This window comes from Pseudomonas fluorescens NCIMB 11764 (assembly GCF_000293885.2).
GTDB lineage: Bacteria > Pseudomonadota > Gammaproteobacteria > Pseudomonadales > Pseudomonadaceae > Aquipseudomonas > Aquipseudomonas fluorescens_B.
The window spans coordinates 1,490,011-1,543,782 of record NZ_CP010945.1; the positions used below are offsets into that span (position 1 = coordinate 1,490,011).

At 58.4% G+C, this 53,772-nt stretch carries 64 protein-coding genes and 1 tRNA gene (2 of these 65 cut by a window edge); 17 read left to right on the forward strand and 48 right to left on the reverse strand.

Features of this window, described 5'->3' with window-relative positions; genetic code table 11:
• The 6 genes from B723_RS06835 to B723_RS06860 form a co-directional block, all read right to left on the reverse strand.
• Nucleotides 1-501 carry the 5' end (the start) of a nucleoside deaminase gene (locus tag B723_RS06835; protein WP_017336012.1) on the reverse strand. Its footprint begins 741 nt before the window's first position, so 501 of the gene's 1,242 nt are visible here — the first part of the coding sequence; it begins with the start codon at nt 499-501; its stop codon lies beyond the left edge, outside the window.
• Nucleotides 502-799: 298 nt separating this feature from the next.
• Nucleotides 800-2,029 (reverse strand): methyltransferase, encoded by a 1,230-nt coding sequence (locus tag B723_RS06840; RefSeq protein WP_017336013.1) that lies wholly within the window; start codon nt 2,027-2,029, stop codon nt 800-802.
• On the reverse strand, nt 2,010-2,699 hold the full coding sequence (locus B723_RS06845) for an ABC transporter permease (protein ID WP_008024975.1): 690 nt from the start codon (nt 2,697-2,699) through the stop codon (nt 2,010-2,012). The genes B723_RS06840 and B723_RS06845 overlap by 20 nt, the downstream gene beginning before the upstream one ends.
• On the reverse strand, nt 2,696-3,391 hold the full coding sequence (locus B723_RS06850) for an ABC transporter permease (RefSeq protein ID WP_017336014.1): 696 nt from the start codon (nt 3,389-3,391) through the stop codon (nt 2,696-2,698). Before B723_RS06850 ends, B723_RS06845 begins: the two co-directional genes overlap by 4 nt.
• 78 nt (nt 3,392-3,469) lie before the next feature.
• On the reverse strand, nt 3,470-4,216 hold the full coding sequence (locus tag B723_RS06855; RefSeq protein ID WP_017336015.1) for an ABC transporter substrate-binding protein: 747 nt from the start codon (nt 4,214-4,216) through the stop codon (nt 3,470-3,472).
• A 13-nt stretch (nt 4,217-4,229) separates the two neighbouring features.
• Nucleotides 4,230-5,003 (reverse strand): ABC transporter ATP-binding protein, encoded by a 774-nt coding sequence (locus B723_RS06860; RefSeq protein WP_017336016.1) that lies wholly within the window; start codon nt 5,001-5,003, stop codon nt 4,230-4,232.
• Nucleotides 5,004-5,555: 552 nt separating this feature from the next.
• Here B723_RS06860 and gabP point away from each other — a divergent pair.
• Both gabP and B723_RS06875 read left to right on the forward strand, forming a co-directional pair.
• On the forward strand, nt 5,556-6,947 hold the full coding sequence (gabP, locus tag B723_RS06870; RefSeq protein WP_017336018.1) for a GABA permease: 1,392 nt from the start codon (nt 5,556-5,558) through the stop codon (nt 6,945-6,947).
• A gap of 369 nt (nt 6,948-7,316) precedes the next feature.
• Nucleotides 7,317-7,643 carry a hypothetical protein gene (locus B723_RS06875; protein ID WP_017336019.1) on the forward strand — a complete coding sequence of 109 codons (327 nt, stop codon included), beginning with the start codon at nt 7,317-7,319 and terminating at the stop codon, nt 7,641-7,643.
• A 71-nt stretch (nt 7,644-7,714) separates the two neighbouring features.
• Here B723_RS06875 and vapC read toward each other — a convergent pair whose 3' ends face one another.
• From vapC to B723_RS06905, 6 genes are all read right to left on the reverse strand, one after another.
• Nucleotides 7,715-8,134, reverse strand: a complete 420-nt coding sequence (gene vapC, locus B723_RS06880; protein ID WP_017336020.1) for a type II toxin-antitoxin system tRNA(fMet)-specific endonuclease VapC — start codon at nt 8,132-8,134, stop codon at nt 7,715-7,717.
• Entirely contained in the window at nt 8,134-8,364 is a 231-nt protein-coding gene (gene vapB, locus B723_RS06885; RefSeq protein ID WP_017336021.1) for a type II toxin-antitoxin system VapB family antitoxin, read from the reverse strand. The genes vapC and vapB overlap by 1 nt, the downstream gene beginning before the upstream one ends.
• 180 nt (nt 8,365-8,544) lie before the next feature.
• Entirely contained in the window at nt 8,545-8,997 is a 453-nt protein-coding gene (locus tag B723_RS06890; protein WP_017336022.1) for a hypothetical protein, read from the reverse strand.
• 6 nt (nt 8,998-9,003) lie between these two features.
• Complete coding sequence (locus B723_RS06895; protein ID WP_017336023.1) at nt 9,004-9,420, reverse strand: hypothetical protein; 417 nt, start codon at nt 9,418-9,420, stop codon at nt 9,004-9,006.
• A 20-nt stretch (nt 9,421-9,440) separates the two neighbouring features.
• Nucleotides 9,441-10,424: an alpha/beta hydrolase family protein gene (locus B723_RS06900; protein ID WP_017336024.1), complete on the reverse strand. Its 984-nt coding sequence runs from the start codon at nt 10,422-10,424 to the stop codon at nt 9,441-9,443.
• A 69-nt stretch (nt 10,425-10,493) separates the two neighbouring features.
• A complete protein-coding gene (locus tag B723_RS06905; RefSeq protein WP_031318256.1) occupies nt 10,494-11,552 on the reverse strand; it encodes a PDDEXK nuclease domain-containing protein in 1,059 nt (352 codons plus the stop codon).
• Between the two features lie 260 nt (nt 11,553-11,812).
• Here B723_RS06905 and B723_RS06910 point away from each other — a divergent pair, with 260 nt between their 5' ends.
• A complete protein-coding gene (locus B723_RS06910) occupies nt 11,813-12,262 on the forward strand; it encodes a hypothetical protein (protein ID WP_017336026.1) in 450 nt (149 codons plus the stop codon).
• Between the two features lie 7 nt (nt 12,263-12,269).
• Here B723_RS06910 and B723_RS06915 read toward each other — a convergent pair whose 3' ends face one another.
• The 6 genes from B723_RS06915 to B723_RS06945 form a co-directional block, all read right to left on the reverse strand.
• A complete protein-coding gene (locus B723_RS06915) occupies nt 12,270-13,061 on the reverse strand; it encodes a TSUP family transporter (protein ID WP_031318258.1) in 792 nt (263 codons plus the stop codon).
• Nucleotides 13,046-13,807 carry a hypothetical protein gene (locus tag B723_RS06920; protein WP_017336028.1) on the reverse strand — a complete coding sequence of 254 codons (762 nt, stop codon included), beginning with the start codon at nt 13,805-13,807 and terminating at the stop codon, nt 13,046-13,048. Before B723_RS06920 ends, B723_RS06915 begins: the two co-directional genes overlap by 16 nt.
• 494 nt (nt 13,808-14,301) lie before the next feature.
• Complete coding sequence (locus B723_RS06925; RefSeq protein ID WP_017336029.1) at nt 14,302-14,514, reverse strand: helix-turn-helix transcriptional regulator; 213 nt, start codon at nt 14,512-14,514, stop codon at nt 14,302-14,304.
• A gap of 48 nt (nt 14,515-14,562) precedes the next feature.
• Entirely contained in the window at nt 14,563-14,754 is a 192-nt protein-coding gene (locus B723_RS06930; protein ID WP_017336030.1) for a helix-turn-helix transcriptional regulator, read from the reverse strand.
• A gap of 276 nt (nt 14,755-15,030) precedes the next feature.
• Nucleotides 15,031-15,249, reverse strand: a complete 219-nt coding sequence (locus B723_RS06940; RefSeq protein ID WP_017336032.1) for a hypothetical protein — start codon at nt 15,247-15,249, stop codon at nt 15,031-15,033.
• A gap of 210 nt (nt 15,250-15,459) precedes the next feature.
• Nucleotides 15,460-15,660, reverse strand: a complete 201-nt coding sequence (locus B723_RS06945) for a hypothetical protein (RefSeq protein ID WP_031318262.1) — start codon at nt 15,658-15,660, stop codon at nt 15,460-15,462.
• Between the two features lie 629 nt (nt 15,661-16,289).
• Here B723_RS06945 and B723_RS06950 point away from each other — a divergent pair.
• The gene (locus B723_RS06950) at nt 16,290-17,270 is read left to right on the forward strand and encodes a hypothetical protein (protein WP_144425208.1); all 981 of its coding nucleotides are present in this window, start codon (nt 16,290-16,292) and stop codon (nt 17,268-17,270) included.
• Between the two features lie 2 nt (nt 17,271-17,272).
• Nucleotides 17,273-17,560: an STAS-like domain-containing protein gene (locus tag B723_RS06955; RefSeq protein WP_017336035.1), complete on the forward strand. Its 288-nt coding sequence runs from the start codon at nt 17,273-17,275 to the stop codon at nt 17,558-17,560.
• 829 nt (nt 17,561-18,389) lie between these two features.
• Here B723_RS06955 and B723_RS06960 read toward each other — a convergent pair.
• From B723_RS06960 to B723_RS07060, 20 genes are all read right to left on the reverse strand, one after another.
• Nucleotides 18,390-18,818 carry a hypothetical protein gene (locus B723_RS06960; protein WP_017336036.1) on the reverse strand — a complete coding sequence of 143 codons (429 nt, stop codon included), beginning with the start codon at nt 18,816-18,818 and terminating at the stop codon, nt 18,390-18,392.
• Between the two features lie 62 nt (nt 18,819-18,880).
• A complete protein-coding gene (locus B723_RS06965; RefSeq protein ID WP_017336037.1) occupies nt 18,881-19,486 on the reverse strand; it encodes a tail assembly protein in 606 nt (201 codons plus the stop codon).
• A gap of 38 nt (nt 19,487-19,524) precedes the next feature.
• Nucleotides 19,525-19,920 carry a hypothetical protein gene (locus tag B723_RS06970; protein WP_017336038.1) on the reverse strand — a complete coding sequence of 132 codons (396 nt, stop codon included), beginning with the start codon at nt 19,918-19,920 and terminating at the stop codon, nt 19,525-19,527.
• A gap of 105 nt (nt 19,921-20,025) precedes the next feature.
• A complete protein-coding gene (locus B723_RS06975) occupies nt 20,026-20,337 on the reverse strand; it encodes a hypothetical protein (RefSeq protein ID WP_031318265.1) in 312 nt (103 codons plus the stop codon).
• 355 nt (nt 20,338-20,692) lie between these two features.
• Nucleotides 20,693-22,486, reverse strand: a complete 1,794-nt coding sequence (locus B723_RS06980) for a DUF927 domain-containing protein (RefSeq protein ID WP_017336040.1) — start codon at nt 22,484-22,486, stop codon at nt 20,693-20,695.
• The gene (locus B723_RS06985) at nt 22,473-23,354 is read right to left on the reverse strand and encodes a toprim domain-containing protein (protein ID WP_017336041.1); all 882 of its coding nucleotides are present in this window, start codon (nt 23,352-23,354) and stop codon (nt 22,473-22,475) included. Before B723_RS06985 ends, B723_RS06980 begins: the two co-directional genes overlap by 14 nt.
• Nucleotides 23,351-23,572: a hypothetical protein gene (locus B723_RS06990; RefSeq protein WP_017336042.1), complete on the reverse strand. Its 222-nt coding sequence runs from the start codon at nt 23,570-23,572 to the stop codon at nt 23,351-23,353. Before B723_RS06990 ends, B723_RS06985 begins: the two co-directional genes overlap by 4 nt.
• Nucleotides 23,565-23,840, reverse strand: a complete 276-nt coding sequence (locus B723_RS06995) for a hypothetical protein (RefSeq protein WP_017336043.1) — start codon at nt 23,838-23,840, stop codon at nt 23,565-23,567. Before B723_RS06995 ends, B723_RS06990 begins: the two co-directional genes overlap by 8 nt.
• Before the next feature lie 20 nt (nt 23,841-23,860).
• Nucleotides 23,861-24,385, reverse strand: coding sequence for a hypothetical protein (locus B723_RS07000; protein WP_017336044.1), 525 nt, complete (start codon nt 24,383-24,385; stop codon nt 23,861-23,863).
• A complete protein-coding gene (locus tag B723_RS07005; RefSeq protein WP_017336045.1) occupies nt 24,382-24,609 on the reverse strand; it encodes a hypothetical protein in 228 nt (75 codons plus the stop codon). The genes B723_RS07000 and B723_RS07005 overlap by 4 nt, the downstream gene beginning before the upstream one ends.
• A gap of 478 nt (nt 24,610-25,087) precedes the next feature.
• A complete protein-coding gene (locus tag B723_RS07015; protein ID WP_017336046.1) occupies nt 25,088-25,609 on the reverse strand; it encodes a Rha family transcriptional regulator in 522 nt (173 codons plus the stop codon).
• Nucleotides 25,606-25,986 carry a hypothetical protein gene (locus B723_RS07020; RefSeq protein ID WP_017336047.1) on the reverse strand — a complete coding sequence of 127 codons (381 nt, stop codon included), beginning with the start codon at nt 25,984-25,986 and terminating at the stop codon, nt 25,606-25,608. The genes B723_RS07015 and B723_RS07020 overlap by 4 nt, the downstream gene beginning before the upstream one ends.
• Nucleotide 25,987: 1 nt before the next feature.
• Entirely contained in the window at nt 25,988-26,248 is a 261-nt protein-coding gene (locus B723_RS07025; protein ID WP_017336048.1) for a helix-turn-helix transcriptional regulator, read from the reverse strand.
• Nucleotides 26,249-26,409: 161 nt separating this feature from the next.
• Nucleotides 26,410-27,420, reverse strand: a complete 1,011-nt coding sequence (locus B723_RS07030; RefSeq protein ID WP_017336049.1) for a hypothetical protein — start codon at nt 27,418-27,420, stop codon at nt 26,410-26,412.
• A gap of 102 nt (nt 27,421-27,522) precedes the next feature.
• Entirely contained in the window at nt 27,523-28,728 is a 1,206-nt protein-coding gene (locus B723_RS07035) for a tyrosine-type recombinase/integrase (protein WP_017336050.1), read from the reverse strand.
• A gap of 209 nt (nt 28,729-28,937) precedes the next feature.
• A tRNA-Phe gene (locus B723_RS07040) sits at nt 28,938-29,013 on the reverse strand.
• 103 nt (nt 29,014-29,116) lie between these two features.
• The gene (locus tag B723_RS07045) at nt 29,117-29,389 is read right to left on the reverse strand and encodes an oxidative damage protection protein (RefSeq protein ID WP_010464608.1); all 273 of its coding nucleotides are present in this window, start codon (nt 29,387-29,389) and stop codon (nt 29,117-29,119) included.
• Complete coding sequence (gene mutY, locus B723_RS07050; protein WP_017336051.1) at nt 29,386-30,453, reverse strand: A/G-specific adenine glycosylase; 1,068 nt, start codon at nt 30,451-30,453, stop codon at nt 29,386-29,388. The genes B723_RS07045 and mutY overlap by 4 nt, the downstream gene beginning before the upstream one ends.
• A complete protein-coding gene (locus B723_RS07055) occupies nt 30,450-32,675 on the reverse strand; it encodes an AsmA family protein (RefSeq protein ID WP_017336052.1) in 2,226 nt (741 codons plus the stop codon). The genes mutY and B723_RS07055 overlap by 4 nt, the downstream gene beginning before the upstream one ends.
• A 77-nt stretch (nt 32,676-32,752) precedes the next feature.
• Complete coding sequence (locus B723_RS07060; RefSeq protein WP_017336053.1) at nt 32,753-33,157, reverse strand: acetyl-CoA sensor PanZ family protein; 405 nt, start codon at nt 33,155-33,157, stop codon at nt 32,753-32,755.
• Nucleotides 33,158-33,378: 221 nt separating this feature from the next.
• Here B723_RS07060 and B723_RS07065 point away from each other — a divergent pair, with 221 nt between their 5' ends.
• The 8 genes from B723_RS07065 to B723_RS07100 all read left to right on the forward strand — a co-directional run bounded on the left by B723_RS07065 (nt 33,379) and on the right by B723_RS07100 (nt 40,364).
• A complete protein-coding gene (locus B723_RS07065) occupies nt 33,379-35,043 on the forward strand; it encodes an OFA family MFS transporter (RefSeq protein WP_017336054.1) in 1,665 nt (554 codons plus the stop codon).
• A 306-nt stretch (nt 35,044-35,349) separates the two neighbouring features.
• Nucleotides 35,350-36,312 carry an IS110 family transposase gene (locus tag B723_RS07070; protein WP_017341458.1) on the forward strand — a complete coding sequence of 321 codons (963 nt, stop codon included), beginning with the start codon at nt 35,350-35,352 and terminating at the stop codon, nt 36,310-36,312.
• A 168-nt stretch (nt 36,313-36,480) separates the two neighbouring features.
• Complete coding sequence (hisB, locus tag B723_RS07075) at nt 36,481-37,074, forward strand: imidazoleglycerol-phosphate dehydratase HisB (RefSeq protein WP_003218037.1); 594 nt, start codon at nt 36,481-36,483, stop codon at nt 37,072-37,074.
• Nucleotides 37,074-37,712: an imidazole glycerol phosphate synthase subunit HisH gene (gene hisH, locus B723_RS07080; protein ID WP_017336055.1), complete on the forward strand. Its 639-nt coding sequence runs from the start codon at nt 37,074-37,076 to the stop codon at nt 37,710-37,712. Before hisB ends, hisH begins: the two co-directional genes overlap by 1 nt.
• Entirely contained in the window at nt 37,713-37,970 is a 258-nt protein-coding gene (locus tag B723_RS07085; protein ID WP_008005317.1) for a DUF2164 domain-containing protein, read from the forward strand.
• Nucleotides 37,971-38,012: 42 nt separating this feature from the next.
• On the forward strand, nt 38,013-38,750 hold the full coding sequence (gene hisA / locus B723_RS07090) for a 1-(5-phosphoribosyl)-5-[(5-phosphoribosylamino)methylideneamino]imidazole-4-carboxamide isomerase (RefSeq protein WP_017336056.1): 738 nt from the start codon (nt 38,013-38,015) through the stop codon (nt 38,748-38,750).
• Nucleotides 38,751-38,759: 9 nt separating this feature from the next.
• Nucleotides 38,760-39,530, forward strand: a complete 771-nt coding sequence (gene hisF, locus B723_RS07095; protein WP_007897430.1) for an imidazole glycerol phosphate synthase subunit HisF — start codon at nt 38,760-38,762, stop codon at nt 39,528-39,530.
• A gap of 78 nt (nt 39,531-39,608) precedes the next feature.
• On the forward strand, nt 39,609-40,364 hold the full coding sequence (locus B723_RS07100) for a substrate-binding periplasmic protein (protein ID WP_017336057.1): 756 nt from the start codon (nt 39,609-39,611) through the stop codon (nt 40,362-40,364).
• Between the two features lie 127 nt (nt 40,365-40,491).
• Here the strand turns inward: B723_RS07100 and B723_RS07105 are convergent, their stop codons facing one another.
• The 4 genes from B723_RS07105 to gpmI all read right to left on the reverse strand — a co-directional run bounded on the left by B723_RS07105 (nt 40,492) and on the right by gpmI (nt 45,675).
• Complete coding sequence (locus tag B723_RS07105) at nt 40,492-41,256, reverse strand: divergent polysaccharide deacetylase family protein (protein ID WP_017336058.1); 765 nt, start codon at nt 41,254-41,256, stop codon at nt 40,492-40,494.
• Between the two features lies 1 nt (nt 41,257).
• Nucleotides 41,258-42,577 carry a S41 family peptidase gene (locus B723_RS07110; RefSeq protein WP_017336059.1) on the reverse strand — a complete coding sequence of 440 codons (1,320 nt, stop codon included), beginning with the start codon at nt 42,575-42,577 and terminating at the stop codon, nt 41,258-41,260.
• A 34-nt stretch (nt 42,578-42,611) separates the two neighbouring features.
• Nucleotides 42,612-43,904, reverse strand: a complete 1,293-nt coding sequence (locus B723_RS07115; protein ID WP_017336060.1) for a murein hydrolase activator EnvC family protein — start codon at nt 43,902-43,904, stop codon at nt 42,612-42,614.
• A 241-nt stretch (nt 43,905-44,145) separates the two neighbouring features.
• Nucleotides 44,146-45,675: a 2,3-bisphosphoglycerate-independent phosphoglycerate mutase gene (gpmI, locus tag B723_RS07120; protein ID WP_017336061.1), complete on the reverse strand. Its 1,530-nt coding sequence runs from the start codon at nt 45,673-45,675 to the stop codon at nt 44,146-44,148.
• A gap of 153 nt (nt 45,676-45,828) precedes the next feature.
• On the opposite strand from gpmI, the gene B723_RS07125 reads away from it, so the two are divergent.
• From B723_RS07125 to secB, 3 genes are read left to right on the forward strand one after another with little or no spacing between them, the layout of a single operon-like run.
• The gene (locus tag B723_RS07125; protein WP_008024918.1) at nt 45,829-46,242 is read left to right on the forward strand and encodes a rhodanese-like domain-containing protein; all 414 of its coding nucleotides are present in this window, start codon (nt 45,829-45,831) and stop codon (nt 46,240-46,242) included.
• A gap of 1 nt (nt 46,243) precedes the next feature.
• Nucleotides 46,244-46,498 carry a glutaredoxin 3 gene (gene grxC, locus B723_RS07130; RefSeq protein WP_008149430.1) on the forward strand — a complete coding sequence of 85 codons (255 nt, stop codon included), beginning with the start codon at nt 46,244-46,246 and terminating at the stop codon, nt 46,496-46,498.
• Between the two features lie 41 nt (nt 46,499-46,539).
• Nucleotides 46,540-47,031: a protein-export chaperone SecB gene (gene secB, locus B723_RS07135; protein WP_017336062.1), complete on the forward strand. Its 492-nt coding sequence runs from the start codon at nt 46,540-46,542 to the stop codon at nt 47,029-47,031.
• Between the two features lie 121 nt (nt 47,032-47,152).
• On the opposite strand, the gene B723_RS07140 is transcribed toward secB, so the two are convergent.
• Nucleotides 47,153-47,608, reverse strand: coding sequence for a tRNA (cytidine(34)-2'-O)-methyltransferase (locus B723_RS07140; protein WP_007949025.1), 456 nt, complete (start codon nt 47,606-47,608; stop codon nt 47,153-47,155).
• On the opposite strand from B723_RS07140, the gene B723_RS07145 reads away from it, so the two are divergent.
• Complete coding sequence (locus B723_RS07145) at nt 47,607-48,047, forward strand: hypothetical protein (protein ID WP_017336063.1); 441 nt, start codon at nt 47,607-47,609, stop codon at nt 48,045-48,047. The two genes, B723_RS07140 and B723_RS07145, sit on opposite strands and share 2 nt — an antisense overlap.
• A gap of 480 nt (nt 48,048-48,527) precedes the next feature.
• On the opposite strand, the gene ntrC is transcribed toward B723_RS07145, so the two are convergent.
• The 5 genes from ntrC to glnA form a co-directional block, all read right to left on the reverse strand.
• Nucleotides 48,528-49,964 (reverse strand): nitrogen regulation protein NR(I), encoded by a 1,437-nt coding sequence (ntrC, locus tag B723_RS07150; RefSeq protein WP_017336064.1) that lies wholly within the window; start codon nt 49,962-49,964, stop codon nt 48,528-48,530.
• Complete coding sequence (gene glnL / locus B723_RS07155) at nt 49,961-51,046, reverse strand: nitrogen regulation protein NR(II) (protein ID WP_017336065.1); 1,086 nt, start codon at nt 51,044-51,046, stop codon at nt 49,961-49,963. The genes ntrC and glnL overlap by 4 nt, the downstream gene beginning before the upstream one ends.
• Before the next feature lie 230 nt (nt 51,047-51,276).
• A complete protein-coding gene (locus tag B723_RS07160) occupies nt 51,277-51,897 on the reverse strand; it encodes a DUF4124 domain-containing protein (protein WP_031318278.1) in 621 nt (206 codons plus the stop codon).
• Nucleotides 51,894-52,403: a DUF4124 domain-containing protein gene (locus tag B723_RS07165; protein WP_017336067.1), complete on the reverse strand. Its 510-nt coding sequence runs from the start codon at nt 52,401-52,403 to the stop codon at nt 51,894-51,896. The genes B723_RS07160 and B723_RS07165 overlap by 4 nt, the downstream gene beginning before the upstream one ends.
• A 200-nt stretch (nt 52,404-52,603) precedes the next feature.
• Nucleotides 52,604-53,772, reverse strand: partial view of a glutamate--ammonia ligase gene (gene glnA / locus B723_RS07170; protein WP_017336068.1) — the 3' portion only. It continues 238 nt past the right edge of the window; the window shows 1,169 of its 1,407 coding nt (coding positions 239-1,407); its start codon lies off the right edge, out of view; its stop codon occupies nt 52,604-52,606.

Below are 53,772 nucleotides of genomic sequence, written 5' to 3' on the forward strand. Positions count from 1 at the left end.
GTTCGAGCCCTGATAGGCGCGGCTGACCGGCGCTGCAATCGCGTAATAGCCCCACGTATTCTGCGCTTGCTGACGGATTTGCGGCGGCAGCGACGGAAAGTTGAACAGGCTGTTGTAGTTGATGCCCGCGTAGTCATCGATCGCACTGACTGCGACGTTGAATCCTGCGGTCAGCAGCGAGCCGGCGCACATGGCGCACGGGTCGAGCGTGGTGACAACGGTCAGTTGGCTGGGCGGCGGCAGGTTCAGTGGCGCAACGTTTTCGTAGTACCAATCCACCAACTGTCGCTCTCCGTGGGCGGTCGGGTCATGGGGTAGAAAGTAAGTCGTGCCGCTGCCGGGAAAAGGCATCAGCACGTTGTTGTGCATTGCGGCGATGACCTCGCCCGTTGCGTTGTTGATGATGGCGCCGCCCACTGCGAAGGTTTGCTGCAGCGCAGCGTAAATGGCTTCGTTGGCGACGGTATCGACGGCTTCCTGCGCACTGTTCAATGTGCTCATGTTTTCCCAGCTCCTTGCTGTCCCTGACGCCAGAGAATTCTGGCGCATGGCAAAGATAGTCGAGGATTTCAGGAGCGTTTATGTTCTTTTGGCTTAATGCTTATGCACAACGGCGCCTTCGATGCACGTGGTTAGGATCGAAAATGTGGATCCATTCGCATTTTCTCGCAAATGCCTGTTTTTCCGGTTTTTTATTCGAGTGTACGAAAATTGAACAGTTTGGTTTCAGCCCTGAAACAGCCGTGGATATTGGATCCACGATATTTCATCAACAGAGTTATCCACAGGCTGTGGCCATTTAGATGCGTTCCGCCAGCAACAGGAAATTACGCGGTGTGAGTGGGGTTTCACAGAAGGTGCCGAGTCGAACGGTGTAACCCTGCTCGGCGAGGAAAAGTGCTCGATCAAGGTTCAGCCAGAGCTCCAACGGGCGTCGGAAAAGTCCGCGTAGCAGCTCCAGATTACGAACCTCTGCCAGTCGCTTCCAACCGGCGGCTTCGAGCCCTGACCAATCCTGCGAGCCGATTGTGGATAACTCTTTAAGTGCGGCCAAATGATGGCAGTAATCGGCAAAGGATTTGTCCAGCCAGGCGCTGGGCAGGGAAGGCGTGGGCAGGTATTCATCAACGCCGCGCACTTGTCGTTGCAACACGTCGAACGCCAGGCGTCGGGCCATGGACGTATCGCGCTGACGTCGGACGCGGGCACCGGCGGTGACGGTTTCGCTCATCGGGAGTGAGAGATCATCGAGTGACAGCTGTAGGTCGGAGCGTAATCCGACAGAGGAAACGGGCTGGTACGCAGGAAGACTGATCCGGTTATAGCAACACGGCGCAATCGCCATTTGTTTGCACCCGGCGGCGCTGGCGAGCTGAATCAATCGCACATGCAGATCGCCACAGGCGTGCAGTGCGACAGGAGTGTGATCGGCGTTCAGCAAAGTGGCAGCATCAGGCGCAAGAACATCCTGCTCAACATGCAGTGCATGCAGTTGATGACGCTGGCTGAGCATCTGGCCACTGAGGACCAATGCGGGATCGTGCTCAAGACAAGTGAGCCATTGGCCGGGTTGCAGCAACCGTCGCCCCAGGTGGCCCTTGCCAGAACACCAGTCCAGCCAATGTTTGGGTGGCACAGCAAACGACAACCGACTGGCAAACGCCTCGATCTGCTGCCACTTGCGTCCCGGCACATCGACATTCAAGCGATGCCCGGCCGCTTCGAGTGCATGAGCCGGCAGCTCGCCCACGGAGCCCAGCTCTTGGGATAACGTCGCCAGCGAAGCAAACGGCTCCGGTGCATCCAGCAGACAAGGGTGGTTATGGCTGTTTTCCGCGTCTTCCAGCGAACGTCCGCGTAGCCATACCGCCAACTCCGGGTAGGACGCTTCCCAAGGAAGCCGCAGATGAGTAAACGGTCGAGGCTTCCACAGCGCCTGATGCTCGATCAGAAAAGCATCCAGCGCCGTGAAACGGGCGAGCAAGTCCTCGCCCGTCAACACGCGGGAATCAACGCCCCTGGCAGGCATCGACGCGCAACCAGCGCTCCAGCAGCTTGAAGCCGCGAACCAGCACGTAAGCCATCAGCAGATAGAACATGCCCGCGGCGAAGAAGATTTCCACCGGCAAATACGTCCGGGCAATGATGGTGCGGGCCATGCCGGTCAGTTCCAGCAGGGTCACGGTGCTGGCCAGGGCACTGGCCTTGAGCATCAGGATCACTTCGTTGCTGTACGCCGGCAAACCGATGCGCGCCGCACGGGGGAGGATGATGTAGAACAGCGCCTTGGCTCGGGACATGCCCAGGGCGCGCGCCGCTTCGATTTCACCCGGCGGAATCGCCTGAATCGCACCGCGCAGGATCTCGGCGATGTAGGCCGCGGTGTGCAGCGTCATGGTCGCCGTGGCGCACCAGAACGGATCGCGCAGGTATGGCCACATCGAGCTGTTACGGACCGCATCGAACTGCGCTAGGCCGTAGTAGACCAGAAACAGCTGAACCAGCAACGGCGTGCCACGGAAAAAGAAGATGTAGCCGTAGGGGAATGCGCGCACCCACCACAGGCGCGACGAGCGCGCGATGCCCAGCGGAATCGCCAGCAACAGGCCGGCGATCACGGCAATGGCCACAAGCTCCAGGGTCAGCGTTGCGCCCTGGGCCAGTTTTGGCAGCCACTTGATGATGACTTCCCAGTTCATTGGGTGCTCCTCGCGAAGCCGCGAGCGGCGCGTTTTTCCATGAAGTGCATGCCGGTCATGGCGAGAATCGTCAGGCCCAGGTACATGAATGCCGCCACCATATAGAAGGTGAACGGTTGCTTGGACACGGTCACGCCGATCTGCGCGTGACGCATGATTTCTTCCAGGCCGATGACCGACACCAGCGCGGTGTCTTTCATCAGGATCATGAACAGGTTGCCCAGGCCGGGCAGGGCGATGCGCCACATCTGCGGCATGATCAGCCGGGTGAAGATGCGAAATTTCGACAGGCCCAACGCAACGCCTGCTTCACGGTGACCTTTGGGAATGGCGAGGATCGCACCCCGAAACACTTCGGTGGCGTAGGCCCCAAAACACAGGCCCAACGCGATCACGCCGGCGGCGAAGGCATTGAGTTCGAGGTCGGGGTTGCCAAAAAACTCGCCCAAGGCACGCATCAGGTTGACCGTGCCGAAGTAGATCAACAGCACCCAGAGCAATTCCGGGATGCCGCGAACCAGTGTCGAATAAGTGCCGCCAAGCCATTGCAGCGGCTTGTACGGGGAAGTCTTGGCCAAGGCGCCGAGCAAACCGAGCACCAGCCCGAGACACAGGGCCGAGAGTGCCAGTTTTACAGTCATCAGCGCGCCAGCGGCGAGCGCCGGGCCGAATCCGTAGAGGTCGATAATCATGGATTTCTTTTCAAATCGCGGCAGGCAATGCCAGAGACGGGCGCCGTCAGCGAACGGCGCCAGTCAGGCAGGTCAGTATCAATAGATGCTGAACGGGAAGTACTTGTCGTTGATCTTCTTGTAGGTGCCGTCAGCAACGATTTCTTTCAGTGCGACGTTCAGCTTCTCGCGGATCGGGTCGTTCTTGCGAACGGCGATACCGATCTTGTCGCTTTCTTCCACCGGGTCGCCTTTGAACTCGTAAGACTTGCCGGCGTCGCTTTTCAGCCACTCGTAGTTGACGTATTTGTCCGCGAGGATGCCGTCCAGGCGACCGGAAGTCAGGTCGAGGTAGGCGTTTTCCTGGGTGTCGTAGAGTTTGACTTCAACGCCTTCCATGTTGTCTTCAAGCCAGGTGCCGGCCAGTGTCGCGCGTTGAGCGCCGATCACCTTGCCTTGCAGCGCAGCCTTGTCGGTTTTGAAGTCGACGTTTTTCGGCGCGATGAATTGCAGCTTGTTCGAGTAGTACGGGTCGGTGAAGTCGACCGCCTGCTTGCGCTCGTCGGTGATCGACATCGAGGAGATCAGGAAGTCGAACTTCTTGGCGTTCAGGGCCGGGATGATGCCGTCCCAGTCGGACGTGACCACGGTGCATTCGACTTTCATCTTGGCGCACAGGGCGTCGCCGATTTCCTTGTCGAAGCCGACGACATTGCCACTGGCATCTTTGTTGTTGAACGGCGGGTAGGCCGCTTCGATGCCCATCTTCAGGGTTTCGGCCATGGCACCGGCGCTGAAGGCCAGGGTGACGGCGGCTGCCAGGAAGACCTTTTTGTAGTTCTGCATGCGGGTAGCTCCGTTAGCGGTTGCTGGACATGAATTGTTTGCAGCGCGCCGAAAGCGGGTTTTCAAACACCTGCTGTGGCGATCCTTGCTCTTCTATCAGGCCCTGGTGGAGGAACACCACTTCGCTGGACACCTGACGGGCGAACCCCATTTCGTGGGTGACCAGCAGCATGGTGCGGCCTTCTTCGGCCAGTGCGCGGATGACATTAAGTACTTCCTGGACCATTTCCGGGTCAAGGGCGGAGGTGGGTTCGTCGAACAGGATCACCTTGGGTTGCATCGCCAGCGTGCGGGCGATGGCCGCGCGTTGTTGCTGGCCGCCGGACAGTTGCGCTGGATAGGCGTGACGCTTGTCAGCGATACCGACCTTGGCCAGCAAGGCTTCGGCGACTTCGATGGCTTCGGCCTTGCTCTGGCCGAGCACGCGACGCGGCGCTTCGATGATGTTGTCGAGCACGCTCATGTGCGGCCACAGATTAAAGTTTTGAAACACAAAACCAATCTCGCTGCGCAGGCGATTGATCTGCTTGCCGTCGGCCGCGACCAGTTCACCGTTCTTGGCGGCTTTGAGTTTGAGTTCTTCGCCGGCCACCAGGATCTGGCCCTGGTGCGGGTTTTCCAGCAGGTTGATGCAACGCAGGAACGTGGACTTGCCGGAACCGGAGGAACCCAGGATCGAGATCACATCGCCGTCGCGGGCGGTCAGCGAGATGCCTTTGAGCACCTCAAGCTGTCCGTAGCGTTTGTGCAAGTTGCGGATTTCAAGCGCGGGCGTGGCCTCAGCCATGTGCGTTCCTCATAGTGTTTCGCTCCTGCTGTTGGTTGGCCTTCCTGGCGAGGCGGCCAAGCTAGCATAGCGTCTGAATGGCAGCCAACAGCGCTACGGGCGGTAAACGGGTGGCATGTGGCAGGTTGTCGCATCGGTACAGCAGACTGTCGCGCTGCTATCAACCGAACAGCCGTTTGAACCCTGTGTGGTGCGGCTGTCCCGTAAAAAAGGGCGCGATGTTGCCAGCTTTGGCGGGGTGTTGGAAGCGCTAACCGGCCAAACGTTCCTGATCTGCACTTTTATTGTGCGTTGAGCATTTCCTGGGTGTGTTTCCGGTGCGCAGATTCGTTCCTCAAGTGAGTCGCGGGGTAACGCTTTGGCAAAGTGCCATTATTTTCAATGACTTGCGATGACTGTCCGGTCAGGGTGAAACCTCCGGATTAGAAAGACTTGAAATATTTTGGCGCAATTATTGCGTGCAGATTACGGAACGCCCTGTTTGTTTCTTTTTACAGAAGAAACTTCACGATGGGATGCACGCATTCGCTTTTCCTTACAAAGGTAGTTTCAATGAGCAATACCCAAAGCTCTAACGGCCTCGAACAGGGGCTCAAACCGCGCCATGTGACCATGCTGTCGATCGCCGGGGTTATCGGCGCCGGCCTGTTCGTTGGCTCGGGTCACGCCATCGCGGCAGCAGGCCCGGCCGTGCTGCTGGCCTACGCCGCCGCCGGTATGCTGGTGGTGTTGGTGATGCGCATGCTGGGTGAGATGGCGGTTGCCTCGCCGGATACTGGCTCCTTCTCGACATACGCCGATCGTGCGATTGGTCACTGGGCCGGTTTTACCATCGGCTGGTTGTACTGGTGGTTCTGGGTGCTGGTCATCCCGCTGGAGGCCAACGCCGCCGCCACCATCCTGCATGCCTGGTTCCCTGGCGTGGACATCTGGGCGTTTGCCCTGGTCATCACGATGCTGCTGACTGTCACCAACCTGTTCAGCGTGAAGAACTACGGTGAGTTTGAATTCTGGTTCGCCCTGATCAAGGTCGTGGCGATCATCGGTTTCATCGGCCTTGGCCTTCTGGCCATTTTCGGTTTCCTGCCGACCAGTCAGGTCAGCGGTGTGTCGCATCTGTTCGACACCCAAGGCTTCCTGCCTAACGGTATGGGGGCGGTACTCGGCGCTATCCTGACGACCATGTTCTCCTTTATGGGCACTGAGATCGTGACCATCGCGGCCGCGGAATCGAAGAACCCTGGCAAGCAAATCTCCAAGGCCACCAACTCGGTGATCTGGCGGATTGGTTTGTTCTACCTCGTATCGATCTTCATCGTCGTGGCTCTGGTGCCCTGGAACGACCCGGTACTGGCCAGCCTCGGTTCCTACCAGACCGTGCTTGAGCGCATGGGCATCCCGAACGCCAAGATGATCGTCGACATCGTGGTACTGGTCGCTGTGACCAGCTGCCTGAACTCGGCGCTGTACACCTCGTCGCGCATGTTGTTTTCCCTGGGTAAACGCGGTGACGCACCGGCCGTGTCCACGCGCACCAACAAAAGCGGCACGCCATACTGGGCGGTGATGTTGTCCACTGGCGCAGCGTTCCTGGCCACATTCGCCAACTACGTGGCCCCGGCCGCCGTGTTCGAGTTCCTGCTGGCCAGCTCCGGCGCCATCGCGTTGCTGGTGTACCTGGTGATCGCGATCTCGCAACTGCGCATGCGCAAAAAGCGTATGGCTCGTGGTGAAAAAATCGTCTTCAGCATGTGGCTGTTCCCGGGCCTGACCTACGCGGTGATCGTCTTTATCGTCGCGGCCCTGACCATCATGCTGTTCCAGGACGCCCACCGCGTGGAAATCCTCGCGACCGGTCTGCTGAGTCTTTGTGTGGTGGCTACCGGGTTGCTTGTGGCACGCCGTCGTCGCAATGAGCAACTGATTGGTGCAGTGGCGCGCTAGGTTCTACGCCCACTGTCGATGTACCGAAAACGACCGCCATCAGAAATGATCGCGGTCGTTTTTGCTTTCATTCAGGGTTTTTCTCGGTCGGCTCTTTGATGGACACGATGATGTCGAGATAGTAGCCTTCCCGCCGAATGTGTATCTCGCTGTTGCGGGATGCAATGGAGTTTCAGGACATGGATTGTTCGACGCCCCCAGCCTTCCTGGCTAAAGCCACTCGACCCTTTCTTGCCTGCTCCCTCATCTGGCGCGAGTCAACGATGCATTTGCGTGCGCCTGCCGTTTACACGGCAGTCACGAGCCATCGCTGCATGGAGTTAGCCCGGCCATTCAGCCAACCCATTGGGGCATCAAGGAGAGACAGGCATGGCGTTTACATCGGTTGTGTTCAAAAACCCTAACACCGGAGCCATGAAGGAAGCCCCGATCGGCTTCTCGTGGACCGTGTTTTTCTTTGGCTTCCTGCCGCCACTGTTCCGTGGCGACATCAAGTGGGCAGCGATCATGTTCATCGTGGCCTGCTTCACATTTGGCCTCAGCAACTTCGTGTTCATGTTCATCTACAACAAGCTGTACGTGCGCGACCTGATTGGCGCCGGCTTCAAGGCTCAGTCCATCGCCAGCGGTGACCTGAGCTACGCCAGTGCCAAGGTCGGGATGGAAATCCCGCGTCTGGATGCTGTCGCTGCCTGATTGTTGTTTTCAGGTTTGCAAAAAAACGGCCGCTGTCAGTGATGACAGGCGGCCGTTTTTATTTTCGTCAGTTATTTTTCGATTCTATCAGGGTGAACCCAGTCTTCTACGCGTAATCCAGAAACCCGCTCGAACTCTTTCAGGTTGTTGGTTACGACAACTAATCCGCGTGAGCGCGCGTGCCCGGCAATCATCTGGTCGTAGGGGCCTATAGGTGTTCCAGCCTTTGCCTGCTCGGATCTAATCATTCCGGTGTGCGCAGCGGCTTCATTGTCGAAAGACAAAACCTCAAGACGTGCCGCGAACCCCTCAACCACGGCGATGTTTTTTTCGGGAGTCGCAGATTTTTCGGCGCCGTAGATCAGCTCCATCAGCGTCACCGTACTGATGCACAACTGTCCGTCATGAAGGTTGAAAGCTTCTCTTACGATTTGCGGTTTGTTCTTGATGGTGAAGATGCAGATGTTGGTGTCGAGCATGAACTTGATCATCAGAACGACTCACGCTCCTGATCAGCGGGTTGGTCGCGGTGGGACATAAAGTCCGTGCTCACTCCATCACCGTCGAACCAGCTGTCCCATGTTTCGTCTGCCGGGGTGATGATACGAGCCCTGCCGATGGCAACTACGTTGACTCGTTTTACATCGCTCGGCATTGCCACAGCTTTCGGAAGGCGAACAGCCTGGCTTCGATTGCTCATGAAAAGGGTGGTCTGTTCCATTTTGGCCTCCTGCATTTCTGCGGCTGTTGTGAACCCAAAGAATAGAATCCTCTTGGGATATGTCAATGGGATATACGCAGCCTCTGACGAGAGGTCATATAGATTTTTGAGAGATGGCTTCCATAAAAAACGGCCGCTGTCAGTGATGACAGGCGGCCGTCTTGTTTTTGACGACGGTGCTTACTCGGCTTTTTCTTCCTGCGCGTCCAGCGACTGGCGGTAGCTGTCCAGCGCATCGCCGAAGTCGGTGATGAACTGCGGATCGGTCAGCCAGGCCTGGGCGGCATCGCGGTCCATGCCGTCGGCCCACATGCGGTAGTCGATCAGCATGTCGGCGGCCAGGTGGGTGGCGGCCATGGCTTCGTTGTCGGCGTTTTCCATGTCCAGCAGTTCAGGCTGGTCGCTGATGATCTGCGCCAGGTTCGTCAGGAGGGTCAGCAGCATGTCGTTGCGGCTGGTGGCTTCCGCGTCGCGCATTTTGCTGAACATCGCCAGGGTGTATTCCGGGATCGGCTCGCCGATGTCTTCGATGTCATCGTCCAGCGCGGCGGGTTTTCTGCCGTGGATATTGATCTGGCGGGCTTTGATCTTGGCGCGTTTGGCGCGTTTCTGTTGCTTGTTCAGGGAGGCCATGGGAACTCAGTTCGGTTTCTGTTGGGTTTGGGCTGCGATGGCTTCGGAAGCCGCCACGTAATCAACCTGGAAGGCTGGGGACTCGATCCACGCCAGGGCGCCCGCTTCGTCCACTTCGGTGGACCATTGGCGATACTCGATCAGCGCGGCAATGATGAAGTCTGTGGCGGTTTCTTCGCCTTCCTGCTCCAGCACCAGCGCGAGCAACGGGTGTTCGAGGAAGGCTGCACACATGGCTTGCTGACTGATTTTTTCGGCATCGATCATTTCTTTGAACAGTTCGGTGAGGTCCACCGATTCGAAGTCGATGCGATCGTCGTTCGGGTCCAGCTCGACCGGCGCAGCAGCCCGTTGGGTGCGGTTCTGCTTGGCCTTGGCTTTGGCGCGGGTGGCGCGTTTTTGCTGCTTGTTGGCGGAGGCCATGGGTTTTGATCCGTGGTGCGTTAAAAGGGCTCGCTGCGCGGTACTGTCCGCCCGGGGGGATCGGGGGGCAGTTCGCCGCTGTGCAGCCAGGACAATGCAATGGGCCATAGTGTGGCTTGGTATGCGCTACGAAAAAAGGCGAAATGTCCGACGACTGCTTCGCCGATGTCCTCGGGGGCGATTCGCAAGTGGGTGTTTGTGCCGCCGCTGAAGTAACGGAGCAGGCGTTCGATGGCCGGGATCGTGCCGTAAGGATCGTCGGTGATGCTGATGGCCAGGGTCTTGGCTGTCATCGCCGCGAAGGGAAGCGAGCCTGTTTTCGCGCTGATCGTGCGACCGCTGGGGCGCGTTTCGTATCGGGCGGTGGGCGAACTCCAATCCCGCACTACACCCGCGGGCGTGTCTTCCAGCCAGCCGAGGCGCTTGCCGGGAAAATATCCGCAGACCAGCGTGATCAGCGGCATCACCACATGCCATTTGCCGACCATCCGCCAACGATGAGCAGGCGCATAGTCGCGCCAGTAGGCGAATTGCGCACCGACGGTCACCAGGCGCCGGATCAGATGCCCTGAGGCTCCCAGGCCCGCTGCACAGCCGCCAAAGCTGTGTCCGACGACATCGATGGGCTGGCCGGGAAATTCGCGCTGAGCGCGCTTGAGCATCGCCTCGAAATCCAGCGCGCCCCAGTCGGTCCATGAGGCGTCGAGATTTTTTAATGATGCAGGGCGTGACTCGCCAATGCCGCGGTAATCGTAGGTGATCACGTCGAAGCCGTTGGCGAGCAGGTATTCGGCGAATCGTGAGTAATGCCTGCAGCGGACCGAGGTAGCAGCGTTGATGATGACGACCGGGCGCGCAATGTCCTGAGAGGCATGCCGCCAAGTGAAGCCGCCAAGGTTGAAGCCGTCTGCAGCGGGCTCCCTGAACGGTTCGCCAGAAACGGAGGTTGGCAGCGGCAACTCGATTTGAGTGGGAGCCGGTGACGTGTCCTGCTGCAAATTCATCGACTTCGGACCTTTGCGGGTAGCTGCCAACGATAGTCTTCACACCGCTTATGAACAATCCATCCGCGGTTATAAGGGGATCTGATCGAGCAGTCGCTCTTCGATTGCAGCCTGTTCCCTGTCCAGTTCCGCGCGCAGTTCTTCTTCGCTGGGCAGGACTGTTTTGTATTTGCTGGCGAAAAGTTGTTCGTTGTCTTTCAGTACAGAGTATCGGACCACCGATTCATCTTTTTGCGCGCAGAGAATGATGCCAACGGTGGGGCCATCCTCCGGTCCGCGTTTGAGGTCGTCATACATGCGTACGTACATGTCCATTTGGCCGACATCCTGATGGGTCAGTTCGCCGCGCTTCAGATCGAAGATGACGAAACACTTCAGCAGGTAGTTGTAGAACACCAGATCGATGTAGAAGTCTTTGCTTTCGGTGCTGATGCGTTGTTGGCGAGCGATGAAGGCAAAGCCCTTGCCCAGTTCAAGCAGAAAGGCTTGAAGCTGATGGATCAGTGCCTGTTCGAGATTGGTTTCCTGAGTTAGCCCCGCGTTGGTCGAGCCAAGAAACTCCAGCATCACCGGATCCCTGATGAAATCCCGTGGCTGTGCTTTCATTTTCTGGATATTAGTAGCGGCTTCCTGTTGGACTGCAGGTCGGTCGCGGCTTGTCAGCAAGCGTTCGTAGTAGAGAGTGTTGATCTGGCGTTCCAGGGCGCGAGATGACCAGTTTTGAATGGCTGACTCGTTCATGTACCAGTGACGGGCGTGGTCGTTATCGACACGCAGCAATCGGCGATAGTGGGTCCAACTCAATTCGGAACGCACTGCGTCCCAAATTGGAAAGGTCTGATAAAAGTCCCGCATATAGCGCAGGTTGCGCTCATCGAAACCTTTTCCATACTGGGCAGTGAGGCCTTGTGCGAGCGTCGAAAGTAAACGTTTTCCGTATGCCGCCCGCCGGGCCCCCTCCTGCTCGAACTCCACAATATGCCTCCCAATCTGCCAGCAGGTTTGCACCTGGACCGTATCGACCACCCGTAGCACCTTCTGCCGTGCCTCACGGATCAGTTCGCCAAGGTTGCCTAATAGCGAGGCGAGTTGTGGGTCTTGAGAGTTATCGGGTTTAAGTGCGCTCATGAGGTCTTCCGCGTCGATGTGAACAGGCAGAAGAGAATTGCAGGAGAGGCAGGCGCGTTGATGCCGGGCGCTGCTGGTAAATCAGAAGGAAATCCCGATTGGTTTTGCGGGATCGCTCCGACGGCGATCCATGCTGGGGGAATACATCGTGTAGTCCATTTCGCAGTGACCGCAAGATCCAATCAATCTAAAACCGCCCGCACTCAGGGAAATCAAAATCAGGTAACGAATGGGTTCTGCGGAGCCCGGGAGTACCCATCATGAAACACGTCCATGCATTCATTCTGCCGCTCGCCGCCGTGGGGCTGTTGATGTTTCCCGTCATGCTGCAGGCGGCCAGTCTGGAGCCGATCGACAGTTCAGGCGTTCAAATTCAGCGGCAAGAGCAAAACGGGGTTGCCTATCTTTCCGGTGGCGTCGGCGAGGATGAGGTGAAGGCTATCCAGCAGGCCACCGGTTACAACCTGCACATGACTTTTGCGATTGGGCCCGAGAACAAATACGTCCCCGATGTTCAGGTGGCCATTCAGAAAGCCCAAGGGCCAACCGTGCTGACCCTGAGTGAGGCTGGCCCGCTGGTATACGTTCAATTGCCGCCTGGCAAGTACACCGTTATCGCAACGCGCAATGGCGAGGAACGACGTGATACGGCGGATGTGGGAAGCGGAGCGGCTCGCAATCTGGTCTTTCATTGGAATAGCGCCGAATAGCCGGCAATCACAACCAAGCCAACGACTCGAGGACCGCAACGCGCAAAGGATTGCTTTCCACGCTTAGCAGCTTGATGGCCAAAGCGCAGCAGACCACGATCAACATGGGTTTGATCAGCCGTGGACCGACGCGAACAGCGGCTCGTGCGCCCAATTGAGCGCCGATGAAGGCTGCCAATGCCATGGCTATGGCAATCGGCCAAATAATCACACCCTTGGTAATGAAGACCGACAAAGAACCCAGGTTGCATGAGGCGTTGGCCAGTTTGGTAAAACTCATGGCCCGCATCATGCCCAAGCCGCACAGCAGTACAAACCCGACAATAAAGAAAGAGCCCACGCCGGGGCCAAATATGCCGTCGTAAAAGCCCAGGATCGGCGCGACGGTAAACGAAAAAAGCAGAATGCCGATTCTCTTGCGTCGATCTTCATTGGCCAGCTTGGGAGAGAGAGCAAAGTAGATAGCCACCAGAATCAGCATGACCGGCACGCAAACTTCCAGATAGCGCTTATCAATAGAGCTGACCAGCAAGGCACCACTGGCGCCGCCAATAAATCCGCAGATCACCAGGAAACGGCCTTCGCGCCACTCGATCATTCCTTTGCAAGCAAAGGTGACAGTGGCCGAAACAGTTGCCGAAGCGGCCTGGAACTTGTTCGTTGCTATGGCGCTGATCGGATCTACACCGGCCAGAAACAAGGCAGGCAAGGTGATCAAGCCTCCACCACCGGCAATTGCATCAAAAAAACCGGCGCAAAAAGCGACAAGCGCCAACATGCCTATTAAATCCCAAGACATTTCATTCCCTCTTTTATCGTTATTGGCCCGTAATCACATGACCGTCCTTCTGCCAGGCAGTGGGTGACGCCGATTTTTTCCAGAATGGGAGGCAGCGGAATGACCCGTGTAGGTTCCAGGCTCGGGTTCCACAGGGCGGAAAGTATGAGCGACGACGGAGAGGGCGAGTGCCCGTCTTTCGCGTTCACAGCGCACCAGTAAGGCGCCTCGGTGTGCGGGCCAAGCGCGAGGCCGGAATGGGAGCTCAGTTCTTTGATTTCCGGCTCGGCATTGATTTTGGTAAGTCCGCCACCCTTGAAGTTGGCGACCAATCGAACCAGCTTTCCTTCGTTGTCCATGTCATAGGCAAAGGCACTGTTATCCACCAGTTTCAACAAGATCTGATTACGGGCAGCCAGGCAAAGGACGTCGTATCGATTTTCCAGGGATGCCAGGTCTGGCAGTTCATTTGGTGGGCTGGCATCGGTGATTTTTTGCAGCCCTTCAAAGATCAACACGCAAACAAGGCCATTGGAGAAGGTCGCCAGCAGTTCGCATTGGTCTGTCGAAAGCGAGAGCTTTAATTCGATGGCTGCCAGAGAGGCTTTGGACTGGGCGCCTGGCACCTGCGGCCCGCCGATGGCGGCCAGTTCTTCGGCGAGTCTGTGCAGCAACATCGACTGCCGAATATCAAAGCTGAAAATCCTGATGTCCTGTTCAGTAAAAAACTCAGCGTTTTCGACGTCCTGTTTGATGGCGTCAGTCATTGTCTACATCCCTGTTGTGTCTTTGCTCCCGGTTATGCGGCAGCGCCTCCTCCGATACTGCCCAATCCGATGGTCAGCGTATGTCATCCATTTCCGTTAAAGCATGCGGAGCGTTCCGGTAGACCCGAGAGACTGTCGAGACTCAGCTCTTGAAAGCTTTACAGGCGCTGGCTGGCGTAGTGGCAGGGCGTGGTGAATTGATGCTTTGTCCGGCGCTTCGATAGTGACTGGGACAGTGATCACCAAATCCCGGGCATAAAAAAACCCTGAATCTTGCGATTCAGGGTTTTCGGTATTTGGTGCCAGAGACGGAATCGAACTTGATTATTAAGCTGCTGAATTTGTTTGATAATTTGTAGTATGCAATAAAGATCTACTCACAAATCTACTCACTATTTACAATCTTGCTCGCTTTTTTGGCGCTCACTTGCTCGTTGTCTAAGGCAGATTTCCTAATTTTGTAATTCGATGAACGGTCGTAAGAGTGGATGTCACTATTCTCTGCGAGAGGCTTCCACCTGTTCTTTGCTCCAGGCCAATACCTCTGACTTGACCCAGGCTACGGCTCGGCCGCCCAGCTTCACTTGTTTTGGGAAAAGGCCTTGGTTTGCCATCATGTAAATCTTGGTAGTGCCGAGGCCGACCAGCTTCTTTACCTCTGGCAAACGGATGAATTCGATGTCTTGCTCGTTTAATTCAGTGCTCATTGGTCCGCTCCTAGCTGCAAAGGGGTCAGCCTTACGCTTTCAAACCATTCAATTGCCCAGGTTCGGATCGGACATCCATTTAGCGATTGCTGACTGACGCCAGGCCACCGAGTTGGGGCCTATCCTGACCTGTTTTGGGAAGGTGCCTTCCCTGATGCGACGATAAACCGTGTTTCGCCCAAGGCCGGTGATGTGAAGCATCTCGTCGAGGCGCAGGAAACGATCAATGCTTTCTGTCATCTCCGGATATCTCTCAGTGTTGGCGGCGCCTGTCGCGGTCTACCGACTTTCGGCGCCTTGTTCTCGCCGTCCCGGCATGCGCGTAGGAACTCCCGCACGTCCTCCTTGAGCCAGCAGTGTCTGGCACCCATCTTGAAGCTCTTGGGCAGCCAGTCCACGCCCCGGCGCATTCCCTCTCTGACAGACGCTTCAGTTCGGCCAAGCATCGTTGCCAGGCCGACAACAAACACCACTTCGCATTCATCGTCCATATGCAATCCTTGTTCTGCTGTTGGCTTATGTCGTGCCCTGAGCCTTGAGTCTGGCCAACCCCTGATTGATATGTCCGGCGTTTTCGCCGATCGCGTTCAACGCAGTCCGAATATTGTCGCCGGCCTCGTCATACCCTTGGCTTTCGACTAACAGGGTCAGCTCCATCAGAGCTGCCTCCAACGCAAGTTGGTTGTGATACATGCGCTCAAGGACATCAGGGAGAGAGTATTCAGGGGAGGACATCGCTTCGACTCCGTTCGAGAAAACGAAAGCGTAGCAGCGTTGCTCAATCAGAGCCGTTCATGGGGTTACTTTCGTGACGGTCGTCGGGGATCATTCGAGGTCATCCATGGGGTGTTTCTCCAAAAGGGCGTTCGACTTTGTTTTGGGGGGGGGCTGCCTCATTCATGGGGTTGTTTCGCGCAACGATTCATTCAACGTCGTTCGATGCTGCTAAAGACGCATTTCCCTGATGATTCGCCGCGGCTCAGTGCCTAGGGATAGCGCGCGCCTCGCATCTTTGGTGAGCTGATCGAGCGCCTGCTCCTCAAACGCTGCCGCCATCGCGCTGGCCTTCCTGACAATCAGCAGCGCCAGCTCCGGCGGAAACTCCACCTTGTCGGCGGGCAGGTAGTCGCAATCGATAACGGACATGGGGTGGTCCTCGCAGATGTGGTCGTGTTCAACGGTCATTGAGTTGGCGTTCGTTTATCTGATAACTGCCGTGATCCCGGTAGTTTGCTTTGGCGCGCACGGCGGGGCGCGACGACCAATACCAGTCGAGACTACCGGAACTGGTAATTTCGGCGCTCAGGGATTCCCTTGCAAGCTGGGGGGGGGCAGACCAGTCTGCGGTTTTCCCCATGCTAGCGCCCGCCACCACTGATAAATCTCCATTGACGGGCATTCCAAGAATATTTGACGGCCGCGCTCACAGCTACGCCGATAAGTCCGCACCAGCCCTTACAGAGCAAGGTGTCCAGCCAGGCGCTGACCCATGGTCGTCCCGCGATTCGTCAAAGCCTGTCAAATATTCCGTCAAGGCTGGTCAAGGATCTAGCCATTCTGGACGGGTACGGCGCTCGGATGTGCTGCGATTGTCTGCATACCAGGTGAACCGCTGCTTTCCGGGGAGTCAGGTTCGTGTGGATGGTCGCAATGAGATGTGTGAGGTTGAGAGAGAATGGCCAGGAACGGCAGAGCTGCAACCAAAAAGCAGACCTGTACGCTCTTATTGATTTACTGCCAAAATGCACGATCAATAAGCGCAGAAGGATTTGACGTTGTCCTCCCTCATAAATGCAATGGATTGGCTTCCCCAGAATTTTGGTGGCCTACAAACACATGAGAAGCATGAGTTGCCCAATGATTACTATACCCCTGGGTTCATAGCTTCAATGGCAGCCTATCTTTCCTATAAGGGAGTAGGTCAGGACGATTTTGTAGTGCTTAGCCAAGGGAATCAGGGGTACTTCAGCGCTATGGGGCTATCAAAAGCCTTATGGGGCAACGACGATTACCAGTTTTCACGAAAAAACGTGGGCCTCAATTACTCCCTTCTGACCCCTTTGGCCTCTCAAGATGCGGTCGATGATGCGACAGCTCAAATTAATGGATGTTTAAGAAGGCTAGGCTCAGAAGCAGCCGCGGACTACAGTCAAAGTCCTGCTTTCAAAGAGCTACTGCACGTTGTTGGTGAGCTTCACGACAACGTATGGTCCCATGGGTTGAGTACCGGTTTCTCGATGGCCCAGCGTAGATCTTGTGGAGCGAACTCTACAGATTTTTACATTGAGTTTGCCCTTGCAGACTGCGGATTGGGGTTTCTGGAGGAGCTGAGGTTAGCCAAAACTCCAGGCATTCAATCAGATCGAGACGCTATTGAATGGTGTGTCCAGAAGGGAAACTCTAGCAAGCTAGCTGCAAAAGCCGACGAGTGGGCACAAGCTGTGCCAGACGATTTCTTAGGCTCTACCCCTTTCGGCGCTGCCCCCATTACCGTTCGCAGTAATGGCAACCACCATCAGGGCTTAGGATTGGCTAAGCTTGTGGAGCTTGCGAAAACATATGATGGCGACTTATATTTAGCGTCAGGTAATAGCGTTATGCATATTCATAACGGAGCGACACGTTACCGCCCTTTGCAGGTACCCTGGAAAGGAGTTGCCATTTCGCTCACAATCAAAGAATCCAGCTTCCTGGCGGTTAAACAGCCCCTAGAAGCTGACGACGTAGACGACATTATGAGATTACTGAGGGGGTGACCATGGAAGCGTATACCTTTCGGCACACTGATCTGGCGTCACGTACCTTAGCCTCGCGGGAGCGGTCTAGCTTATATAAGCTGCTGTCGGATCAGGATCAGGTCGTAATTGACCTAGGTGACGTGGCTTCAATTTCCGAATCATTTGCAGATGAATTGTTCGGGGTGCTGGTATTAGAACAAGGTTTCGATTTTGTCGTTAACCATGTGAAAATTGTAAATGCTGCAGACGATGTATTGCGCTCGATTGCCATTGCTATGAAGCGTCGGCGCGCACTCGCCGCTGCTTAAACGTTAAGTGAATCGTACATAAAGACCCCACAATATAGTGGGGTTTTTCGTTTTTTCGACATAGGTCGAGCGCGTCACTATTGCCTCCGTCCCTTGGCATATTTTGTAGGGAGTGGGCCGCCAATCAGACCACCTGCTTTTGGTGGAAACCACAGTGGAAACCAGCGCCAGGCGGCCTCAACATTTCTTGACCTGCGGGTTGCCCAGGTTCGCGCAATGGTGGGTGCGAACCAGACGTGCGAACTCGGGTGCGAACTTGCTGCCGGCACGCATGGGCGAGTGCGTACCGATGGTGCGTATTGAGCTGCGTACCATTACCGGATAAGCCTGTCTCCGAGGCGGTTTCACAGACTCCAGTTGCGTGAAGATAATGCGTGAAACATTGTGTGAAAAATATGCCGGTCGGTACTTGACGCGGGTCTTCCATGGGGTTGATTTCCCAAATAGCCATTCAATGCTTCCGTGACCGGTAAAAGTGGTCACTGATGGTGGTCACCTCGATTGGTCGCCACCGCGCCAAACCTTGGACACCAGAGCGAATACCAAGCGATCTGGTCAGCGCCAGTGACTTAGTAAAACTTAACTCGAATAATTGTCAAAACTTGACATCTGACCGACGTGAGAACCTGAGAAAACCTGACATCGAGCGCGCACCAGAACCTAACAAAACCTAACGTTGGAAAATGCTATGAAAGTAGCAGTTTGAGGTGCGCCGGCGAGCTCTCGCTAGCCCGTCAGCCTGTTAACAATTGTTAAGGTTGGGCAGCGCCGGCAACCACTCGCAACTGGATACTTTTGGAGATTACAATCTCAAGATGCAGAGCGAGTCTCAACGACTGTAGTCAACATAAGGCCCGAGATAGAAGCCTTGCATATCCCCGTTGATTCGGTAGATGGCTTCCTTTCCGGATTTGATGTTCGATGCGACGGTTTTGATTGCAGCACCAGAACACAGCCCTGATTCGGCGAGCCCAGTTCCGAGATTCACATCTCCAGCGGGCAGATTGAAAGACACCTTTTGGCCTGGCCCAATCTTAGCTGCGCGCTGCCCATCGATGTAGAGAATGATGTCGCAACCTGATCCAACAAAACCATCATCCCTGAAAACTGTGAGGCTTCCCGAGTCTTTCAAGGCTGGGCTTTTGAAACCATAAATCTCATCGGAGGGAACCGGTTTCGCCTCGGAAACCGGCATTGGTGACGTTGCGCATCCGCTCAAAGCCAGTGCGACTAGTCCTGCCGCGATAATCCTTTGCATGGCTTTTCTCTCCTGGAAAAGAGCGAATGTATCACTCGCCTTGACCTATTGCAGGGCTGAACTCATGCCGGAATCGCCTCCGACCATGTGCCAATTGCAACAACGCTTGAACCGACCAGCATTTGCCCGTAAACAACCGGAACCGGTAGCCCTTGCTGCGTGGAGTTGAATGCGCCGTTGAAGAGGTAGCTCGGCTTGTTTTCGGTGACGGCCTGCTCTTGCTGGCCGGAGGCTTTAGGCACAGGCGAAAGCATTTGTATGACGCCGCCGATGACCATTGAAATGCCCATCGCGACTAGTGGCGGCCCGAGTGGTGTCGCCGAGAGGAATACGCCCGCGACGATCATCGCGACCCCTAAGACTGTCTGAAATATGCCACCGCTCTTGCTGCCCGCAATAACCGGGACAATGCGGATCTCAGTGGTCCCGCTCAACGTAAACTCACTTTCTCCAACGTTCTTGCGGTTGCGGAAGATGGCAAAGCGCAGGCCGCGTCGGGCAGAGTCGCGGATGAAGTCGGCGAAGCCCTCGACGGTGTGCTGCAAAGCGCTGAACGCCTCACGAGTGGTCCCCGTTTCCAATTGACGGAAAAACTCGCGGCCAAAGGTTTTTGCCAGGCTGCCAGACAAAAGGATGCGGGTCATGGGCTGGTTAACGATAGCGCTCATCGCATCACCTCAAAATGGTTAGTGGAAAGCGTCATGATTTACTCCGGTGCGCCGACGGCGCTGTTGGTGGGGGCTTTCACGCCAAGGCGGATGGCGAGAAGAGATCGCGACATCCGCGCCTGATCGAATGTCACCTGTTCATTCCGCGGGTCATAATTCCAAATTCGGTCGCGGATCGTCTTATAGGCCCGTGCTCCACGGAACGTTCCTCGGAGCAGATCGGCTGAGACTCGTGCTTCTTCCTCGGTGAAGAAAGGACCGTCGATGGCCACCTTTTGGCCGTCACGGACGTGCTGGACATCCCATACCAAGTATCCAGAGTCAGGCCCCTGTTTCAGCGGGTACGACTCAAAGCTGTCTGTCTTGCACGCCTCGGCGAAGCGTTCCTCATGGGTTGGCGGTGCGCCCGCCGCGTTGCTGTCCTGTTCTGTCATTTGTACCTCTGGTGCGCCGCTGGCGCTGGTCATGGGCTTATGCCCGGTGTTGTTGCTCGATGCCGCGACACGTTTTTGTCATTCGCAAACCGTGTCGCGCAGGCGTCATTGGTGCGCCTCCATAGGCGTGCCGTCGTAGCTGGCACGCAGGTCGGCGCCAGCATTGCAATGGCGGCCTATGGGTGCGTAGCAGGACCGACAAACCATGATGTGGTTCAGATATTGGTCGCGGGCCTGTCGCCACTCAGGCGTGGCGGTGGCGGCGCTTGCATGCGGGCCGGTGATGAACTGAGGAGGGCGTTCCGCGGGGGTGACCAGCGCCAGGTGTGTGCGTGACATTGGCTTACCGGCTTTCTCGGGTTCGGTGCCGATAAAGGCTGGCAACATGTGATCAAGCAATGGTGAAAGGAGGCTCATTGCGATACCTCGCCCTGCTCGCTCGTAGTCCAATGTTCCTGTGATCTCAAAAACACCGGCAACAGCGGCAACAATGGCAACAGTCCCGTAAACCGTGGGCTCCAGGCGTTGCTGATGCTTCCAAATCGTTGCCACCGTATTTTAACCGGCAACAGTGATGCCCAAGCCGACGGGTTGAGCCGCTCGCTTATGTTGAAAATGAGGTGTGCGTTGCCAGTTGTTGCCACTTTTTTTATAGAGTGGCAACGGCTGTAAGCCCCGCCACACAAGGCCGTTGCCGGTGTTGCCACTGTTGCCAGTGATTCTAGGTTCCTGTGAACTCTGGCATTCCGGGTGGATGGTGCTTGAGGGATGTTCATGCTCCACCGCCTTCACGATCGATGCTCTCTGGATCGATCACGTAGAGACGCGCCTGGCCACCACCTGGGAGTCGGTAGTTTTTGGTTTTGCGTTCGGTGTTATGGCAGGCGAGAACGTTGGCTCCCTCCAGTGCCTTGATAATGCGATTCAGGCCATAGCCATTAGCAGCCTCAATAAGCGCCGGCTTGTTGAAGAGGTACAGCCGATTGGTGCCGACCAGCTCCCAGTAACCCGCACGATTGAACACTTTGGTGTCAGGTACTTGGTCGTCGACGTCGGAAAAGCGACTGCTGCCGTGGCGGTCGATGAAGTCATGAATGCCGGCTAGGATCTGGCGATCTTCGGCATTGCCGCTGCCAACTCGACTGAGCCATTCGCCATACAATAAACGGCAGTCGGCAAGGGCTGTACCAGGCTCCCAAGGTAGAAGGCCGTAAGCGGTCGCCATCTCGCCGGCGAGCGCGATCACAGCGAACCGGTCTGCGACACGACCGGCTTGGGCATTGTCTTCTACAAAGCTGGCGCGAATCCCGGCGAAGTCCTTCAGCAGTCCTGGTCGGTCATCGCTGGCGAGCAGCTTCTCGACGAACGCAGGCCCAAGGTGTCCATGGTGGGCGCCGACGGAAACGGTGAGTTGCCGGTGGAAGTCCGCGCCCTCAAGTCCGTGCAATTCATCAAAGGCCCGGTGCGTGCGAGTGCCGGCGTTCACATCGACCATGCGCAATTCAGCACCAGCATGGGCGGCATTGCCAGAAATGGCCGCGTGTTCGGAAAGCGAGCGTTCGCCGCTGGACAGGGTTAGGAGGCGCCAGCTCAGTTTGGCGCGCCCCTCACGCTCACGGGTCATGGTCCCCTTACCTTGGCCGTTGGCGAGGGAGTAGGCCATTTCCTGTACTCGCTTGGGGTCGGCGCGCTTGATCTCGTCCAGCGGCAGGATGGTGTCGTTACGGCTAGACGCCTCGATCTCAAGCCCGCCCTTGGTCATGTCCCAGCTGGCAGCGAACACGCCCGGGTCGCCCCATACCGACGAGCCGATCAGTTGCGCCAGCGACTTGCCGCTCGAGCTGTCGCCCACAAGGTGAACACCTCCACCCAGCACGCCGACTAGGCTCAGCAGGGGGCCGGCCAATGAGCAGCCGATCGCCAACGTCAGTACCGGGTTGCCAGCACACTTGGCGGCCACCTCCGACTGCCACAGCGCCAGCTCGCCGCGTCGACTGAATAACACCTGAGCCTTGTTGCTGGCCTGGTACCGCACATTGGCACTGCCGATCGTCCGCCCGGGGAGAACGAACGCCCCCGACTCATGCCAGCCCGGCCGGCTGGTGGTGGCAAATACTTCTGCAGGTTGCTGATCGAGCAGGTACTCCATGAACGTGCCGCGCTTCTTGAGCGCAATGATGACGCCCATGCCGAACAACGCGCGCCTGGCGTCCTCTCCGCTGCCGCCGAACACTTCCATGGCAATGATCCATTCCTTTATCCCGCCCTCGGTCACCAGGCGGAGCAGCCGCCCCTCGCTGCCGTCGTCACTGTTGGTGGTGCGAGCCAATACCGTGACAGGACTGGAGATCCATTCATCTGTGATAGGTCGATCGCCGACATCGCTTTCAGCGTCGTCCTGATCGGCCGAGGAGCGCTTAAAGCTGTGCCAGTAAACGCCCGGGCGAAGCTTGCGGCCTCTCTCATTGGTCACCCAGTGCTCGTACACGGCCCAGCAGGGACGATCGGGCGCAATGGTCGCGGCTTCTGGCCGAAGGTTGATCACGTTTGTGTCAGGCTTGGCCATTGGCGAGCTTCCAATTTGCGAGGTCGTTGAAGTCAGTGAGGTCATTGGGCGCATCTTCTGGCCAATCAGGGAAAGCCACTTGGCCGCCTACTGCCGCCGCGGCTGCGTTCGCCGCTGTACGTCCTGGGTTGCCGTCAGTGAGCCGGTCATCGTCGCCGGCGATAACGATCGGCTGGCGCGGGTAGCGGGAGCGAAGGCCCATTGCCGTCGGGATCAGGTTGCCCGCGTTCATGGCAGCGGCGACAACATAGCCGCCGTGTTGGTGGAGGCTGGCGCCCGTCGCCCATCCTTCGCAGATGCAGAGCACGGAACCGGGCTCGATGATGCCTAGCGGCGAGTACGTGCCCTTCACGCGGCCGCCAGGCAAGAAACGCTTGGCGCCGTCCGGGGCAATTCTCTGCAGATTGACCAGGCGACCATCGAGGTACAGCGGTACCAGCAGATCAGCGCCACGCTGGCGCAGGCTGTGGGAACGAACTCCTTTGGCGGCGAGATAGGGGTGATCGGGTGCGGCGCGACGTGCGTTGCGCCACCAGCGGTTGGCCAGCTCAGCGGCCTGCTGCTGGCGCCGGTGCTGCTCGGCTTCGCGTTGGCGTCGGGCCTGATCAACTCGCTCGCGGATCTGCGCGGCCTCCTGAGCGTCCACCGGTTCGCGATTACACCAGGTGCTGGCGCCACCGGATTTCCAGCTACCGAACGCGCCCGAGGCAATGCCGTCCAGGTACAGGACGTACCAGCCGTTGAGCGTACCGACCTTGTCGTCTGGCACGCGGAAACGATGAATCGCACCGTCAGGCTCTGGGAGCCAATCAAGCGGCCCATATACCGACTGGAGCGCGTCACGGAAAAGGATCGTGGTGTCTGTCATGCCGCACCCTCCGGCTCGTAACGCGCCAGCACGCTGCCGATCTGCTTAACGATCGCATCGGATTGCTTGCGGCTGTGTTCGCTCGTCGCGCTGTCACGCAGTTTCACCAGATCGCTGAAGGCACCGATCAGCAGCGCGCGCCCGAAGTCGTCCATGTGCGGCGGCACGTCGTCGCGGACGATGCTGGTGAGTGGATCGAACTGGATCACATCACCCATGGTTGGCGCTCCCAGCAAAGACCCGGCAAACCCGGCCATTGTTCACGGCGTGCCAGTGCGTGATGTCGTCGATTGAATCGACCAAGCAGGCCGTCACTGCGGCTTCAGCACTACGCATCACGATGCGGCCAGCTTCCGCGTCAGCCTCAGTCAGGAAGGGCCCAAGCAACGCTTTCAGCGCTTTCGGATGGGTCACATAAAACAGCTCTGTGGCTTTTTTCGGGCAAGCCGATCCCGTTGACGCTGGCGCGCCATTTTGAATCTTCATGTGCTTAAACCTTTATCGAATCAGCAATTCACGGGAGTCAGCGACGCTGTGCGCTGGCGAGAATCTGGTCGTGGCCCCTCAGGCACCCGAAGCTGCGTCGCCAAGTGGCGAACATGTGGTTGGCCAAACAGCATCTGGTTGACCTTGGCCGCTTTGTCAGACCACCGCTCATGGTCCGGGCCGTGACCTATGCGGTTAGTCGCAACCCATTCCGGCAGCTGTTTACGCGCCCGCATTTCATTGAGCATGGTCCACCAGGTCAGATAACGGGTGCGCTCCAACTCCATCAGGTCAATGAGACTCTGATACTCAAAGGCGCATGGCCGAAGGTCGTCTCCCGGTCGAATTTCGTCGATGCCAAACAGCGCATGATTGACGATGCTTCTTTCGAGCATCGACTCTTCATAGTCGGTATCACTACCAACTACTTTGGTGCGAACCCACTCTGGCAGCTGGTTGGAGATGCGCAATTGATTGAGGACACTCCACCACGAAGATGCGTGCTCGCGCTCGGCGAAGAGCGAAGACAAAAGCTGGCGGTTCATCTTTCACCCCCTTGCGCGGCGATCGCGTCGTCGAGGAGTTCTGCCCAGGCCATGGCGGTGTGCTGGGCCATCACGGCGGCGACGCGGGCGACAAGGATTGGCGTGGAGGGTGAGGCGATGATGGCAAGCGCCAGACTCAGCAGTACAAGGATGTCTTGCACGTCACGCAACTCGTTAAGTGGACTGTCGGCGGACGATGCGGAGGATTGGATGGGGTAAGTCATACGGCACCCCCTACAGTTTCCAAGGTCCGGACAATGGCCATGTGGGCGTTGTAGCGGGCGAGACGGACGGACAAGGGAGAGTTTGCGCGAAGAGCGATCAGAGCCATGTGGCGGTGAGCAAAGGCGCGAATTACGGACGGAAAGAGGGCGTGTTTCATGGGTGTAGCTCCGCTTACTTCATTGGAGCCACTCCTATCTGCCGCCAAGCAGGGAAGGGTGGCGAATTGCACAGGATTGGCGGACCGGGGTAAACGGAACCCGGCGCACCCGAAGGTGCTCCTGCGCAACCCGCCATAACACGAGAATGCGGGCACAAAAAAAGCGCCTGCAATCGTAATAGGGGCGCTGTTGCGCCGTTTACTTTTCGACCCGCCAAGGTCGTTGTCAGCAATGTGACAGGGCAAACCATACCGGCGGGCGTGACTGCTGGCAAGAGAAGTTATAGACCACTCATCGTGGGGCATGAGCAAGGCATTCATCATGGGCGCACGTCCTCCAGATCGAGTGGAAGCTTGAGTTGCTCCCTCAGGTGGGCGACGTGCTGGTAAACGCTAGGCTTGTCATAACGCCAATGAGCAAGGCGGCGACCACTGCTGCTAGCCTCCTTTTTTCGGGCCTCCAGCGTCTGGCAGGCGTGGCCGTAACGGGCCTCGCGAAACGCCATGATTAGATCAGCCTTCAGCTCTACGACACGATCAGTGTTGCGAGACAACGCCAGCAGGAAGAACGCTTGATCCTCATTCAGCAGGGCAAACTTCAGGTGCTTAACGCCGCGAGACTCCAGCGTTTTCACTGCCTCCGTTTGAAACGGAAGAAGTCCAAACTCTTTGAACTTGCCAAGGTAACGCTCGATCAGCTCTACGGTGTTCTTGTGTTGATTGCCCAGCTGTTCGGCGAGCTGCCGGCTATCCACTCGGGGCTCGCCTTTGAATTGAGCCAGGGTAATGTCGGATTTACCGATATTACTTTCGCCCATCGGCGTGATGATCTCGGCCGTCATGCCGCCACCTTCTGGCGTTTCGCCGCACGGTTGAACATCAGCGCCAGCACCTTGTCGGCTTGGTCGTGCGCGCTTTCCAGCAGGCGGTAACGGGTACAGTCGCAAGGCTCGCCCCAGTTGTTGGGCGACTTCTCAGGGATGTGCTCAAAGGTCAGGCTGTAGCTGTTTTCGAGAACGGGGATGGTCGAGTTTAGGCAGGTGTCGCCAACCCACTTCGGCGCCTCAAACCGATTGAGCGTGCCAAAGTGGCGGAAGTACACCAGGGCGCGGGCAATCTTGGTGGGTGCCGTTTCCAGCAGTACGGCAGGGCTGGGGCTGGTGGTAGTATTGCCTTGCGACAGGCTGCGTTTCTCTTCGGGGATCGTGGCCTTTTTCATTTCAGGCCACCGCTCGGCTTTCGGCGATGCGGTCATTCATCCAGCCGTAAATTTCATCTTCGACCCAGACCACGCACTTCGGCCCGAGCATTACTTGCTTCGGGAAGTTGTCGGCGGCAATGCGGCGGTAGATCTCGGTACAGGAAAGGCCTGTGATGCCTTCCACTGTCTGGCGCTTGATGAAGCGGATTGCTGGCTTGTCGCCGGGGACAAGTACCGCTTGCTTGACTGGTGTTCGGATGGGATGGGTAGTGGCTGTCATCGTATAGTCGCTCCGGGGCGTTTTGGGTAATCGACGATGACAATGCTGGCGATTTAGGTTTAGGCGTAACAGGTAACAGGTGGGAGTAAACCTGTCACAGGTAGCTCAATTTGGTGCGACGGTAAAGTCTACAACTCAGGCTAGACGAGGGCTGCAACCGGTCACCCCTTTTTCAATGGTCTAGCGATGGCGCCGCCTTTTTTGCGACCTGCCCCAGTCAATGCCATGACGAATAACCGTACTTTTATTGCTGGTGGGGTGACCCCTCTCGCCTTGAACCACCTGGTAACGGTCTCGCTCCAGCCAACAGTGGGGGCGGTTGTTCCGTTCTGCGTGATCTCGCACCAGCACTCAACAATTAATCGGCCATCAGGTGGCGAAATTTGATTGTCGTGGTTCATGAACTCGGCAAGCCCCATAACCTGCTCAAGCTGCTCCTCCATGCGGATGCTTTCATCTTCAGCTTTGAGCCTGGCCCGGCGTTCGATGCTAAGTTCCCGGCGCACCAATTCCAGCGTGTCCATGAGTTCTTGGTTTTGAGCTGTCGTTGTATGGATTTGGGCTGAAAGGCCTACCACCTTTTGTTCTGCCCTTTCCCGGGCGACTCGGTGTTCGTCCAGTTGTTCGCTGGCGGTTTTTTCACCGTCGCGGCGCAACTGCGCTTGTTGCGTTTTGAGAACTATCGAGGAATTGCTTGGTATGACGGATTGAGGCGGGAAGGTTGTTGCAGCAGAGCCATTAACTGCCATCGAAAACGACAAGCTGTCGTTTGCCGGTTGAGCAAACCCAGTTGCCAGCTCGGCACGGACGGTCGCCTCGTCAACAAGTCGCTCAATCCATTTACGCCATATTAGGACGTTAGCGGCTGATATCGGGCCCGAGTTGGTTGAGATAGTTGCGTTAGCTCTGCCGGTGCTGGCAGCGGTGAAGTAGTCGGCCAGCGCGCCATGGGTGATGTGAGTATTCCTGTCGGAACGCCCGCCCGAAAAGATGCTCGCATGTAGAGACTGAATTGGCTGGTCTAACGGTGCCAACGTCTCGAGTGTCGCGGCGAGTTCGGAGGCCAAGAGACGGGGGTTCAGATGGTGACCTGACGCCCAGTCAGAATAGACCCCGTCGAGCCTTATACGCCCGAAAGGTTCTAACTTCTCGTCTCCACCAGATCCCGACATCTGCCAAGCTCATATATGACGGCTGTACGAATGTACAGCGATAGCCATTATGTTATCAGCAAAGCCCAACCACTCCCAACCGAGCGCGCGCACACTAGGAAACTATGCCTTGCGCTTGATGCTAACCACGTTGGCGCCGGCGCATAGGGCGTCTATCGAATCGGCCCAAGCTTGCATCATTTCCCGGCGCTGTTCGACATAGGCCGCATGGTTGTAAGTGCCGCGAATCTCGTCGCTGTCCCCGTGAGCAAGCTGGCGCTCAATCCAATCCTTGTTGTACCCGCGCCCGTTCAGCTCAGTGCTGAGCAAGTGGCGGAACCCGTGGCCCGTCTGCCTGTTTTCGTATCCGGCCAACCGCAAAGCCTTGTTGATGGTGTTTTCGCTCATAGGGCGTTCGGGATTGGCGCCAGCAAAGACCAGCGAGTAACGACCGGTGATTTCGTGGAGCTGGCGGAGGATGGCGACGGCTTGACGGGGCAGAGGGACTATATGCGGGCGGCGGGCTTTCATGCGGGCGGCGGGAATCGTCCAGGTGGCGGCGTCTAGATTGAACTCAGACCATGGCGCTTGGCGTAACTCACCAGGGCGAACCGCTGTCAGCGTCAGCAGTTTTATGGCCTGCCGGGTCAGGGAGTGGATGTTCGCGTCGTCGACCTTGCCCAGCAGCTCGGGCAATTCAGCAAAGGTGACGTGCGGGTGATGGCGAGCGGCTTTGGTGGGCGCAGCGACCACGTTTAAGTCAGTGGCCGGATTGATCTCGACGACACCTCTTGCCAGGCCAAAACGAAATATCTGGTGTAGCCATTGGCGAATCTTGCCAGCGGCATTAAGCGTGCCCCTAGCCTCGACTGTGCGCACCAGTTCGACCAGCTCGGGACGAGTAATGGCTTTTATCGGGCGCGCACCTATGCCGGGGATGATGTCGTTATCCAGATACAACTTGGTTTTGTAGGCCGTTGCCTCTGCCCACCGTGGCGAGCTGTAGTCGTACCACTCCCACACCAGCGTCTCGAAAGTCAGCCCTTCGACCTTCTGAGCCTGTTTGGCGGCTTTCTTGTGTTCGCCGGGGTCGGTGCCTTCCGTCAGCAGTTGGCGGGCCTCATCGCGTAGCTGGCGGGCCTTCAGCAAAGTGACAGCAGGGTATTTGCCCAGCGCCAGCATTTTTGCGTTGCCGTTAAAACGGTAGCGGTACCGCCATAGCTTGGTGCCTGTCGGTGCCACTTCCAAACATAACCCGTTGGCATCCGTCAGCCGGTAAAGCTTGTCCTTCGGCTTGGCGGTACGGATGGTGGTATCTGAGAGTGGCAAAGCAGCCTCCTTGTAGGCCGCACCAGACGGGCATTTTGCCGCCGTGGTGTGAGTAGATTCCTAGACCGAACTGGATCTACTCACGAATCTACTCACATGTGTTTGGGCTTACAAGGGAATGGTGGGGAACCATAGATAACAAAAAACCCGCACTAGGCGGGTTCTCTGTGAGCTTTCAGGTGTTGTTGGTACCACCTGAAAACGAAAGGTGGTGCCCAGAGACGGAATCGAACCGCCGACACGGGGATTTTCAATCCCCTGCTCTACCGACTGAGCTATCTGGGCAACGGGGCGCATTAAACTGGTTTTTCGGAGGGTCGTCAAGAAAGTTTTCAAAAAAATTTTAATTATTACCGTCGCTTACGTTCCGACCCTCGAAAAAACGGAATTATTCAGCCGGCGGAACGTAGCCGTCAGCCTTGGCGTATTCCTCGCCGGAGAAGTACTTGTCCATCTCGCCCTGAAGGTATTTGCGGTCTTCGGCGTTCATCATGTTCAGGCGTTTTTCGTTGATCAGCAGGGTCTGGTGTTTCTGCCAGTCGGCCCAGGCCTTGGCCGAGACGTGGTCAAAAATGTCCTGGCCTTTTGCGCCCGGGAATGGCGCGCGCTCCAGGGCGGGCAGTTCTTCTTTGTACTTGCGGCACATGATGGTGCGGGTCATGACGACTCTCCTGCGTTCAATACGGCGGCCGCGCGTTCGAGCAAGGTTTTGACCGGGGCGGCAAGGCCCAGGCGCGGCGGGGTGGCGAGGTTATACCAGAGCCAGTCGGCCTCGGCCACGTGATGGCCGGCCTCCTGGACCTGAACCAGCCAGGGTTCGATGGATAACTGAAAATGGCTGAAGGTGTGCACCAGGCTCGGCAGCGCCTGTTGGCTGCCCAGCTCCAGCGAGTGCTGCGAAGCCAGATGCTGCAGGTCATCGAGGTCGTCGAGTTCCGGCAAGCTCCAGAGACCGCCCCACAAGCCTGTGGAGGGGCGGCGGTAAAGCAGAATCGCACCCTCGTCGTTGGCGAGCATCGGCATCAGCGTGCGCTTCTGTGGCACGGCTTTGCGCGGTTTGGGGATCGGGTAGCGGGTTTCCAGGCCGAGCATGTGTGCTTCGCAGCCCTTTTCCAGCGGGCAGAGCAGGCAGCTCGGTTTGCTGCGGGTGCAAAGCGTGGCGCCCAGATCCATCATCGCCTGGGTGTAGGCGTTGACCCGATCATGGGGCGTGAAGCGCTCAGCGTTCGCCCACAGCTGTTTGGCGACCTTTGGCTCGCCGGGATAACCCTCTTGCGCTGTAAACCGCGCCAGCACCCGTTTGACGTTGCCATCGAGGATCGGTGCCCGCAGGCCCATGCTCAGGCTGGCGATGGCGCCCGCCGTGGACAGGCCGATCCCCGGCAACTCAACCAGCTTTTCCACATCCCGCGGAAACTCGCCGCCGTACTCGGCAACGACGATCTTTGCGGTTTTCTGCAAATTGCGCGCGCGGGTGTAGTAACCGAGGCCGGTCCACAGGTGCAGCACTTCATCTTCCGGCGCAGCGGCCAGCGCTTCGACCGTCGGCAGCGAGGCCATGAAACGGTCGAAGTAATTCAGCACGGTGCTGACCTGGGTCTGCTGCAGCATGATTTCCGAGACCCACACCCGATACGGTGTGATGCCTTGTTGCCAAGGCAAGTCGTGGCGGCCGTGGCGGTCGTACCAGTCCAGCACCGCCGATGAAAACTGCTCGGATCTCATCGCTTGAACAGCCCCTTCAATGCGTTTTTCAGCTCAGGGCTGACCTTGTCGCCCAGCTTCTCGTCGATCTTTTCGCTGATCTTGTCGCCGGCCATTTTGGTGGCGACCTGGCCCATGCGTTCATTGTCGAGGCGGCAAGCCTTGGCGCCGAGTTCCAGCGGGCCGCGGCAGCGCAACGGCCATTCGATGCCGACGAATTTGTCTCCGACCTGACAGGCTGGATCCGGCATGGCGCTGGTGTCGCCTTCGACGATGATGCCCACGCGGTAATCCATGCCCAGCACCCGCAGGTCGACGTCGCCGTCACCCTTAACGGTCATGCCCGGAATACGCACTTTCAGGTCCGGGTTGCTGGCCACGCCATTGCGGAAAGTCAGGTTGCCCTTGAGTTCCTGGAACGGTGTGTCCTTGCCTCGCGGTTCGCCGCTGAGGGTTTTGCGGTTGAGCGTGGCGATGCCTTTGCACAGTTGCTGTTCGAGGTTGGCATTGAGCAGCACGCCGTTGTTGATGACGAAACTGGCGTTGCCGTTGAGGGTTTCGATCAGCGCTTTCTGGCTGTTGCCGTTGCCGGTCAGGTTGCTGTCGAGCGTGACCAGGCCTTTGACCGGCGGATTTTTACCCTGGCTTTCGAGGATTTTTTCCACAGGCACTTTGCGGATGCTCGTCTGCATGTTCAGCGCCGGTGTCTGTTGGCGCACATCGAGGGTGCCCTTGGATTCGAAGGTGCCGTCGTACAGGACGCCGCGCAGATTCTCGAGGGTCAGCAGGCCTTCCTTGCCTTTGGCCTTGAGCGCCGCGTTCTGGATCGGCAGTTTCTGGAGGGTCAACTGGCCAAAGGTCAGGTCAGCGTCCACGTCGAGTTTGCTCAGGCGCTCCACCGGCAACAGGCGCTCGCTGCTCCACGCGTCTTTGGTGGGCTTGTCCGGCAGCGGCGTGCTACCTGCGCCGGCCATGGCGTCGGCTTCGGTGCTGGCGACTTCAGCCTTGCGCACTTGGGTTGCGCTGTCGGCTTCGGCGGATTTTGGCGGCAGGTAGCGGTCGACGTTGAACGTGTCGGCCTTGAGGGCCGCTCGCAGCGATTGCCTGGCGAAGTCTTCGACGGCAATGCGGCCGGTGAAGGTACTGTCGTCGACTTTCAGGTTGATGCTGTCGAACACCACGCTGGTCGGCGTACCGGCAACGCGACTGACCAGTTCGACTTTGCTCAGGCTACCCACCGCCATGGCCGGGAGTGTCTGGCCGATGCTGTCGACGAACTTCGCAAGGTCGAACTGGGCAATCGAAATGCCGCCGTTGATTTGCGGTGTCTTGTCGAGGTCGTTGACCTTCAGCTCGCCCAGTGCGCGCAGCTGGTTGGCAGAAATCTTGATGCCGGTCCATTCGGCGACGTTTGCCGCTTTATCCAGCAACAACTGCCCTTGGGCGGCGAAAGTCACGGTTTTGCCTTGCAGCGGATCGCCGGCGACTTCACCGGACAGCTTCATATCTTCGAATTTGTAGCGTTGCAGGGCGCGCTCGAAACGCAGCTCGCCACTGAGTTCGGTACGCACCCGCAGAACCGGCTGGTTGGTGCCGAGGAACGCGGTGAGTTTGACCGGGATGTTGGTGGAATCGTGAACCGGCCCAGTGCTCAGCTGGATGCTTTCGGCGCTGAACTGCTTGCCGGTCTTCTCGTCGCTGTATTCAACGCGGGCGTTATTGACGGTCAGACTGTCGATGTCCAGGCGAATCGGTTGCGCCGGTTTTTCCACCTGGACGGTGGTTTCCGGTGCAGGTTTGCCGGGAGTGACGGGAGGCGCAGTCGGATCGGCAGTCGTGGGAGCCTTGCCGATGTCTTCCCAGTTGCCGTGGCCATCCTTGTCACGGTTAAGGCGCAGGTTCAGGCCTTCAACGCGAACATCGCTCATCTGCACTTCACGGCGCAGCAGTGGCAGCACGCGCACCGACAGGCCGAGCATCTGCAAGTCAGCGAACGGTTCAGTGGGCTTGGCCAGGGTCGCGACACTGGCTTCGTGCAATTCCAGGCCGAGCCACGGGAACAGGCTCCAGCCGATATCGCCATTGAGCGTCAGCTCGATGTGGGCCTTGTCGCGGGCAATCTGGCGGATCTCGTCTTTATAGTCGTTGGGATCGAAGAGGTGGGTCAGGGCAAAGCCCAGCGCCACAATGATCAGCAACAGCCCGAGAAGTACCAGACCCAGGATTTTGCCGAACGCTTTCATGGGCGAGTCCTTGTAGTTAGTCGAATTCGAATATAGCCGGGGAGTATAGCGCCCCGAAGCGGACGACCGGTCAGCGATCAGTCCGGCAGTGTATCCAGCGGCACTTTCAACTTGGCCGCCAGGGCTTGTGCCTCAAGGTGCCCGGCAGGCGCCAGCAGGCGTAATGTCGCGCCCGATTGGGACGCCATTGCCTGGGCTTCGTTCACCAGCCGTTCAGCTACCCCGCGACGACGGGTGATTTTTCTCACGCATAGCTGGGAAAGATGCCAGACGTCCTGGTGCCTTTGCAGGCGTGCGGCCCCCAACAGGCGATCGTTGAAACGCCCGCCGATCAGCGAACCGTCCCGCAGGCAGCCTTCAATCAACTGCACATCGCCGGCGAACGGGGCGAACAGCCAGTCGGGCGCGTCACGGTAGATTTTCTGTAGATCCTGCTGATCCTGATAGGTGGCTCCGTTCAGCAGCTCGACGATGATAGGCATGGCGGTTCCTTCAGTGGTACGAGAACAGACGACTTTAGAAAAGGTGATATCAGTTTGGTTTTTCTGTCACGTGCAAATGGTAACCTCTGCCAGTTCGTCCGTCCTTCTGCGACGTGATGTCGCACCAAAATGGAGCTTCACCTTAAAAACAGTCATGCGTGCGCATAAGGCTGGGGGGTGAAGAGTGCTGGCGAACCATACTAATAATTGGGGGATACACAATGACCACGAGCATCACGGCGGACGGCCTCAACGCCGACCAGCCCTCGTTCCTGTCCAAGGAGCGCATCATCGCCAAGCCCGGTTTCAACCGCTGGCTGGTACCACCGGCCGCGTTGGCCATCCACCTCTGCATCGGCATGGCTTACGGCTTTTCGGTGTTCTGGCTGCCGCTGTCAAAGGCACTGGGCGTGACCAAGGCAGTGGCTTGCGCGCCGGACATGAGCTTCATCTCGCAGGTTTTCTCATCGCAATGCGACTGGCCGATCTCGATGCTCGGCTGGATCTACACCCTGTTCTTCATCTTCCTCGGCTGTTCCGCAGCGATCTGGGGCGGCTGGCTGGAGCACGCCGGGCCGCGCAAGGCTGGCGTTGTGTCGGCTCTGTGCTGGTGTGGTGGCCTGCTGATTTCGGCGTTGGGCGTGTACACGCACCAGATCTGGCTGATGTGGATCGGCTCCGGGGTCATTGGCGGTATCGGCCTGGGCCTGGGTTACATCTCGCCCGTTTCGACCCTGATCAAGTGGTTCCCGGACAAGCGCGGCATGGCGACCGGCATGGCGATCATGGGTTTCGGTGGCGGCGCGATGGTTGGTGCTCCGCTGGCGGCGGCTTTGATGGGTCACTTCGCATCGGCAGAAAGCGTGGGCGTGTGGCAGAGCTTCCTGGTGATGGCCGCGATCTACTTCGTGTTCATGATTGGCGGCGCACTGTCCTACCGCGTTCCGCCAACCGGCTGGAAGCCTGAAGGCTGGACCGCTCCGGCGAAGAAAGCTTCGAACGCGATGATCACCCATCGTCACGTGCACGTGAATGTGGCGTGGAAAACCCCGCAATTCCGTCTGGTGTGGCTGGTGCTGTGCCTGAACGTATCCGCCGGTATCGGCATCCTCGGCATGGCTTCGCCACTGTTGCAGGAAGTGTTCGCAGGCAAATTGCTGGGCACTGACCAGACGTTTGGTCAGCTGGACGCCGGGCAACTGGCCTCGATCGCGGCGATTGCTGCCGGTTTCACCGGTTTGCTGAGCCTGTTCAACATTGGCGGCCGGTTCTTCTGGGCGTCGTTCTCGGACTACCTGGGCCGCAAAAACACTTACTTTGTGTTCTTCGCTCTCGGTTTCGCGCTGTACGCGCTGATCCCGAACCTCGGTCATCTGGGCAACGTTGCGCTGTTCGTGGCGGCGTTCTGCGTCATCCTGTCGATGTACGGCGGTGGTTTCGCGACGGTGCCGGCTTACCTGGCAGACCTGTTCGGTACGCAAATGGTCGGCGCGATCCACGGTCGTCTGCTGACGGCATGGGCGGCGGCAGGCGTGCTGGGTCCGGTGTTGGTGAACTATCTGCGTGAATATCAACTGAGCATCGGCGTTGAACGCGCCGCGGCCTATGACATCACCTTGTACATCCTCGCGGGCCTGTTGGTGCTGGGTTTCATCTGCAACCTGCTGGTGCGTCCGGTCGCCGATAAATACTTCATGACCGACGCTGAACTGGCCGCCGAACAGGCGCTGGGCCATGACAAGGGCGCTGACGCCAGCACTGTGCTGGAGTGGAAAGCGGCGCCGGGCACCAAGCCGTTGGCGATTGCTGCGTGGCTGGTGGTGGGGATTCCGTTGGCGTGGGGTGTCTGGGTGACCCTGCAGAAGACTGCAGTGCTGTTCCACTAAGTAAACGGCAAGCGCATCACCCCTGTGGGAGCGAGCCTGCTCGCGATAGCGGTCTGACAGTCGACAGAGATGTTGAATGTCATGGCCTCATCGCGAGCAGGCTCGCTTGTATGTTTAGACTTGAAGGGGTGGGTGGGACTAAAGCTCGTCATCTGACTCTGACCAGTACAGACCGTGGGAGACTTCGTCCCACCCCTTCACCTAATGCGCCGATAAGGAATGCATCGGCTCGGACCGACGATAGAAACAAGCCAGCGCAACGGTGAACCCCGTCAAGTATCTAAACCCTAGCTCGGAGGGTGTGCCATGACAATCCTGGATTCGCAGGTGGTCGTCGGTGTGGATGTGGCGAAGGACGAGATCGTTATCTATCGATCCGACCTGGAAAAGACCCTAAATATCGCGAACAAGCGATCAACCTTGAAGCAATGGCTCAAGACGCTGCCAGCGCACAGCGCTATCGCGCTAGAAGCGACCAATATCTATCACCTTGATACAACGGAAATGGCCCATGAAATGGGCCATGACGTTTACGTCATCGATGGCAGTCGCCTCAACAAATACCGCGATGGAATAGGCATGAGGGCGAAAACAGATACGTTGGATGCCGAGCTGCTGGCCCGTTACTTGAGCCGCGAATCCGACAGATTGAGGATCTGGAATCCGCCACCGAAGGCTTACACACAAATGAAAAGCCTGCTTCGCCGTCGGGCTCAGTTGGTCCGGGCCTGTGTTGCACTCAAGCAGAGCTGGAAAAACGAATCCTTGCTGAAAGAGCACTTCAACCAGCTTCTGGCCGCCATTGCCCAGTTCGAAAAGATGATTCAGAAAACGCTCAAGGAAATTGCTGAGGAAGGTGGGATTGATGATCAGGTGAAGCGTTGCCAGGCCATCGAGGGCGTAGGGCTCCTGACGGCCACCGCAGCGGCCACTGCTTTTATGCGTGGGGAATTTGCCAACAGCGACGAGTACGTCGCCTTCCTCGGCATGGATCCGCGTGTGAGGCAGTCAGGACAAAAGGATCAAAAGCGCCGACTCTCTAAACGAGGGGACTCGGAGTTCCGGCGCTTGTTTCACAATAGCGCTATGGCTGCCAGCCGTTCGCCGACCTGGAAGCCGTACTACGAACGCTATCTGGCCAGAGGTCTAAAAGGCACTCAGGCCTTGGTTATCCTGGCACGCAAGCTGGCCAGAGTGATGTTTGCCCTGATGAAAAACCAAACCGAATACAAGCCAAATTCTATGTTTGGGTGTTCCCCCCAAACATAGAATCTCCCACATTTGTTTTGTATTCCGTCCGATTGGCTTGTATGGACATGTCTATCCCCGGCACGCCCGGATTCACTCCGTCAGTGATATCACCTCCCGTGTTTCTGTTTCCCGCCCGCGCCCCTATAATGGCTGCCTTTTTCGCCCAATGATTTTGCGGAGCTGGTGATGGCCGAACGTAAGGCGTCAGTCGAGCGCGACACTCTGGAAACCCAGATCAAAGCCTCGATCAACCTGGATGGCACCGGAAAGGCCCGATTTGATATCGGTGTTCCTTTTCTTGAGCACATGCTGGACCAGATCGCCCGTCACGGGCTGATCGACCTGGATATCGTCAGCAAGGGTGACCTGCATATCGACGACCACCACACCGTGGAAGACGTCGGTATCACCTTGGGTCAGGCCTTTGCCAAAGCCATCGGCGACAAGAAAGGCATCCGTCGCTACGGCCATGCCTACGTGCCGCTCGATGAAGCGCTGTCGCGCGTGGTGATCGACTTCTCCGGCCGTCCAGGCCTGCAGATGCATGTTCCCTATACCCGCGCCACCGTTGGCGGTTTCGACGTTGACCTGTTCCAGGAATTCTTCCAGGGCTTCGTCAACCATGCGCTGGTCAGCCTGCACATCGACAACCTGCGTGGCACCAACACCCACCACCAGATCGAAACCGTGTTCAAGGCATTCGGCCGCGCCCTGCGCATGGCCGTAGAGCTCGATGACCGCATGGCCGGTCAGATGCCGTCGACCAAAGGCGTTCTGTAATGCAGACGGTCGCGGTTATCGATTACGGCATGGGCAACCTGCACTCGGTGGCCAAGGCCCTCGAGCACGTCGGTGCCGGCAAGGTCCTGATCACCAGCGATGCCGACGTGATTCGCGAAGCCGACCGGGTGGTTTTTCCCGGCGTCGGCGCGATTCGCGATTGCATGGCGGAAATCCGTCGCCTGGGCTTCGATTCGCTGGTGCGTGAAGTCAGCCAGGACCGTCCGTTCCTCGGCATCTGCGTCGGCATGCAAGCCTTGCTCGACAGCAGCGAAGAGAACGACGGCGTCGAATGCATCGGCCTGTTCCCGGGCGCGGTGAAGTTCTTCGGCAAAGACCTGCATGAAGACGGCGAACACCTGAAGGTCCCGCACATGGGCTGGAACGAAGTGAAGCAGACGATCTCGCATCCGCTGTGGCACAACATTCCGGACCTGGCGCGTTTCTACTTCGTGCACAGCTACTACATCGCTGCCGGCAATGCGCGGCAGGTGGTGGGTGGCGGGCACTACGGTGTCGATTTCGCTGCGGCGCTGGCCGATGGCTCGCGTTTCGCCGTGCAGTTCCACCCGGAGAAGAGCCATACCCATGGCCTGCAATTGCTGCAGAACTTCGCTGCGTGGGATGGTCGCTGGTAAATGGCCGTCAAGAAGAAGCCGCCGATCCTGACCCTCACTCCCGAACAGGAGAGCGAGGCCAATCACAAGATCAAACGCTTCATGGAGGATCGCTTCGAACTGGACCTGGGTTCGTTCGAGGCGGCCGAAATTCTTGAGCTGTTTACTCGCGAAATTGCTCCGCACTATTACAACAGGGCGATTTTCGATGTGCAGACGCACCTCAAAGAGAGGTTCGAAAGCATCGAAAGCGACCTGTGGGCGCTCGAGAAAAACTGATTTTCGAGCGAAGCTGAACAATCGAATTTGAAGGTTTGCCAGATGCTGATTATTCCCGCTATCGATCTCAAGGACGGTGCCTGTGTTCGTCTGCGCCAGGGCCGCATGGAAGATTCCACAGTGTTCTCCGATGACCCGGTGAGCATGGCTGCCAAGTGGGTGGAGGGCGGTTGCCGTCGTCTGCATCTGGTCGACCTGAACGGCGCCTTCGAAGGTCAGCCGGTCAACGGCGAAGTGGTCACGGCCATCGCCAAGCGCTACCCGAACCTGCCGATCCAGATCGGCGGCGGTATCCGCTCCCTGGAAACCATCGAGCACTACGTGAAAGCGGGCGTGAGCTACGTGATCATCGGCACCAAAGCCGTGAAAGATCCGGCTTTCGTGGCTGAAGCCTGCCGCGCGTTCCCGGGCAAGGTGATCGTCGGCCTGGACGCCAAGGACGGTTTTGTTGCCACCGACGGCTGGGCTGAAATCAGCACCGTTCAGGTCATTGACCTGGCCAAGCAATTTGAAGCCGACGGCGTGTCCGCGATCGTTTATACCGACATCGCCAAAGACGGCATGATGCAGGGCTGCAACGTACCGTTCACCGCAGCGCTGGCTGCTGCCACGCGCATTCCGGTGATCGCTTCCGGCGGTATCCACAATCTGGGTGACATCAAGTCGCTGCTCGACGCCAAGGCGCCAGGCATCATCGGCGCGATCACCGGCCGGGCGATCTACGAAGGCACCCTCGACGTCGCTGAAGCGCAAGCTTTCTGCGATTCGTACAAAGGCTGAGGACTGACCATGGCGCTGGCCAAACGCATCATCCCTTGCCTGGACGTGGACAACGGCCGGGTGGTCAAGGGCGTCAAGTTCGAGAACATTCGTGACGCCGGTGACCCGGTGGAAATCGCCCGTCGCTACGACGAGCAGGGTGCCGACGAGATTACCTTTCTCGACATCACCGCCAGTGTCGATGGTCGCGACACCACGTTGCACACCGTTGAACGCATGGCCAGCCAGGTGTTTATTCCGCTGACCGTGGGCGGTGGCGTGCGCACTGTGCAGGATATTCGCAATCTGCTGAATGCCGGCGCGGACAAGGTTTCGATCAACACCGCTGCGGTTTTCAATCCGGAATTCGTTGGCGAAGCGGCGCAGCATTTCGGTTCGCAATGCATCGTCGTCGCCATCGATGCCAAGAAGGTCTCCGGTCCGGGCGAAACCCCGCGCTGGGAAATCTTCACCCACGGCGGGCGCAAGCCAACCGGTCTCGACGCCGTCGAGTGGGCGAAGAAGATGGAAGGCCTGGGTGCCGGTGAAATCCTGCTGACCAGCATGGATCAGGACGGCATGAAAAATGGTTTCGACCTGGGCGTGACCCGCGCCATCAGCGATGCGCTGGGTATTCCGGTGATCGCCTCCGGCGGTGTCGGCAACCTGCAGCATTTGGCAGACGGTATTCTCGAAGGCCACGCCAGCGCGGTATTGGCGGCGAGTATTTTTCACTTCGGCGAATACACCGTGCAGGAAGCCAAGGCCTACATGGCTCATCGCGGCATCGTGATGCGCTAAACAAACCGATACAGGCCAGTGGACATCATGGCGGGCTCAGGGCACTCTTGGGCACGCCATGGATTTCGGTAGCCAGACATGCTCAAACGCCTTCTTCTTGCCCTCGCCAGTGCCTCTCTATTGCTTATCAATGGAGTGCACGCTGCAGAAAATCCTGACACCGACCTCGTGTTGCTGACGGAAAACTTCCCGCCTTACAACATGGCCAAGAACGGCAAGAACTTCGCTCAGGACGAGAACATCAACGGCATCGCCGTGGACATCGTCCGTGAGATGTTCAAGCGCGCCGACATTACCTACAGCCTGACGCTGCGTTTCCCTTGGGAGCGAATCTACAAGCTCGCCCTCGAGAAACCGGGTTATGGGGTGTTCGTGATGGCGCGGTTGCCGGACCGCGAAAAGCTCTTCAAATGGGTCGGCCCGATAGGCCCGGATGACTGGATCATGCTGGCCAAGGCGGACAGCAAAATCAGCCTGGAAACGCTGGAAGATGCGCGCAAATACAAGATTGGCGCGTACAAGGGCGATGCGATTGCCGAGACGCTGGCCAAGCAAGGGTTGAAGCCGATTGTCGTGCTGCGCGATCAGGACAACGCGAAGAAACTGACCAGCGGCCAAATCGACTTGTGGGCCACGGGTGACCCGGCCGGGCGATATCTGGCTCGACAGGACGGCGTGACCGGGCTCAAGACGGTACTGCGCTTCAACAGCGCCGAGTTGTACCTGGCGCTGAACAAAAACGTGCCAGATGAAACCGTCGCCAAGCTGCAGGCCGCGCTGGATAAATTACGCAAGGAAGGCGTGGTGGACGAGATCATGGCGCGGTATCTCTGATACCACCGTGTTCAAGTGTGGGAGCGAGCCTGCTCGCGATGAGGCAGTGTCAGTCAACATCACTGTTGGCTGATTCACCGCCATCGCGAGCAGGCTCGCTCCCACAGTGGTTTTGTGTTGTTGCGGATTAGCGGTACACGCCATCCTTGCCATGCGCAGCCGTCGCGCGATTGCTGCGCACGCTGATCATCTGCTTGATGTCGATCCACTCAATGCCCTGAGCCTTGAGCTTGGGCAGTTCCCTCTCCAGCACCGCCAGCGTCTGCGGATACGGATGCCCGATCATCACCGCCGAGCCTTGCTTGTGCGCCAAATTAATCGCCGTCTGCAACTGCGTGAAAATCGCCGCTTCCGTGCGCTCATCATCCAGAAACACATCCCGCGAAACACTCGCCAACCCGATCTTCTGCGCCTCGGCCGCCCCCACGGTTTGCGCGCTGGTTCGACTGTCGAGGAAGAACTTGTGCCGCCGCTGCAAATCCGCCATCAGCCAGGCCATGGCAGCGGTTTGAGCAGTCATCCGGCTGCCCATGTGATTGTTGATGCCCGCGGTGTAAGGCACGACCTTGAACGCTGCATTGAGGCGTTTTTCGAGTTCGTCGATGGGCAAGTCGGGATGCCAGGCGAACGGGCCCGTGGCTGGGTCCATGGGCATGTGCAGGATGACGATCTTGCCGGCGCGATGGGCTTCGCGGGCGAATTCGGTGGCGTGGGGCGTGTCGGGCATGATCGCGGTGGTTACCGGGCCGGGCAGGGCCAGCACGCGGCGATCCCGGGGCAGGTTCTGCCCCAGGTCATCGATGATCAGTGTGAGGTAGGCCTTTTGAGGGGCGGGCGCCGCGTGAGCAATACCCGCCAGGCACAGCAGACCGAGAGCCAGCCGCAGGCGCATCTCAGCGGCCGGAGGTGATGCTCAACCCTTTGAGCAGGCTCAAGGCCTGGGCCAACTGGTAATCATCATCCTGCGGCATTGCCTTGGCTTTGCCACTGGAGCCGGTCGGTTTGTCGGCGCCGCCGTTGCCATTGCCCAGGTGACCTTGCAGATCGGCTTCCTTGAAGTACTCGCCGTCCTGCTCGCTGGTGATCTTAGCCTTGCGTACTTCGATGTCCGGGACGATGCCCTGGGCCTGGATCGAGCGACCGTTCGGCGTGTAGTACAGCGCCGTGGTGATCTTCAGTGCGCGGTCGTTGTTCAGCGGCAGCACGGTTTGCACCGAACCTTTACCAAAACTGGTGGTGCCCATGATCACCGCGCGCTTCTGATCCTGCAGGGCGCCGGCAACAATTTCCGAGGCCGAGGCACTGCCGCCGTTGATCAGCGCAACCATTGGCACGGCTTCGCTTTCGTCCTTGCCGGTGGCGGAGAAGCGCAACTCGGAGTTGGCGATGCGGCCTTTGGTGTAAACGATCAGGCCTTTGGTGATGAAGTGGTCGACCACTTCCACCGCCGCCTGTAGCACGCCGCCCGGGTTGTTACGCAGGTCGAGGATGATGCCTTTGAGTTTCTTGCCGTTGTCCTTGCGCAACTTGGCCAGGGCCTTGGAGACTTCTTCGCCTGTCTTGACCTGGAACTGGGTGATACGGATGTAGCCGTAGCCGGACTCCAGCAACTGGCTCTTCACGCTCTTCACCTGAATGATGGCGCGGGCCAGGGTCACGTCGAACGGCGTGCCGCCATCGCGAACCAGGGTCAGGGTGATTTTCTGGCCGATCTTGCCGCGCATCTTGTCCACGGCTTCGGTCATGCTCTGGCCGCGAGTCGGCTGGCCGTTGATCTTGACGATGAAGTCGCCGGCCTGAATGCCAGCCTTGGAGGCCGGGGTGTCATCGATAGGCGAAACCACCTTGATGAAGCCGTCCTCGGCACCGACTTCGATGCCCAGGCCGCCGAATTCGCCGCTGGTGCTTTCCTGCAATTCAGCGAAGTCTTCCGGGCCCAGGTAGGCGGAGTGCGGATCGAGATTGCTGAGCATGCCCTTGATGGCGTTTTCCAGCAGGGTCTTGTCGTCCACCGGCTCGACATAGGCTGCCTTGATCCGATCCATGACCTCGGCAAAGGTGCGCAACTCTTCCAGCGGCAACGGCGCCTTGGTGGTCGCAGCAGTGCCCGCAGGCGCGACCGCCGGAGCCGGTTGAGCAGCGAACGCCAGAGGCGCGCCGATCACCAGGGCGATCGTCAGGGCCAGCGAGGTAAGACGGGACAAATGCAGCATGTCGAACGAACTCCTAATGTAGGTGACTCAACGCCTATCCTTGCGCGCGGCACCATTGCGCCGGATCACTCGGGTGACCCTGCTGACGAATAGCGAAATACAGCGCTGGTGTGTCCTGCCCGCCACTGCTGCCAACAGTGGAGATGGACTCACCGGCTTTTACCACGTCACCCGCAGACTTGAGCAGCGTCTGGTTGTGACCGTAAAGACTCAGGAAACCGTTGCCGTGGTCGAGAATCACCAACAGCCCCGCACCGCGCAACCAGTCGGCAAACACCACGCGTCCGCCATGCACGGCATGCACCTGGCTGCCGGCGGAGGCGCTGATCATCACGCCGTCCCACTTGGTTCGGGAGTCGTCGCCACGGGTTTCGCCAAAGCGTGCCAGCAGTCGACCATCAACCGGCCACGGAAGTTTGCCGCGAGTTGAAGCAAAAGGGCCGCCGAAGGTTTCGCCTGAACTGGAAACCAGCGCACCGGGTGTTGATTTAACGGGTTTGCGTGGGGCGTCGGTGGCATTTGCTTGAGCCTCGGCCTCACGTAAACGCTTTTTTTCGGCTTCCTGCTGGGCGATCAGCGCTTTTTGCCGCGCCTCTTCTGCCTCTCGAGCCTGGCGGGCCAGGGTTTCTTCAATGGTTTTAAGGACTTTAGACAGGTCCGCCTGATCCTGCTCGCGGGCGGCCAGCTTCTGGTCGCGAGCCTTTACGTCGTCACTCAGCTTGGCCAGGACTCGCTGGCGTTCCTGACGGACTTTGTCGAGTTCATCCCGCTGGCTGTCGAGGCTGCTCTTCTGCACCAGCAATTGCGCTTGCTGCAGGGAAATGTCCTTTTCGACATTGGCCAGTTGGCGCAGGGTTTCGTTGAAATTCTTCAGCTGCTCCAGGCGGGCCTGGCTCAGGTAGTCGTAATAGGTGAGGGTGCGGGCGAATTTTTCCGGGTTCTGCTGGTTGAGCAATAGCTTCAAGTACTCCTGACGGCCGTTCTGATAGGCCGCGCGGGCCTGAATGGCGATCAGTCGTTGCTGTTCAATGCGCGCGCTCTGGAGTTTTTTTTTCTCACCATCGAGACGCTGCAGCTCGGATTCGCTTTTCTTCAGCTCTTTTTGCAGGGCTTCGACCTGCTTCTCGAGCTTGCCCATCTCGGTCTCGGTGCCCTTGAGGTCTTTCTGCACACCGGATTTTTCTTCCTGGAGCTTGCCCAACAGTTTTTTCAGCTCGGCAATGTCCTGACGCGTGGCGTCCAACTGTTGTTGGGTTTGCGCGCGCTCGTCAGCAAAGGCCGGTTGGAGCAGGCAAGTCAGAGCAAGGGCTATCAGGACGCGAAGCATAGAGGCGGGTGATACCAGGGAAAGGGACGGCCTAGTATGCCCGCCCCACGCTGCAAAAAAAACGCCCAATTGGGGCTGTGTGATAACTGGAGCGGTGTTGCCTCTGAAAACACTCCAAAACCACTGTGGGAGCGAGCCTGCTCGCGATGGCGCCCTGACATTCAACAATGATGTTGGCTGTCAGATGGCTATCGCGAGCAGGCTCGCTCCCACAGGGTTTGGCGTCGTCAGATGGATCTGGTTACACCAGAATCGATGTGCCGGTCATTTCAGATGGTTTTTCCATCCCCAGCAGCATCAGCATCGTCGGCGCGACATCCGCCAGCACGCCGCCATCACGCACCTTGAAGTTCCGCTTGCCGACATAGATGAACGGCACTGGCTCGGTGGTGTGAGCAGTGTGTGCCTGGCCAGTGGAGGCATCGGACATTTGCTCGACGTTGCCGTGGTCGGCCGTAATCAGCGCTTCGCCGCCAACCTTGTCCAGCGCTTCGACGATACGGCCGACGCACAGGTCCAGGCATTCCACGGCTTTCACCGCGGCATCAAACACACCGCTGTGGCCAACCATGTCGCCGTTGGCGTAGTTGACCACGATCACATCGTAACGCTGGTTTTCGATGGCATCGACGATGCGGTCGGTGACTTCCGGCGCGCTCATTTCCGGCTGCAGGTCATAGGTGGCGACTTTCGGCGACGGGATCAGGATGCGCTCTTCACCCGGGAACGGTTCTTCACGACCGCCGGAGAAGAAGAAGGTCACGTGGGCATATTTCTCGGTTTCGGCGATGCGCAGCTGGGTCTTGCCGTTTTTTGCCAGGTAGTCACCGAGCACGTTGTCCAGACTGCCGGCGGCGAAGGCCGAAGGCGCAGGAATGCTGGCGGCGTATTGGGTGAGCATGACGAAACCGGCCAGTTTCGGCTGGCGTGCCCGCTCGAATTCCTTGAAATCGTCTTCGACGAACACGCGGGTCAGCTCGCGCGCGCGGTCGGCGCGGAAGTTCATGAACACCACGGCGTCGCCGTCTTCGACTTTCACCGGCTCACCGATGGAGGTGGCTTTGACGAATTCGTCGCTCTCGCCACGTTCGTACGCGGCTTGCAGGCCTTCCTGAGCGGTGGCGGCGTTGAATTCACCGTTGCCATCGACGATCAGATTGTAAGCCTGGGATACGCGGTCCCAGCGGTTGTCGCGGTCCATGGCGAAGTAACGGCCGATGATGCTGGCAATCCGGCCTTTGCCGAGGGCCTGGAAGGTCGCGTCGAGCAATTCGATGGACGACTGGGCGCTTTTCGGTGGCGTATCGCGGCCATCGAGGAAGGCGTGCAGGTAGATTTTCTCCGCGCCGCGCTTGTAGGCCAGTTCGGCCATGGCGACCAGGTGATCCTGGTGACTGTGCACGCCGCCATCGGACAGCAGGCCCATGAAGTGCACGGCTTTGCCGGCAGCTACGGCTTTATCCACCGCGGCGCAGATAGTCGGGTTCTCGAAAAACTCGCCGTCGCGGATCGATTTGGTCACGCGCGTAAAGTCCTGATACACAACACGGCCGGCACCGAGGTTCATGTGGCCGACTTCGGAGTTGCCCATCTGGCCATCCGGCAGACCGACGTCCATGCCACTGCCCGAGATCAGGCCGTTCGGCACGGTGGCCCACAAACGGTCCAGTACGGGCTTCTTGGCCGCAAACACGGCGTTGGACTCAGGGCTGTCACTGTGACCGAAGCCGTCGAGAATAATCAGGACCAAAGGTTTAGGCGTGGTAGTCATGGATTCCACTCGTGGCTGAGTTAAAAGAGGGCAATGGAAAAGGGAGTGGCAGTTTAAAGCGAAGTTCCGACGGCGTCACCGCCGGACGGGGTTTGGCCCACCATAGTGGCTGTGTATACTGGCCGACATTTTAACGCCCTGGAACCTCCTTCGATGGTTGCTCACCTGATTGAATTTGCCACTAACCACTATCTGCTCGTCGGTATCTTCGTCGTACTGCTGGCGTTGCTGATCGCTTATCAAATGCAAGGCGGCGGCCGCAGCCTGAGCACCGGTGAACTGACCGGGCTGGTCAACAAGGACGCGGGTGTTGTGATCGACATTCGTCCGGTCAAGGATTTCGCCGCCGGTCACATTGTTGGCGCGTTGAACATTCCTCACGACAAACTGGCCGCTCGCGTCGCCGAACTGGAAAAGCACAAGGCCAAGACCATCATCCTGGTCGACGCCATGGGCCAGACCGCCGGCACGCATGCCCGCGAACTGATGAAGTCCGGCTTCACCGCCGCCAAGCTGTCCGGCGGTATTTCCAGCTGGAAAGGCGACAACCTGCCGCTGGTGAAGTGATATGAGCAACGTCGTCGTCTATTCCAGCGATTACTGCCCTTACTGCTCCCGAGCCAAGTACTTGCTCGAGAACAAAGGCGTGGCCTTCGAAGAGATCAAGGTCGATGGCAAGCCGCAGGTGCGCGCCGCCATGGCCCAGAAGGCCGGACGTACGTCCGTGCCGCAGATCTGGATCGGCAGCACCCACGTTGGCGGCTGTGATGATTTGTTTGCTCTTGAGCGCGCCGGCAAGCTCGACGCCATGCTCAAGGCCTGAATGCCTTCCCTATAAGACCCCAAGATCAGAAAGGATCTGAGATGACTGACCAACAGAACACTGCAGCCAGCGAAGAAGACACCGCACCGCAATTCTCCTTGCAGCGCATCTATGTACGTGACTTGTCGTTCGAAGCCCCGAAAAGCCCGGCGATCTTCCGCCAGCAGTGGGAACCGAGCGTCGGTCTGGATCTGAACACTCGTCAAAAGGCCTTGGAAGGTGACTTCCACGAGGTCGTACTGACCTTGTCGGTTACCGTGAAGAACGGTGAAAACGGCGAAGTGGCGTTCATCGCTGAAGTGCAACAGGCCGGGATCTTCCTGATCAAGAACCTGGACGACGCTTCGATGAGCCACACCCTCGGCGCGTTCTGCCCGAACATCCTGTTCCCGTACGCTCGCGAAACCCTGGACAGCCTGGTGACCCGTGGTTCGTTCCCGGCCCTGATGCTGGCTCCGGTGAACTTCGATGCGCTGTACGCACAAGAGCTGCAACGCATGCAGGCGGCGGGCGAGACTCCGACCGTTCAGTAAGCGGTTCAGCAACACCCATGTGGGAGCGAGCCTGCTCGCGAAAGCGGTGTTTCAGTCGGTATTGATGTCGACTGACACGCCCTCTTCGCGAGCAGGCTCGCTCCCACATTTGTTATGGGTGTTACTTGAAACCGAGCTGGCGCCAGCCTTCGTACACGGCAACCGCCACGGTGTTCGACAGGTTCAGGCTGCGGCAGCCTTCGCGCATCGGCAGGCGCAGGCGTTGTTCACCAGGCAGGGCGTCGAGCACTTCAGCCGGCAGGCCACGGCTTTCCGGACCGAACAGGAACGCGTCGCCCTCGGCGAAGCTCGCGTCGTGGAACGGCCGCGAACCCTTGGTGGTAAAGGCAAACAGCCGCGGATGACCAAGGCTTTCCAGGCAGCTGGCGAGGTCTGCATGGCGTTGCAGGGTGGCATACTCGTGGTAGTCGAGGCCGGCCCGGCGCAGGCGTTTGTCATCCATCTCGAAGCCCAGCGGTTCGATCAAATGCAGGTGGCAGCCACTGTTGGCGCACAGCCTGATAACGTTGCCGGTATTCGGCGGAATTTCTGGTTGGAAAAGGATGACGTGAAACATGCACGGCTCCGAAGGTAAAGATGACGCGCATTCTACGCCGCAAGCGGACCCGCGTTCGAAACTATTCCCGCGGGTGATGGGTTCGCTGGCGATTGTCGGGGTGATGGTGGGGCTGATGATCGGTCGCCTGACCACGCCCGACCCCAGCGAACTGCAGCAAGTCGACGTGACGAGCGACGGGCTGGTGGTGTGGTTCAACAACGAACCCAAGTCCCACGGCGAGTTTGTGGACGGCAGCCTGGCGTTGCTGTTCGAGGCTGAGGGCAAGGCGCAGAAAGGTCAGCTCAAGCTCAACGACAAGAGCGTGAACTGGCGGGTGCGTTCGAGTGACGGGGGGCTGTTGCTGTCGGTCGTGGCGGCCCGGCCACTGCAGGGGGAGTGGGCCGGTAGCGAGGTCGATGACCGCTGGCGGCTGGAGATCCATCTCCGAGAGCAATAAAAGAGGGAATCCCCGGCCTGCCTGTACCAAGGTTCCCAAAACGGGAGGGCTCGCGCATTGCGTCGTGAGCCCGGTGTAAAGAAGGAACCCCTGACCTGCCTGTATCAAGGGCCCCAAAACTGTTTGGGCTCGTCGCAAGTGCGGTATGAGCCCGATGTAAAGAGGGGAATCCCCGGCCTGCCTGTACCAAGGTCCCCGAAACCGGGTAGTGAACTGAATCACTGAATGGACTATTGCAGGGGGCGTGCCAGGTTTTAACAAGTTGAAACAGAAACACTGATTGAAACGCCGAAATCCCCGTATTACGGGGCTTTCGTGTTTTTTCGATAAGGGTTCGATTGCGAACGAAGGCAGGATTTCGGATCAGTTGGCGTGCGCGATTGCGGTTCACGGTGCCTTGCGGCGGTGCATTCGGCCGCCAAAAGCATCGCGGGCAAGCCCGCGATTGGATCTCACTGGCAGCGAATTACTAACAGCCGGTTAACCCTCTTCTCCTTCATCATCATCCCCGCCATCCACCTTCATCCCCAGCTCCTTGATCTTGCGCGTCAGGGTATTACGCCCCCAACCCAGCAAAACGGCGGCATCGCGGCGGCGGCCAGCGGTATGCTTGAGTGCGGTTTCGATCATGATCCGTTCGAAGGCCGGCACTGCCGTGTCGAGCAGGCTCGACTGACCGCGAGCCAGCGCCTGATCAGCCCACTGACGCAGCGCTTGCTCCCAGTTGGTCACTGGCGCTGAATCCTGGGGCAGGCTCAGCAACTCCGGCGGCAGGTCGCTGATGTGCACTTCGCGACCCGAAGCCATCACCGTGATCCAGCGGCAGGTATTCTCCAGCTGACGCACGTTGCCGCCCCACGGCAGGTTCTTCAGGTATTCCTCTGTTTCACTTTTCAGCAGCTTCGGCTCTACCGCCAGTTCTTGCGCGGCGCGGCTGAGGAAGTGCTTGGCGAGCGTCGGGATGTCTTCGCGACGGTCCGACAGCCGCGGTATATGAATGCGGATCACGTTGAGGCGGTGGAACAAGTCCTCTCGGAATTTCCCGGCGTGCACCAGGGTTTCCAGGTTCTGGTGCGTCGCGGCGATGATTCGTACATCAACCTTCACCGGCACATGACCGCCGACGCGATAGAACTCGCCGTCGGCCAGCACGCGCAGCAAACGGGTTTGTGTGTCAGCCGGCATGTCGCCGATTTCATCAAGGAATAGCGTGCCGCCGTCCGCCTGCTCGAACCGTCCGCGACGCAGATTGGCCGCGCCGGTGAACGCACCCTTTTCATGGCCGAACAGTTCGGACTCCATCAGATCCTTCGGGATCGCCGCCATGTTCAGCGCAATGAACGGCGAAGCCGCCCGTGGGCTGTGACGGTGCAGGGCGTGGGCCACCAGCTCTTTACCCGTGCCCGATTCACCGTTGATCAACACGGTAATGTTGGAGTGACTCAGGCGCCCGATGGCGCGAAACACTTCCTGCATCGCCGGCGCTTCACCGATGATTTCGGGTGTGCGGGTCAGGGCAACCGGGACTTCCAGGCCTTGCTGTTCCTGGGCGTGCTGGTTGGCGCGCTTGACCAGCGACACGGCTTCGTCCACGTCGAACGGCTTGGGCAGGTACTCGAACGCACCGCCCTGATAGGACGCGACAGCGCTGTCCAGATCGGAGTGCGCAGTCATGATGATCACTGGCAACCGTGGGTGTTGCTCGCGAATCCGCGCCAGAAGGTCCAGACCGCTGGCCCCCGGCATGCGGATGTCGGAGATGATCACGTCCGGCTGCTGGCGCGCCAGACGGCTCATCACGCCATCGGCGCTGTCGAAGCTTTGCGTGGTCATGCCTTCTTGTTGCAAGGCTTTTTCCAGGACCCAACGGATAGAACGGTCGTCATCGACGATCCACACGGTTTCACTACGGCTCATGTCGATGTGGCTCCTTGTTCCAGTGGCAGAAAGATCGAGAAGGTGGTGTGGCCTGGATGGCTGTCACATTCGATCAGGCCCTGGTGCTGGCTGATGATGTTCTGGGTAATGGCCAGGCCCAGCCCGGTACCGTCCGGACGGCCGCTGACCATGGGAAAGAAGATGGTTTCCTGCAGGTCTGCAGGAATGCCGGGACCGTTGTCGATGATTTCGATCTTGGTCACCAGGCGATGGCGCACGTGGCCGATGGTGAACTGGCGCATGGCGCGGGTGCGCAAAGTGATGCGGCCCAGGCGCAGCTCGTTCTGGCTGCTGATGGCCTGCATCGCGTTGCGCACGATGTTCAGGACGGCCTGAATCATCTGCTCGCGGTCGATCAGCACGTCGGGAATGCTTGGGTCGTAGTCGCGCACCAGCGTGATGCAGCCTTGGCTTTCCGCCTCGACCAAATGACAGACACGTTCCAGCACTTCGTGGACGTTGCACATGGCCAGCGAAGGCAGTTTGTTGGAGCCGAGCATGCGGTCCACGAGGTTTCGCAGGCGGTCGGCTTCTTCAATGATGACGTTGGTGTAATCGCGCAGGCTCTCTTCCGGCAGTTCGCGGGCGAGCAACTGGGCTGCACCGCGAATCCCTCCCAGCGGATTCTTGATTTCGTGAGCGAGGCCGCGCACCAGCATCTTGCTGGTTTCCTGTTTCGACAGCTGCGCCTCTTCCTTGGTGATCCGCAACAAGCGGTCTCGTGGATGGACTTCCAGCAGCAGCATGGTGGCGCCGTTGGCCAGGATCGGTGTTACCGCGTAATCGACGGTCAGCGTCTGGCCGGTGAGGGCCGTGAGCATCGCTTCGCGCTTGGTGAACGGGTGCGCCTGCTCGACCGCCTGACGCAGGGAATTCAACGCCTCGGTGGATTCAGTGAACAACTCGCTGATGAACTGCCCATGGCTTCGCTGACCGCTGATGGCCAGGAGCATCTCTGCCGCCGGGTTCATGTACTCAAGGCGCAGTTCGGCATCGAGCAGAATGGTGGCGGTGGTGAGGTTGTCGAGTAGCAAACGGTGTAGTGCGTCGCTAATGGTCATCGGGACCTCTTTTGGAGCAGGGCGCGCGCATGAATAAAGCGCTGATGCGAGGAAAATGCAAAAACCAAACCAAGGCTCCGAAAAGAAGCGTTAAAGGCCTGAAACGGGCGTTTGACGCTCGTTTGCGTGGCGTTCTGCCAGCTTTTGCGGGTACTTTCGAACCAAAATGGGTTGGAATGTGGGTACGGTGCAAGCTATTGCACCAATATAGTGCGCAAAGCTGAATGGCGTTAGAAGAAGCGCAGGAAGGGATTTTTTTCTTCTTCGGGTTTGTCTTTGAGCGGACATTCCGGTCGTTGGCCGTAGTCGGTCAGCGTGCAGGGTTTGACCTGGCGTTTCTGCGCGAGGGAGATGCGCAGCATGTGAAACGGCTGATTGGCCGTACGCTCGACGATGCGGCCGTGCTCATCGAGAATTTCTACCGACAGGTTATGGCTGCCACGGTCGATGTTGCTCAAGGCAAATACCGGGCTCAGGCCGGGTTCTGCGGTGGGCTGCCCGTCCAGCAACAAACGGTAGCGATGACCCCGTTGCAGGCCGGGTTCGCTGGTGACGCTGACGATCAGCTCGCCAGCGCTGCTACGAACCGTGGCGTCGGGCTCGGGCACCAGCACTCTGAGCAGTTCGTAGCGGAACAGCGGCTTGGTTTCATTTTTTTTCCCGGCAATCACCGGCGCTGCGCCGGTCGGGTTGGCGGACATGCGGTTGCTCGTCGCCAGCGGCACGCGTTTGGCGTTGCGGGAGCCGGGCTGGTCAGTGAAGACCCGATTGCCCTGGGCGTCGATGTAGGTGAAGACTTCGGCCGACACGGGCAGCACGACCAGGCAGGCGAGCAACAGCCACCCCCTCACGGCTTGTGCACTCGCTGGACGGTGAAGGTCAGGACCGGGCTCTGCTGGACGACGTTTTCCCCCTCGATCACCTGGACCGCGAGGCTGTGAGTGCCGCGATCAATGTTGACCAGCTGCAGAATTGGCACGTTGCTCGGCTGGCCATAAGGCTGATCGTCCAGCAACAACCTGAATAAATGCGGACCTTGCAGACGGGGTTTGATCAGCACGTTGACGGTGAAGGTGCCGTTGTTGGCGCGCAGCGCCTCGGTGGTGGGCAAGTTGGTCAGCTCCAGCACCTCGTAGGCACTGCGCGGCTGTTCGCGGCTGGTGGCTTCGACAGGTGGGGCGGCAGGTGTCTGGCTCTCGACGCTATTGAGCGGCGGTAACTCGACCGGCTCCGCCTTCACGCCGTCAGGCGGCTGATTGCTGTAGGCGGTGTTCCCGGCGGCGTCGGTGTACTTATAGATCTGCGCTGCGGCGGGCAGGGCGATCAACAGCAGCATCAATAGAAAACCACGACCCATAAAATCGACCAGAAACGAAAGCGTTGGATTGCAGCATAGGTCAGTGGCGGCGGTTGGCCCAAGCTGAAAACATCCGGGAATGATTTTCGAGATCCCTCAAACACCACAGGAGTACGGCGTTGCCGCTGAATTGCGGGCACAAAAAAGGCCTCCCGAAGGAGGCCTCTTTTTGTCACGCCGCGTGCCGCAGCGCTACCGGATCAGCAGCTGTAGTACAGCTCGTATTCCAGTGGGTGTACGAAGGTGCGGACCTTGATTTCTTCTTCGCTTTTCAGAGCGATGTAAGCGTCGATGAAGTCATCGGAGAACACGCCGCCTTTGGTCAGGAACGCGCGACCTTTGTCCAGCTCTTCCAGGGCTTCTTTCAGGCTGCCGCAAACTTGTGGGATCTCTTTCGCCTCTTCAGGCGGCAGGTCGTACAGGTTTTTGTCAGCTGCGTCGCCAGGGTGGATCTTGTTCTGGATGCCGTCCAGGCCAGCCATCAGCAGTGCAGCGAAGCCCAGGTATGGGTTGGCTGCTGGATCCGGGAAACGGGCTTCGATACGGCGAGCGCGTGGGCTGGACACGTAAGGAATACGGATCGAAGCGGAACGGTTGCGAGCCGAGTAGGCCAGCATTACCGGAGCTTCGAAGCCTGGGACCAGACGCTTGTAGGAGTTGGTCGACGGGTTGGTGAAGCCGTTCAGGGCCTTACCGTGCTTGATGATGCCGCCGATGAAGTACAGGGCGGTGTCGGACAGGCCGGCATAGCCTTCGCCAGCGAAGGTGTTCTTGCCATCTTTGGCGATGGACAGGTGAACGTGCATACCCGAACCGTTGTCGCCGTACAGAGGCTTAGGCATGAAGGTCGCGGTGCGGCCGTATGCGTCAGCAACGTTATGTACGCAGTACTTCAGGGTCTGAACTTCGTCAGCCTTGGCGACCAGGGTGTTGAACTTCACGCCGATTTCGTTCTGACCGGCAGTCGCCACTTCGTGGTGGTGAACTTCGATGACCAGGCCCATTTCTTCCATGGCGTTGCACATGGAGGTGCGGATTTCGTGGTCGTGGTCGAACGGCGGAACAGGGAAGTAGCCGCCTTTGACGCCTGGACGGTGGCCACGGTTGCCGCCTTCCACGTCCTGGTCAGACATCCACGAACCTTGTTCGGAGAAGATTTTGAACATGGAGCCAGAGATATCGGACTTGAACTTCACTTCGTCGAAGATGAAGAATTCTGGTTCCGGGCCAACGAATACGGTGTCACCGATACCGGTCGACTTCAGGTATTCCTCGGCGCGTTTGGCGATCGCACGTGGGTCGCGGTCGTAGCCTTGCATGGTCGAAGGCTCGATCACGTCGCAAACCAGGATCAGGGTCGGCTCTTCGG

Excerpts from the sequence above, each read along its gene's own strand:
- B723_RS06840 (WP_017336013.1), bottom strand. The coding sequence starts at position 2,029 with ATGCCTGCCAGGGGCGTTGATTCCCGCGTGTTGACGGGCGAGGACTTG.
- B723_RS06845 (WP_008024975.1), bottom strand. The coding sequence starts at position 2,699 with ATGAACTGGGAAGTCATCATCAAGTGGCTGCCAAAACTGGCCCAGGGC.
- B723_RS06850 (WP_017336014.1), bottom strand. The coding sequence starts at position 3,391 with ATGATTATCGACCTCTACGGATTCGGCCCGGCGCTCGCCGCTGGCGCG.
- B723_RS06855 (WP_017336015.1), bottom strand. The coding sequence starts at position 4,216 with ATGCAGAACTACAAAAAGGTCTTCCTGGCAGCCGCCGTCACCCTGGCC.
- B723_RS06860 (WP_017336016.1), bottom strand. The coding sequence starts at position 5,003 with ATGGCTGAGGCCACGCCCGCGCTTGAAATCCGCAACTTGCACAAACGC.
- gabP (WP_017336018.1), top strand. The coding sequence starts at position 5,556 with ATGAGCAATACCCAAAGCTCTAACGGCCTCGAACAGGGGCTCAAACCG.
- B723_RS06875 (WP_017336019.1), top strand. The coding sequence starts at position 7,317 with ATGGCGTTTACATCGGTTGTGTTCAAAAACCCTAACACCGGAGCCATG.
- vapC (WP_017336020.1), bottom strand. The coding sequence starts at position 8,134 with ATGATCAAGTTCATGCTCGACACCAACATCTGCATCTTCACCATCAAG.
- vapB (WP_017336021.1), bottom strand. The coding sequence starts at position 8,364 with ATGGAACAGACCACCCTTTTCATGAGCAATCGAAGCCAGGCTGTTCGC.
- B723_RS06890 (WP_017336022.1), bottom strand. The coding sequence starts at position 8,997 with ATGGCCTCCCTGAACAAGCAACAGAAACGCGCCAAACGCGCCAAGATC.
- B723_RS06895 (WP_017336023.1), bottom strand. The coding sequence starts at position 9,420 with ATGGCCTCCGCCAACAAGCAGCAAAAACGCGCCACCCGCGCCAAAGCC.
- B723_RS06900 (WP_017336024.1), bottom strand. The coding sequence starts at position 10,424 with ATGAATTTGCAGCAGGACACGTCACCGGCTCCCACTCAAATCGAGTTG.
- B723_RS06905 (WP_031318256.1), bottom strand. The coding sequence starts at position 11,552 with ATGAGCGCACTTAAACCCGATAACTCTCAAGACCCACAACTCGCCTCG.
- B723_RS06910 (WP_017336026.1), top strand. The coding sequence starts at position 11,813 with ATGAAACACGTCCATGCATTCATTCTGCCGCTCGCCGCCGTGGGGCTG.
- B723_RS06915 (WP_031318258.1), bottom strand. The coding sequence starts at position 13,061 with ATGTCTTGGGATTTAATAGGCATGTTGGCGCTTGTCGCTTTTTGCGCC.
- B723_RS06920 (WP_017336028.1), bottom strand. The coding sequence starts at position 13,807 with ATGACTGACGCCATCAAACAGGACGTCGAAAACGCTGAGTTTTTTACT.
- B723_RS06925 (WP_017336029.1), bottom strand. The coding sequence starts at position 14,514 with ATGAGCACTGAATTAAACGAGCAAGACATCGAATTCATCCGTTTGCCA.
- B723_RS06930 (WP_017336030.1), bottom strand. The coding sequence starts at position 14,754 with ATGACAGAAAGCATTGATCGTTTCCTGCGCCTCGACGAGATGCTTCAC.
- B723_RS06940 (WP_017336032.1), bottom strand. The coding sequence starts at position 15,249 with ATGTCCTCCCCTGAATACTCTCTCCCTGATGTCCTTGAGCGCATGTAT.
- B723_RS06945 (WP_031318262.1), bottom strand. The coding sequence starts at position 15,660 with ATGTCCGTTATCGATTGCGACTACCTGCCCGCCGACAAGGTGGAGTTT.
- B723_RS06955 (WP_017336035.1), top strand. The coding sequence starts at position 17,273 with ATGGAAGCGTATACCTTTCGGCACACTGATCTGGCGTCACGTACCTTA.
- B723_RS06960 (WP_017336036.1), bottom strand. The coding sequence starts at position 18,818 with ATGCAAAGGATTATCGCGGCAGGACTAGTCGCACTGGCTTTGAGCGGA.
- B723_RS06965 (WP_017336037.1), bottom strand. The coding sequence starts at position 19,486 with ATGAGCGCTATCGTTAACCAGCCCATGACCCGCATCCTTTTGTCTGGC.
- B723_RS06970 (WP_017336038.1), bottom strand. The coding sequence starts at position 19,920 with ATGACAGAACAGGACAGCAACGCGGCGGGCGCACCGCCAACCCATGAG.
- B723_RS06975 (WP_031318265.1), bottom strand. The coding sequence starts at position 20,337 with ATGAGCCTCCTTTCACCATTGCTTGATCACATGTTGCCAGCCTTTATC.
- B723_RS06980 (WP_017336040.1), bottom strand. The coding sequence starts at position 22,486 with ATGGCCAAGCCTGACACAAACGTGATCAACCTTCGGCCAGAAGCCGCG.
- B723_RS06985 (WP_017336041.1), bottom strand. The coding sequence starts at position 23,354 with ATGACAGACACCACGATCCTTTTCCGTGACGCGCTCCAGTCGGTATAT.
- B723_RS06990 (WP_017336042.1), bottom strand. The coding sequence starts at position 23,572 with ATGGGTGATGTGATCCAGTTCGATCCACTCACCAGCATCGTCCGCGAC.
- B723_RS06995 (WP_017336043.1), bottom strand. The coding sequence starts at position 23,840 with ATGAAGATTCAAAATGGCGCGCCAGCGTCAACGGGATCGGCTTGCCCG.
- B723_RS07000 (WP_017336044.1), bottom strand. The coding sequence starts at position 24,385 with ATGAACCGCCAGCTTTTGTCTTCGCTCTTCGCCGAGCGCGAGCACGCA.
- B723_RS07005 (WP_017336045.1), bottom strand. The coding sequence starts at position 24,609 with ATGACTTACCCCATCCAATCCTCCGCATCGTCCGCCGACAGTCCACTT.
- B723_RS07015 (WP_017336046.1), bottom strand. The coding sequence starts at position 25,609 with ATGACGGCCGAGATCATCACGCCGATGGGCGAAAGTAATATCGGTAAA.
- B723_RS07020 (WP_017336047.1), bottom strand. The coding sequence starts at position 25,986 with ATGAAAAAGGCCACGATCCCCGAAGAGAAACGCAGCCTGTCGCAAGGC.
- B723_RS07025 (WP_017336048.1), bottom strand. The coding sequence starts at position 26,248 with ATGACAGCCACTACCCATCCCATCCGAACACCAGTCAAGCAAGCGGTA.
- B723_RS07030 (WP_017336049.1), bottom strand. The coding sequence starts at position 27,420 with ATGTCGGGATCTGGTGGAGACGAGAAGTTAGAACCTTTCGGGCGTATA.
- B723_RS07045 (WP_010464608.1), bottom strand. The coding sequence starts at position 29,389 with ATGACCCGCACCATCATGTGCCGCAAGTACAAAGAAGAACTGCCCGCC.
- mutY (WP_017336051.1), bottom strand. The coding sequence starts at position 30,453 with ATGAGATCCGAGCAGTTTTCATCGGCGGTGCTGGACTGGTACGACCGC.
- B723_RS07055 (WP_017336052.1), bottom strand. The coding sequence starts at position 32,675 with ATGAAAGCGTTCGGCAAAATCCTGGGTCTGGTACTTCTCGGGCTGTTG.
- B723_RS07060 (WP_017336053.1), bottom strand. The coding sequence starts at position 33,157 with ATGCCTATCATCGTCGAGCTGCTGAACGGAGCCACCTATCAGGATCAG.
- B723_RS07065 (WP_017336054.1), top strand. The coding sequence starts at position 33,379 with ATGACCACGAGCATCACGGCGGACGGCCTCAACGCCGACCAGCCCTCG.
- B723_RS07070 (WP_017341458.1), top strand. The coding sequence starts at position 35,350 with ATGACAATCCTGGATTCGCAGGTGGTCGTCGGTGTGGATGTGGCGAAG.
- hisB (WP_003218037.1), top strand. The coding sequence starts at position 36,481 with ATGGCCGAACGTAAGGCGTCAGTCGAGCGCGACACTCTGGAAACCCAG.
- hisH (WP_017336055.1), top strand. The coding sequence starts at position 37,074 with ATGCAGACGGTCGCGGTTATCGATTACGGCATGGGCAACCTGCACTCG.
- B723_RS07085 (WP_008005317.1), top strand. The coding sequence starts at position 37,713 with ATGGCCGTCAAGAAGAAGCCGCCGATCCTGACCCTCACTCCCGAACAG.
- hisA (WP_017336056.1), top strand. The coding sequence starts at position 38,013 with ATGCTGATTATTCCCGCTATCGATCTCAAGGACGGTGCCTGTGTTCGT.
- hisF (WP_007897430.1), top strand. The coding sequence starts at position 38,760 with ATGGCGCTGGCCAAACGCATCATCCCTTGCCTGGACGTGGACAACGGC.
- B723_RS07100 (WP_017336057.1), top strand. The coding sequence starts at position 39,609 with ATGCTCAAACGCCTTCTTCTTGCCCTCGCCAGTGCCTCTCTATTGCTT.
- B723_RS07105 (WP_017336058.1), bottom strand. The coding sequence starts at position 41,256 with ATGCGCCTGCGGCTGGCTCTCGGTCTGCTGTGCCTGGCGGGTATTGCT.
- B723_RS07110 (WP_017336059.1), bottom strand. The coding sequence starts at position 42,577 with ATGCTGCATTTGTCCCGTCTTACCTCGCTGGCCCTGACGATCGCCCTG.
- B723_RS07115 (WP_017336060.1), bottom strand. The coding sequence starts at position 43,904 with ATGCTTCGCGTCCTGATAGCCCTTGCTCTGACTTGCCTGCTCCAACCG.
- gpmI (WP_017336061.1), bottom strand. The coding sequence starts at position 45,675 with ATGACTACCACGCCTAAACCTTTGGTCCTGATTATTCTCGACGGCTTC.
- B723_RS07125 (WP_008024918.1), top strand. The coding sequence starts at position 45,829 with ATGGTTGCTCACCTGATTGAATTTGCCACTAACCACTATCTGCTCGTC.
- grxC (WP_008149430.1), top strand. The coding sequence starts at position 46,244 with ATGAGCAACGTCGTCGTCTATTCCAGCGATTACTGCCCTTACTGCTCC.
- secB (WP_017336062.1), top strand. The coding sequence starts at position 46,540 with ATGACTGACCAACAGAACACTGCAGCCAGCGAAGAAGACACCGCACCG.
- B723_RS07145 (WP_017336063.1), top strand. The coding sequence starts at position 47,607 with ATGCACGGCTCCGAAGGTAAAGATGACGCGCATTCTACGCCGCAAGCG.
- B723_RS07140 (WP_007949025.1), bottom strand. The coding sequence starts at position 47,608 with ATGTTTCACGTCATCCTTTTCCAACCAGAAATTCCGCCGAATACCGGC.
- ntrC (WP_017336064.1), bottom strand. The coding sequence starts at position 49,964 with ATGAGCCGTAGTGAAACCGTGTGGATCGTCGATGACGACCGTTCTATC.
- glnL (WP_017336065.1), bottom strand. The coding sequence starts at position 51,046 with ATGACCATTAGCGACGCACTACACCGTTTGCTACTCGACAACCTCACC.
- B723_RS07165 (WP_017336067.1), bottom strand. The coding sequence starts at position 52,403 with ATGGGTCGTGGTTTTCTATTGATGCTGCTGTTGATCGCCCTGCCCGCC.